The sequence below is a fragment of the Devosia naphthalenivorans genome (assembly GCF_003056355.1).
Lineage (GTDB): Bacteria > Pseudomonadota > Alphaproteobacteria > Rhizobiales > Devosiaceae > Devosia > Devosia naphthalenivorans.
In genome coordinates, this window is sequence record NZ_PYVW01000010.1 from 115,343 (window position 1) to 157,094 (window position 41,752).

Sequence of the window (41,752 nt, forward strand, 5' to 3'; positions counted from 1 at the left end):
GGTGCCCTGGTTGGCGCTGCCGTAGGTGGCGACCCGCGCGTTGGCGCGCTGATCGGCGCCGGCGTTGGCGGCCTCACCGGCGCTGCCATCGGCAATTACATGGACCAGCAGGAAGCCGAACTTCGCGCCCAGCTGCAGGGCACCGGCGTTTCCGTCACCCGCGTGGGCGAGAACATCGTGCTCAACATGCCCTCCAACATCACCTTTGCGACCGATCAGTCCACGGTCCAGCCGGCGTTCAACTCGACGCTGGTATCGGTCGCGCTGGTCCTCAAGAAGTTCGACAAGTCGATTGTGGACGTCTACGGCCACACCGATAGCGAAGGCGATGACACCTACAATCTGAGCCTCAGCCAGCGCCGCGCCGTGTCGGTCGCGACGATCCTGGCCAACCAGGGCATCGACCAGCGCCGCTTCTATATCGAAGGCAAGGGCGAGATGAGCCCGATCGCGTCCAACGCCACCGAAGCCGGTCGTGCCCAGAACCGCCGCGTCGAAATTCAGATTGCGCCGATCAACAAGGGCTGATCGAACCCAAGAAATGCGAAAAGCGCGGCCCTTGTGCCGCGCTTTTTTATTGGGCCACTGGAACGGCCGGCTCCGTTGCCGGCGCCACCACGCTCTCGGCACTTGGCGTGCCGGGTTGAACGTCGGTCGCCGGAGCGCCGTTGAACATCTGCAGGATGAACAGCACGGCGATAACGATAGCCAGCCCGATAAGCCCATAGAGCCACCAATTGGTCGGCCCCGTCGAGCCGACCGTGGCCTCATGCTCTCCCGCCACCTTGATCGAAGATCCGTCGGGCACATCCACCCGGGCGCCGTTCTCGTCGACGAGATGGTCCACATTGGCGACGGTGGGCGTAGGCGTCTTGGGTGCGGTGGCCATTCAGCTATCTCCTCGCAATGGTGTTTCCGGACCATGGCCGCCTTCGATGTCCTGGCGGACTTCGGCAATGGCCCGGTCGATCTCCTCAAGTGCTATTCCCGGCTCGCGCCCTTCTTGCTGGGCCACGGTAATATCGGCCTTGAGCTGATTGAGCAGTTCGATCTTTTCCTTGGCCGTGAACAGGTCATTATGGGCGATGTCCATGGGCCTGACACCGTCCGGCCGGGCAGTCCCCTCATTCAGACTGTCAGAATCCATTGGCGGCATCCCCGTGATCTTTGTCTCTCGGGAACAACTCGGTGCGCCGTCAGCCGGTTCCGCCCGCCGCGTTCGAGTTCCCTCATCACAGATGTTTTTAATCCGCAACTCCAGCCCGCGCTGCCCGTTCTGCTTTCACACGCAACACAAAGGAGTCGAAAAATGGCTTATGAAGACATTCGTAACCAGGACGCCAACGTTCGCGAAACGCACGATCTCATCGCGTCGGACAAAGTCGAGGGCACCAAGGTTTATGACCCGCGAGGCGAGCATATTGGCTCCATCGAGCGCATTCTGGTCGAAAAGCGCAGTGGCAAGGTTTCCTATGCCGTGCTGAGCTTCGGCGGCTTCATGGGAATGGGCACCGAGAACTATCCTCTGCCCTGGTCCAAGCTCGAATATGACGAAAGCCTGGGCGGCTACCGCGTCGACGTCACCAAGGAGCAACTAGAAGGCGCCCCGCGCTACGATCGCGAAGACGACAATTACTGGACCGCCGACAACGGCCGCCGCGTCTACGACTATTACGGTGTGGCTCCATACTGGATCTAAGCCAGCCCTATCTCGGCAAGCTACCGCACCGGCGTCCCGCAAGGGGCGCCGGTTTCGTTTGCGGTCCACTCCCCTTGAGGGAAGAATCACATCGAACGCTTGCCGGTGGCGCGATGTAACCAAAAACGCCATGTTGCCCTCGGGCCTGACCCGAGGGCCATTCCGGAAGCCCTTGCCGGAGCGGCGTGTTTGCGGAACCTGGCCCTCGGGTCAGGCCCGAGGGCAACACGGTGAGTAGGATAGAGCAGCACGGTGAGCAGGATCAATCCGAGCCATGCGGCCAAATCACTGAGGGGAAAGGGGTTCAAATGCCCGGTGCCCCACTCCCCCTCAGCAGCACACCACCACTACCCCTCCGGCACCCAAACCACCATCGATCCCTGCCCACGATTGGCCCACAAATAATACGGCAGCGCCGTCAGCGTCGCCTCGCTCTCCCGCGGTGGCTCCGTCCGATAAAGCGTCGTCCATTCCCCCTCGTCGATGACCAGCGCCTCAGCCTTCAGCGTCACTACGCCATCAAACAGATCCGCCCGCGTCTCAGCCTTCAGCTCCGCCGTCCGCGGCAATTTCAACCGCTGCACGCGCCCGCCCGGATTGTCCGCTTCCTCGATGCAATAAACCAGCGGCCCGCGCTTCAGCGCCACGCGCCCCGCATCCATGATCACCCCCGGATGCGCATAGACCCGCACCGCCGGCATGGGCAGGTCCAGGCTCACCACATCGCCCTTGGCCCATTCGCGGTGAATGGTCAGGTACCCGTTCACCGCCGCGCCGACATCAACAGCCTCGCCATTCACCATTACCTTCGCGCCCGAAGACCAGCCGGGAATACGCAGCTTGACGTCGAACGCCGCCGGCCGCTCCGGATCGACATGGATCTTGATATCGCCCGACCAGGGGTAGTTCGAAACCTCCCGCAGCGACACCCGCGTGCCCGCGACCGCCACCGCCGTGGCGATCCCGCCATAGAGGTGAAACGCCACCCCATCGCTCGCCGTGGAAACAAAATACCCGCCCACCGACGCCACCAGCCGGCTCACATTCATCGTGCAGCATGGGCAGGTGTGCCAATCCCACCGCGTCGGCGTGCCATCGCTTTCCAGCGGATTGGCATAGAAATAGTGCTCGCCGTCCCGGCTAAGCCCACTCAGCGCCCCGTTGAACATGGCAAGCTCGAGAATGTCGCCATACTTGCCGTCGAGATCCAGATGCAGCATCCGCTGCGCCCAGAAGATCAGCGCCACCGACGCGCAGGTTTCCGCATAAGCCGTCTGGTTGGGCAGGTCGAAATCATGCGTGAAACCCTCGTTGTGCGCGGAGGGCCCAAGCCCCGCCGTCACATACATCTTGGTTTCCATCACATCGTCCCACAGCACCTCGCAGGCATGCTTGAGCGCAGGGTCGTTGAGCTCGGCAGCAAGGTCGGCCATGGCGGTGTAGAGATACATCGCCCGCACCGCATGCCCCACCACCTTGTCCTGCTCGCGCACCGGCTTGTGGCTCTGGGAATATTCGTAGTTGGGGAACACATAGCGCTGCTTGCTGTCGCCGCCTTCGCGCGCTTCCCGCTCCACATCGAAATAATGCGGCGGCTGCTGGCCGCGCTCATTGACCAGATAAGCCGCGAAATCGAGATGCTTCCGCTCGCCGGTCAGGTAGTAAAGCTTGATCAGCGCCAGCTCGAGCTCTTCGTGCCCGTCATAGCCGCGTTTCTTGCCCAGATCGGTCCCGAAGCTCGAATAGATGTGCTCGAGATAGCGCTCCATGATCTCGAGCCAGCGCCGCCGCCCCGTCACCCGGAAATAGGCGATCGCCCCTTCCAGCAGATGGCCGGCATTATACATCTCGTGATTATCGCGCAGATTGGTCCAGCGCCTGTCCGGCTCGCGCCCCAGATACCAGCAGTTAAGGTACCCATCCGGTGCCTGAGCCTTCTCGAAATCGTCGACAATCGCCTCGATCCTGGCTTCGATATCGACATCGCGCCGATGCGCCAGCGCATAGCTTGCGGCTTCGATCCACTTGCCCACATCGCTGTCCCAGAACACCTGCACGGTGAACCCGTTGGGATGGCGCGGAAAGCGCAGCGGCGGTGGTGGCTGCGGCAGCTTGATGGAGTCCAGGATTCCATATTCTGCCAGCTTCCTGTGCTGGCTCGGAATGGTCCGCGTCAACACCGTTTCCAGCCTTTCGTGCCAGAACCTTCCTTCAAGCTTCACGTCCGGAAACGGAACGGGTGCATAGCGGCTCATGGGTTCTCCGGAAACGTTTTTGGTGACGGCCGAAGCTGCCACGCGCCAACCCCATTGGCAATCGGGAACGCGTGAACCGGACGCACCCAAGAGGCCATTAAACACATCCGCACCCCTTGCTTTCCTGCCCCGCTTGCCATCGTTATGCTGCCTCGGCTTGGAGCATCGGGAGGGCAGCATGCTGCGTGGTCTTGGGGCGTTGCGTTGGTTGGGTGCGGCTCTGGTGCTGGGCATGGGCGTGACCTTCGCTCAGGCGCAGGACGTCACCATCCTCCAGAACACCGACCTTCCGGGCTCGGACTACGACATCATCCGCGACACCGACCTCGATAGCTGCAGCGCCGCCTGCGCCGGCGACAACATCTGCCAGGCCTTCACCTTCAACGAAAAATCCAACTGGTGCTTCCTCAAGAGCGCCGCGGGCGAAGAAGCTCAGTTCGACGGCGCCGTCTCCGGCCGCATCAATCGTGCCAGTTCGGCCGCGGTTATCGAAGCCGAACGCCAGGCCGAACTGCCATTCCCCGCGCAGAACCTGATCGACGACGCCAGATACTTCGCACAGAGCCTGCCGCAGACCGACACCCCGCCGCCCAGGGCCATCTATGCCGATCTCGTGGCGCAAGCCGACGAGGCCGCCTCCGCCGAAAACCACGTCGGTGCCATGGTGGCCTACCGCCAGGCCCTCGCCATCAACAGCAATGACCCCGTCGTCTGGCAGGCATTGGCCCAGGCCGCCCTGACCCAGGCCGAAGCCGTCGCCGGCCAGCCCGAGGGCGACAACAGCTACGATCTGGCGCTGACGGCCAGTTCCGCCGCCATGAACGCCTTCCTGCGCTCTACCGAGGCCGGCGCGCGCGCCGATGCGCTCGCAGCCCTTGCCAACGCCATGGAATTCCGCGGCATGTGGCGCGAGGTGATCGCCACTTATCGCCTCTCCCTGCGCCTCCAGCCCAATGATGCCATCGCCGAACATCTCGATAAGGTCGTCGCCGAAAACGGCTTCCGCGTCACAAGCCACGTGGTCGATGCCGAAGCGGCATCGCCGCGCATCTGCGCCGTCTTCTCCTCGCCGCTTGGCTCCACCGATCTTTCAGCCTTCGTGGTGGTCGGCGACACGCCCCAGGCTGCGATCGAAACCGAGCAGGAGCAGATCTGCATCGAAGGCCTTGCCCATGGTAGCCGCTACGACATTCGCCTGCGCGCCGGCCTTCCTTCCGCCGATGGCGAAACCCTCGCCAAGGACGTATCGCTGGACGTCTATGTGCCCGATCGCACGCCGTTCGTGGGCTTTGCCAACAATGCCTATGTCATGCCAGCCGGCCTCGGCGGCGGCCTGCCGATCACTTCGGTCAACGCCGAAATCGCTGACGTCATGATCTACCGTATCGGTGATCGCTCGATCGCCACCGCTGTTCGGGACGGTATTTTCCAGGGCAATCTCAGCCAGTACTCCGCCCAGAACATCGCTGACCAGGTCGGCCAGGAGGTCTGGACCGGCGAGGTCGATCTCGCCCAGGGCAAGCCCAATGAGTTGACCACCACCGCCATTCCCGTGGCCGATGCCATCGGCCAGCTCCAGGCCGGCGCCTATGTCATCACCGCCCGCGTCAAGGACAAGGACGACAGCGAATACTGGACCGACATGGCCACGCAGTGGTTCATCGTCACCGATCTGGGCCTCACTACGCTTTCGGGCGACGACGGCCTGCATGCCTTTGTGCGCGGCCTGACCGATGCGCAGCCGGTGGCCGATGCCGATGTGCGCCTCGTCGCCGTCAACAACGAAATCCTGGGCGAAGCCCGTTCCGACGCCGAAGGCCGCGTCACCTTCGCGCCCGGCCTCGCCCGTGGCACCGGGGGCAGGGCCCCCCAATTGCTGGTGGCCGAAACCGCCGACGGCGATTACGCCTTCCTCGATCTCTCCCGCACCGCCTTCGATCTGACCGACCGCGGCGTTGAAGGCCGTCCGTCACCCGGGCCGCTCGATCTGTTCGCCACCACCGAGCGCGGCGTTTATCGCCCCGGCGAAACCGTGTTCCTCACCGCCCTCCTGCGCGACGAGCGCGCCAACGCCGTCACCGACCTGCCCCTGACGCTCCAGATCGAGCGTCCGGACGGCGTCGTTGCGTCCACCCAGGTGCTCAAGGACGAGGGCGCCGGCGGCTATTGGGCGGCCCTGCCCATGGTCGAAGAAGCCATGCGCGGCTCCTGGACCCTGCGCCTCTATTCCGACCCCAATGCCGACGCACTCTCCAGCACCAGCTTCCTCGTGGAAGACTTCGAGCCCGAGCGCCTGGCTTTCGAGGTCTCGGCCGAAGAAGGGCCGTTCGTTACCGGGGAAGCCAACCCCATCGAAATCGCCGCCAAATACCTCTACGGCGCCACGGCTCCCGATCTGGCCATCGAAGCCGATGCCATCGTGCGGCCCGTCACGACGCTCCAGGGTTTCCCCGGCTACACCTTTGGCCGGCTCGATGACACCATCGAAACCACTCGCGAGCCGCTCGGCGTCGTGGGCACCACCGACGCCTCCGGCAATGCCGTTGCCGAAGTGACTCTGCCCGAACCCCAGGTCACCACGCGTCCACTCGAAGCACAAATCCTGTTGCGCCTTGTCGACAGCAATGGCCGCACCATCGAGCGCAGCATATCGCGTCCGGTGCTCGCCACCGCCGACCGCATCGGCATCAAGCCTGCCTTCACCGACGCCACCGGCCTTGCCGAAGGCGCCGAAGCCCGCTTCGACATCGTCGCCGTCTCTCCAGACGGCGAAGCCATCGCCAAGACGGGCCTCGACTGGACCATTTCTCGCGTCGAAACCAATTACCAGTGGTACCGCGATGGCAGCACGTGGAAGTGGGAAGCCATTACCACCACCCGCGAAGTCGCCACCGGCACCATCGATACGCCTGAGGGTGGCCCCGCCACCATTGGCGCCAATGTCGATTGGGGCCGCTACCGCGTCGAAGTTGCCAGCACCGGCCCCGATGCCACCTCGTCCAGCTATGAATTCTATGCCGGTTATTACTATGCCGATGCCGGCTCCGACACGCCCGATACGCTCCAGGTCGCGCTCGACAAGCCGACCTACCGCGTCGGCGAAACCGCTAATCTCAAGCTCGATCCGCAGTTTGCCGGCACCGCGCTGGTGATGGTCGTCGACAACCGCGTCATCGCCATGCAGGCGGTGGACGTTCCCGAGGGTGGCACGACAGTGCCGCTGGAAGTGACCGGCGATTGGGGCCCCGGCGCCTATGTCACGGCCATTCTTTATCGCCCCACGGACGTCGCCGCCAAGCGCATGCCCTCGCGTGCCCTGGGCCTCGCCTTCGCCGATGTCGACCCCGGCGATCGCAAGCTCGACGTCCAGCTCGACGCCCCCGAGGTGACCCTGCCGCGCCAGAGCTTCACCGCCACCATCGATCTCGGCAATCTTGCGGCGGGCCAGCAAGCCTATGTGGCCGTTGCCGCCGTCGACCTCGGCATTCTCAATCTCACCAACTTCAAGGTGCCCGATCCCGACGGCTGGTATTTCGGCCAGCGCCAGCTCGGTATGGATATTCGCGACCTCTATGGCTCGCTGATCGATCCGACCCAGGGCCTGCCCGGCGCCATGCGCTCGGGCGGCGACGGTGGCGGTTCCCGCCTTGGCACGCCCCCACCCACCTCGGTGCTCGTGGCGCTCCACTCCGGCATCGTCGAGGTCGATGGCGATGGCAAGGCCACCGTCACCTTCGACATGCCCGATTTCTCCGGAACCGTCCGCGTCATGGCAATGGCCTGGAGCGCGGATGCCGTGGGCCATGCTTCGGCCGATGTGATGGTGCGAGACCCCGTCGTCGTCACCCTCAGCCCACCCCGCTTCCTGCGCGTCGACGATCAGTCCCGCCTGCTTGTTGAAATCAACAACATGGACGGCGAGCCCGGCGCCTACGGCGTCTCGCTCTCGACCGGCACCGGCATCACGACCGACGCCGCCGACACCGAAGTCGAACTCGCCAAGGGTGACCGAACTTCGCTCAACCTTGCCTTGACCGGCGTTTCGATCGGCGATTGGCCGATCGCGCTGACTATCACCGCACCGGACGGCACCACCCAGACCAAGGAACTGATCCTGGGTGTTCGCCCGGTCAGCGCCCCCGTCACCACCACCCGCCTGCTGCCCATCGCGGCCGGCGAAAGCGTCACCATCGACGACGGCTATTTCGATAGCTTCCTCGCCAATACCGGCCAGCTGACCCTTGCCGTCGGGCCATTGGCACGCCTCGACGTGCCCGGCCTGCTGCTGGCGCTTGATCGCTACCCCTATGGTTGCGCCGAACAAACCGCCAGCCGCGCCTTCCCGCTGCTTTACCTCAACGACGTGGCCAAGCTGATTGGCCTTGAAGCCGACGATAAGCTCAACAACACAGTCACCGATGCCATTGGCAGCGTACTTTCCAAGCAAACTTCGGCCGGCGGCTTCGGCCTCTGGGGTCCGTTCGATGGCGGCGACATCTGGCTCGATGGCTTCGTCACCGACTTCCTCCTGCGCGCCCAGGCGGCCGGCTACGAAGTTCCTGAGCAGGCCATGACCATGGCGCTCGACAACCTCTCAAACCAATTGTCCTACGCCTCCGATTTCGAGGATGGCGGGGAAGGGGTCTCCTATGCGCTCTATGATCTGGCCCGCGCTGGCCGGGTCGCCATGGGCGATCTGCGCTACTACCTGGAAGCCCGCCTCGACGCCTTCGGCTCGCCGCTGGCACAGGCCCAGTTGGGCGCGGCACTCGCCCTCTATGGCGACACCGACCGCTCCAACACCGCCTTCGCAGCGGCGCTCAAAGGTCTTTCCAAACCAGAGGACACGCGTCGCTATCGCCCCGACTATGGCAGCCGCTTGCGCGACACCGCGGGCGTCCTGGCGCTTGCCGCCGAGTTCAAGCCGCAAGGCGCCGACCTGATCGGCCTTGCCGAGCAACTCGCCCAACTGTGTGACAGTGCCAAATATACCTCCACCCAGGAGGACAGCTGGACCCTGCTCGCCGCAGCGGCCTTGGGCGAGGCCACGGCGGATGGCTCGATCACCCTCAACGGCGAAGCCCTGACCGGGGAAGTCTATCGCAGGTTCGACCAGCAGGGTTTCAAGCCCCTCGAACTCGCCAACACCGGCGATGCCGATACCGAAGCCCGGCTCACCGTCACCGGCTATCCCACCGTGGCCCCCGACGCCTCAAGCAATGGCTTCACGCTCTATCGCGAGTACTACCTCACCGACGGCACGCTGATCGATCCGCAGCTGGAACCCATTGCCCAGAACGAGCGGCTTGTCGTCGTGCTGACCGCCCATGCCGACCAGCTTGGTTCCGGCCAGTACCTGCTCGCCGATCCTCTGCCCGCCGGCTTCGAGATCGAAAACCCCAATCTCTCCGCCGGCGGCGCCAACGACTATAGCTGGCTGGACCTCGATGGTCCCAACCATGTGGAATCCCGCACCGACCAGTTCGTCGCCGCCTTCCGCTTTGGCGCCGACGCCGGCAGCTTCACCACCGCCTACGTGGTCCGCGCCGTCTCCCCCGGCCAGTTCGTCCTGCCCGGCGCCACCATCGAAGACATGTACCGCCCCCAATTCCGCGCCAACACGGCATCCGGACAAATCGAGGTGACCGCCACAGGGCCATGAATGGAGTGAGCACACCTCCTGAAATGGTAGGGGCACTCAAGCTCACCCTCCCACCGCGCCGCACCTTCCCCCTTGACGGGGGGAGCCGGGATACTTTGCTCACTCGGCGTCATTCCCGCGAAAGCGGGAATCTCACTTCACTTCACCACAAAAGTGGGATTCCCGCTTTCGCGGGAATGACGTGATGGATTGAAAATGACGTCGGGGGTGAAATGACCGTTCAGGAAGCACCCAAACCAAACCCGTGGCCCCGCCGGCTAACCCTAGCCGCGTTCAGCCTCTTCGTGCTCGCCACCGCCGGCACCATCCAGCTCACCTCCACCATCGCCACCATCACTCAAACCCTGCCACCCACTCCCCAGCTCACCACCCTCCCAGTCTCGACCACCGTCGCCGACCGCAACGGCGCCCTCCTGCGCCCCTTCACCACCGCCGACGGCCGCTGGCGCCTGCCGGTCGACCGCGCCGCCGTCGATCCACGCTTCCTTGCCATGCTGATCGCCTACGAGGACCGCTCCTTCCACGAGCACGATGGCATCGCTTGGTCCTCTATGGTCCGCGCCGCCGCACAGTTCATCGGGGCAGGAGGGCGCGTGGTGTCCGGCGGCTCCACCCTCACCATGCAAACTGCCCGCCTCATCGAAGGCCAGCCCACCCGCAACTGGTGGGGCAAGCTGCGCCAGATGGTGCACGCCAGCCGCCTTGAGCAGGAACTCAGCAAAGACCAGATCATCGACCTCTACCTGACCCTCGCGCCCTATGGCGGCAATATCGAGGGCATCCGCGCGGCAACGCTCGCCTATTTCGGCAAGGAGCCCAACCGCCTCACGACCGCCGAAGCCGCGCTGCTCGTCGCGCTGCCGCAATCCCCCGAAGCCCGCCGCCCCGATCGGGACCCCAACGCCGCACAAGCCAGCCGCAACATGGTGCTCGACCGCCTCGTTGCCATGGATGCCCTGGGCGAGGAAGAAGCCCTTGCCGCCAAGCGCGAGCCGGTCCCCACCGCCCGCCGCGCCTTCCCCATGCTCGCGGCGCACATGGCCGAGCAAGCCACCAGATCGCAGCCCACCGCGCGCACCATCGAACTGACCATCGACAAGCGCCTGCAGGATGCCCTTGAACGCCTCGGCGCCGCCCGCGCGCGCCTCATCGACCCCAAGGCTTCCGTCGCCATCATCGCCGCCGATATCGCCAGCGGTGACATTCTCGCCTCCGTCGGCTCGGCCGGCTTGCTCGCTACCGAGAGCAACGGCTTTGTCGACATGACCACTGCCATCCGTTCACCCGGCTCGACCCTGAAACCCCTGATCTATGGCCTGGCGTTCGAGCTTGGCCTCGCCCACCCGCAAAGCCTCATCGAGGATCGCCCGACAGCATTCGGCGGATACGTCCCGGTCAATTTCGATGGCTTCAGCCGTGGCACCGTCACCATCCACGATGCCCTCACCGAATCCCTCAACGTCCCCGCCGTCGTCGTCCTCGACGCTGTTGGTCCCGCGCGGCTCGTGTCCCGCCTTCGTCGCGCTCATGCCGACCCGCGGCTTCCGGTCAACACTGCCCCCAGTCTTGCGGTCGGTTTGGGCGGCGTCGGCATCAGCCTGCGCGATCTTGTCTCCGTTTATGCCGCCATCGCCAATCAAGGCCGGGCAATCACGCTGCAAGACGGCAGCAAAAGCGAAGCACGCTCGCAGCAAAACGACATCAAACCCGCCGTGCTTGACCCGCTTGCTGCCTGGTATGTCGCCGATATCCTGGCTGACGTACCGCCCCCGCTCAACGGCTCCCCCGGCCGCATCGCCTATAAAACCGGCACCTCCTATGGCTATCGCGACGGCTGGGCCATCGGCTTCGACGGCAAGACCGCCATCGGCGTCTGGGTCGGCCGCCCCGACGGTGCCCCGGTTCCTGGCCTCTCCGGGATCACCGGCGCCGCCCCGATTTTGTTTGAAGCCTTCGACCGCCTGGGAGATCGGAAAGCCCCGCTACCAAGGGCTCCTGCGGGCGCACTCCTCGCCTCCAACACCGAACTCCCGTCCCCCCTCCGCCGCTTCCGCCACCCCGACGATGACAAGGTCATCCGCGAAGCCGCCCCCGAAATCGCCTTCCCCGGCGACGGTGTCGATGTGGATCTCGGCCTTGGCACAGGCGAAGCCTCCCGTCTCATGGTCAAGGTGCGTAACGGGGTGCCACCATTCACTTATTTCGCCAACGGCGCCCCCATCGGCCGCCCCGATTTCGCCCGCCAAAACAGCTGGATGCCCGACGGCCCCGGCTTCGTCACCCTCTCCGTCGTCGACGCAAAGGGCCGCGGCGACACCGTCACCGTCTTCCTGAACTAACCGCCCGAGCTTTGCCGTACCACGATGCGCGGCTCCACCACGAAGTGCTCGCTTTTGGTGCGTCCCTTGATCCGCTCGATCAGCAATCGCGCCGATTTCAGGCCCAGCAACTCCCCCGATTGGTCAACGCTTGTGAGGCTATTCTGCGCAAAATCGCAGTGCCGCGTATTGTCGTGTCCCACGATCGCCAAGTCTTCCGGAATGCGCAGGCCCATTTCCGTCGCAACGCTGATCACTTCGAGCGCAATGAAATCGGTCCAGCAAAACAGCGCCTCGGGAATAACCGGACCCTGCAGCAATTTGCGCGTCGCCGCCTGGATTTCCCGCGGCGTCTGCCCGGCGCGTAGAACATTGATGAAGCTGCCCAGATCCTGCTCGATCATCTCGCGGCGATAGCCCAGTTCGCGCTCCTCGATGATGGTCGAGGTGTGGCTGGCAAGGCTCAGCATGGCGATATGGCGATAGCCATTCCCGACGAGGTGCCGCACCACCAGTTGCGCACTCAACTGGTCATCATTGTTGACCGTGTCATAGCCGCCCGATTGCGGTGCAAAATGCCCGATTGCCACCATCGGCTTGATTGCGGCCGTGGCTTCCAGCCGGCCCTGGTCCTCCGCCGTGCCGATCAGGATCAGCCCGTCCATCTGGCTGTCGATCATGGAATCCACCAGCCCTTCCTCGATATGGGTCGTGGATTGGCTGATCCCCAGCATCAGCCGATAGGGCGTGCGTTCCAGCGCCGTGTTGATGCCGGCCAGGATGTCGGAGAAAAACGGATTGCGAATATCGGGCAGGATCAGCCCCAGCGTATAGGTCTGCCCCCGCATCCCCCGCGCTGAAGCGAGCGGCCGATAGTTGAGCTTGTCCATCGAGGCGCGCACTTTGCTGCGCAGGCCGTCGCTGACCCCATAGGCATCGCGCAGCACCTTGGATACCGCCGCAACCGACACGCCGGCGTCGGTCGCGACGTCCTTGATGGTGATGCGATCGCTCCCGCGCGTCGCCTTGATTTCAGCCATTCCACCGTCCTCTTGCCCCGCTCGATTTCATATCACAACACTCTTGCCAAGCTAGCGAAAATGTAGAACGGTACACGTAGAACGATACACGGCTGGAAAAACCAGCTTCGAGGAGGAACACCAGTGAACCAGATGACGTCAGCGCTTGCGCTCGATTCCGCTCCAGATCTGGGAGCCCGCTGGGTCGCTGAAATGGTTCGCCCGCTGGCCGATCAGGGTGTCGGTACGCCTGCATCGTTTCTCAGCAAGTCGTTCACCATCGACACGCCCACCGGCTCGGAAACGCTGCGCATCAGTGCGCTCGGCCTTTATCGCTGTTTCATCAATGGCCGGCGCGTCGGCAATGATCTGCTGACCCCCGGCTGGACAACTTACGACAAGCGCCTGTCCTTCCAGAGCTACCAGGTCGGCGACCTGCTGAAACACGGTGAAAACACCATCACCATATGGCTTGGCGACGGCTGGCTGCGCTCGCCGCTGATGTGGGGCGGCCATCCGATCGTAAACACCTGGGGCGACAAGATCGCGGCCATTGCCGAGTTGCGCATGGGCGGCGACCTCCTGCTTGTCACCGACGCCAACTGGCAAAGCGGCGAACTCCCAATCCGCAAGTCCGGCATCTATTACGGCGAAGATTTCGACGCCCGCATCGAGCCAAAGGCCACCGCTGGCACCGAAGCCATCGCCTTCGATCGCGCCATTCTCGTGCCCCACGAAACCACTCCGGTGCGCGAGCTTGCTCCGCTCAGTCCAGTCAAATCCTGGTCTGACGAGCAGGGCCGCACCATTCATGATTTCGGCCAGAACATCGGTGGTTACGTCGCCTTCACCGTCGCTGGCGAATCCGGGGCCGTGGTCCATGTCGAGCATGCCGAAGTGCTGGACAAGGACGGCAACTTCTACAACGGCAATTTCCGCACCGCCGAAGCCCAGATCACCTATACGCTGGCTGGCGGTGGCGACGAACATTATCGCCCCCACTTCACCTTCCAAGGCTTCCGCTACGCCCGCGTCACCATCACCGGCAATGCCACGGTGAGCCACATCCAGTCTGTGCCGATCAGTTCGGTCACCGAAGCCAAGGCCAGCTTCACCTCCGGCCATCTGCTGGTTGACCGGCTGGTCCTCAACACACTCTGGTCCCAGCGTGGCAACTTCATCGAAGTGCCCACCGATTGTCCGCAGCGCGACGAGCGCCTAGGCTGGACCGGCGATGCGCAGGTTTTTGCCGGCACCGCCTGCTATCTCGCCGATGCGCATGGCTTCTTGACCAAGTGGGTCCGCGACGTAATGGCCGACCAGCGCGAGGATGGCGCCGTGCCCCATGTCGTGCCCGACCCGACCCGTCAAAATCCGGAGCACTATCCCGGCTTTTTCGGCTCGACCGGCTGGGGCGATGCCATTGCCGTGGTGCCATGGCAATTGTACCTGCACTATGGCGACGAGGCGATCCTGCGCGAGGCGCTGCCCGCCATGGTCAAATGGGTCGATTTTGTCTGGTCCATCAGCGATGGCCCCATCGTCTCGCCGCCGCGCCAATGGGGTGGCCGTGGCTTCTCCTTTGGCGATTGGCTCCAGCCTAGCGGTCCCTCGGCCAAGCCCTTGCCCACCATCGGCGACGATGCCGCCGCCACCATCTATCTCTTCATTACCTCCACCTTGACCGCCCGCATCGCGCGGATTGCCGGCAACGCCGACATCGCCGAACGGCTGGAAAAGATGGCCGCCGAAGTGCGCTCCGCTTTTGCGCGCGAGTTCATCACCGCCTCGGGGCGCCTCGCCTATGATGACCAGACCTCCTATGCCCTGGCGATTCTGCATGACCTGATCCCGCCCGAGCACATGGAAGCGGCCAAGCGCTACTTCAAGGCAAGTATCGCCCGCGCCGAAGGCCGCATCGGTACCGGGTTCATCGGTACGCCGGCTCTCCTGCCGGCCCTGCTCAAGATCGGCGAACCCGGCCTTGCCGCCGATGTGTTCCTGCAGGAAGACGTGCCTGGTTGGCTGTATCAGGTGAAAATGGGCGCAACCACCATCTGGGAGCGCTGGGATGCCATCCAACCCGACGGCATCATCTACAATCCCCAGATGAACTCCTACAATCACTATGCCTATGGCGCCGTCTGCCAATGGCTGTTCGAGGCGGTGGCCGGCTTTCGCCCGGACCCCGAAGATCCCGGCTTTGCCACCATCGTCTTCGAACCCACCATCATTGCCGACCTTTCCCCCGTTTCGGCCGAACACCTTTCGCCCCGCGGTCCGATCCGCGCCGGCTGGGCAGCCGAGGACGAAAGCGTGCGTTACCAGGTCGAAGTCCCGCAAGGCTCGCGCGGCCTGCTGCGGCTCCCTGCGGACTATCGCGACATTGCCGTCGATGGCGCCGGGTGGAACGGACAAGGCGATCTGCCTCTCAGCGCCGGCGCCCACACCATCACTTTCAGCTACACGCCACCGCCCCGCAAGCCGCGGGCGGAATACAGCATCAATGCTCGCACGCCCTGATCAACAGGCGGCGGCATGAACGGCCCGCATGGTGCGGGCAAATGGGAGAGAGACCAATGACCAAGACTTCGCGCAGGACTACCCTGTTCGGCTTCACGGCCGCCTTGCTGGCGATGACGGCCCTCAGCAGCGCCGCTTCCGCACAAAGCATCAGCATGACCTATTTGATCCCCAGCGGTGCCGATGGCGTTGCCGTTGCCGAGGAACTGGTCAAATCCTTCGAGGCCGCCAACCCGGATATCAACATCGATATCGAAACCCGCCCCGGCGGCTCGGAAGGCGACAATCTGGTCAAGACACGCCTCGCCACCCAGAGCATGGCCGACATCTTCCGCTACAATTCCGGCTCCCTGTTCCAGGCCATCAATCCCCAGCAATTCCTGGTCGATCTGACCAACGAACCCTGGCAGGCCGATGTGCAGGCTTCGTTCAAGCAAGTCGTGACCGCTCCTGACGGGACCGTTCGCGGCGCGCCGATGGGCGCAGCCATGGGAGGCGGCATCTACTACAACCGAGCTATTTATGAGGAGCTCGGCCTCACTGTCCCGAAAACCTGGGCCGAGTTCATGGCCAACAACGAAAAGATCAAGGCCGCCGGCAAGGTGGCGGTGATCCAGACCTATGGCGACACCTGGACCAGCCAGCTCTTCGTGTTGGCCGACTTCTACAACGTATCTGCGGCCGACCCGGACTTCGCCAGTCGCTACACTGCCAACGAAGCCAAGTTCGCTACCGAGCCAGCGGCCTTGCGCGGCTTCGAAAAGCTGCAGGAGACTTTTGAAGCCGGGCTCTTCAACGAAGATTTCGGCGCAGCAAAGTACGACGATGGCCTGCGCATGGTGGCGGCAGGCGAGGGCGCCCACTATCCCATGCTGACCTTCGCGACCACCGCTATCGCCGCGTCCTACCCGGACATGCTCGACAATGTCGGCTTCTTCGCCCAACCCGGCGATGATGCCGCCAGCAATGGCCTGACGGTCTGGATGCCTGACGGCATCTATATCCCCCAGACCACCTCCAATCTCGACGCAGCCAAGAAGTTCGTCGCCTTTGTCGCAAGCGTCGAAGGCTGCGAGGCCCAGACGCGTGCCGGCGGCGCATCGGGACCATACCTGATCAACGGCTGCACCTTGCCCGATGATGTCCCTCCCGCCGTCACCGACATGCTGCCCTACTTCGCCGAAGGCGGCCAAAATGGCCCCGCACTCGAATTCCTTTCGCCAATCAAGGGTCCGGCGCTCGAGCAGATCACCGTTGAAGTCGGCTCTGGCATCCGCACCGCCGCCGATGCTGCGGCGCTCTACGACGAGGACGTGCGCAAGCAGGCCCAGCAGCTTGCCCTTCCCGGCTGGTAAAGGCTTGCCCTTGAGGCTGCTCGGGGTGCCTGGTCTCGCCCCGAGCAGCCGTCTCTTGCAACAATGGAGATGCCGATGACGGCCATCATGCAAACAGGCGCTCCAACGGCTGCAAAAGCCGTCCCCGTGCTCAAGCGCCGCTCGCCTTACCCGGCCTGGTTCTTCCTGCCCGCCGCCATCATCTATGGCTTGCTGTTCCTGCTGCCCACATTGGCGTCACTCTATTTCAGCCTGACGCGCTGGACGTTGTTCAACTCCACCTTCATCGGCCTCGACAATTTCGCCCAGTTCATGCGCGAACCGTTCCTCGTCAAAGGCCTGATCAACACCGTCATCTATGCCGTTATCACCTCCGGCCTCAAAGTCGTGCTGGGCCTGGCCCTCGCCGTGCTCCTCACCAGCCAGATCGCCGCGCGCGGCTATCTGCGCTCCGTGGTGTTCTTCCCGGTTCTGGTCTCCACCGTGGGCGTCGGCATCACCTTCACCGTGCTGATGCACCCCACCCAGGGCATGATCAACGAGGGCCTTGCCCTCCTCGGCATCGACGGGCCAGGCTGGCTGGTCGATCCCAACCTGGCACTGTTCTCGGTCGCGCTGGTCGATGTGTGGAAGGGCGTCGGCCTTGCCACAGTCATCTACATCGCCGGCATCGTCGCCATCCCCCAGGACTATTACGAAGCCGCCCGCATCGATGGCTCCACCATATGGCAGAGCTTTCTCTATGTCACCCTGCCACTGTGCCGGCCGGCAACCGTTACCGTCATCATCCTCAGCTTCATCGGCGGGCTCAGGACGTTCGATCTGATCTGGGCCATGACCCGCGGCGGTCCCGGCTTTGCTTCCGACACCATCGCCTCGGTGATCTACAAGCAATATCAGGCCGGCTTTTATGGCCTCTCGACCGCCGGCAACGTCGTGCTCTTCGTCCTTATCGCCGTCCTGGTCATCCCCTTGACCATGTGGCTAAACCGTCGCGAGGGGCATGAATGACCCTGATCCGCCGCTATTGGCTGAGCGCCCTCGCCATCATCTTTTCGGGCATCGTGTTCCTCGTCCCCTTCAGCTTCATCATCCTGATGGCTTTCAAGGACCGCACCCAGGCCCAGTTGCTCGATTTCTCCTGGCCCCAGGGCATGCACCTCTGGAGCAACATCGTCGAGGTGGTCACCACCCGCAACTGGATGCTGCTGACCGCCTTCATCAACTCCACCATCCTCACCGTCGCCAGCGTGACGCTGCTGGTGATCTTTGCCGCCATGGTCGGCTTCGTGTTGCAACGCCGCAAGACGCGCTTCAATGGACTGATCGAATTCCTGATCCTGGCCGGGCTGATGATCCCGCCCGCCGTCGTGCCAACCATCTGGCTGCTGCAGGGCATTGGCCTGTTCGGCAAGCTGCACGGCATGGTGCTGGTCGAGATCGCCTATTCGCTGCCTTTCTCCATCCTGCTCTATCGAGCCTTCATCGCCACCATCCCGCGCGAGATGGACGAAGCGGCCATCATCGACGGCGCCCGGCCGCTCGACGTGTTCTTCCGCATCGTCCTGCCGCTGCTCTGGCCGGTGACCGTCACCAATATCGTCGTGCAGTCCGTCGCGATCTTCAACGACTTCACCAACCCGCTCTACTACCTCCCGGGTAATGCCAACGCGACGGTGCAACTGACGCTCTACAATTTCCAGTCGCAGTTCCAGACGTCCTACAATCTGCTGTTCACCAATATCGCCCTGATCACCATTCCGCCGCTGATCGTCTTCCTGTTCTTCAATCGCCAGATCGTCGCAGGCATGACCGCTGGCGCCGTCAAAGGATAAATTCATGGCCGGTCTCGAACTCAAATCACTGCGCAAGAGCTATGGCGAAGTGGAGGTCATCAAGGGCGTCGACCTCTCGGTCGAACATGGCGAGTTCGTCGTGTTCGTCGGCCCCTCCGGCTGCGGCAAGTCCACCCTGCTACGCATGATCGCCGGTCTCGAGGATATCAGCGGCGGCGAACTCTTTATCGGCGACAAGCTCTGTAACGCCGTCGAACCGCGCGACCGCGGCATCGCCATGGTGTTCCAGAGCTATGCGCTTTATCCGCACATGACGGTCTACGACAATGTCGGCTTCGGGCTCAAACTCGCCAAGACGCCCAAGGACGAGCGCGACCGCAAGATCCGCGAAGCTGCGCGCATCCTGCAGATGGAGCATTTGCTTGATCGCAAGCCCGGCCAGCTATCGGGCGGCCAACGCCAACGCGTCGCCATTGGCCGCGCCATCGTGCGCAAACCCGAAGTTTTCCTGTTCGACGAGCCCTTGTCCAATCTCGACGCAGCCCTGCGCGTCGACATGCGCATGGAGCTTTCAAAGCTCCACCACAACCTCGGCGCCACCATGGTCTATGTCACCCACGACCAGGTCGAAGCCATGACCCTGGCCGACAAGATCGTCGTGCTCAATGCCGGCGTGGTGCAACAGGTCGGCAGCCCCATCGAGCTCTACCAGTGCCCGGCCAACCTCTTCGTTGCCGGCTTCATCGGCAGCCCCAAGATGAACTTCGTGCCCGTCACCATTGAATCCGTTGGCGCCGGAACCGTGACCATCGTGGGCAAGGACATGTCGCCCATCACCGTGCCCGCCCAGACCTCGGGCCTGCAACCAGGCGACGAGGTTACCCTGGGCATCCGCCCCCATGCGCTCGATGCGTCCCAGTCCGGGGCTATCGTAGGTCGGGTGCAACTGGTCGAGCGCCTGGGCAACGAAACCATCGTCAGCCTGCAATTGCCCTCCAAGGCCGATTGGCTCGTCGTGCTCGATGGTGACCGCCAGCTACGGATCGGCAATTCCCTGGCCCTCGATTTCGCCCCCGCCAGCGCCATTATCTTCGACTCCAGCGGCCTTGCCCGCCACCCGGCGCCTCAAGCCCTGGGTGAATAGGAGGCCAGTAGCCAGCCGATCAGCGCCTTGCGCTCGGCCAATACTGCCGCTTCCGGCTCGCCCCCGGCAAATCCATGCCGCTGCAACGCCGCCCGCAAGGCCATCGCCCGGTTGGCAGGATTGACGACGGCCATCGTCCGCTCCGCGATTTCCCCAGCCATCGTCCTGGACATAACCTTGCTCAAACCAGCCTCCTGAAGTTCCACCTGCCGGTCTATCCCCACAAGCCGACCACGTAAATCTGCTGTACCGTTTCCGATGCCGGCCGCGGCGCCACACGCATGATGCAGTAAGCGTTCGCGTGGAACCGGTTAGCCGCTGGTTTGTTCCTCCCTCCTAATGAACACTGGAGGATACACAATGAAGAAGCTCGCTCCCGCCGCGCTGGTCATTATCGGCGCCCTTTCCCTCACCGCATGCACCACGACGGAGCGTACCGTAGCCGGCGCAGCCATCGGCGGCGCGACAGGTGCCGTCGTTGGTGGCGCTGTTGGTGGCTACGGCGGTGCAGTAGTCGGCGGTGCCGCCGGCGCCGGCGTAGGCGCGGTCGTCGGAAGCCGCCAATAGGCCGTTCGCATCTGACTGCACGGATCAATCCACGCAATGCCAGGGCCCGGCCGCGCTGGGCCCTGAGAACGCAAGCTTATCCAGCTACTCTGCCGTCGAACCGACCCTTGGATCAAAATCCACAACAATTCAATACTTTGAACTGGTGCTGCCGGACAGGATTGAACTCTACTATCGGACAGCATAAACGCCGGATTTGCTGGGGTTTCAGAGGCCGCCAACTGAGGCCTGAGTACCAATGTCGAGTACCAGTGTCAAGCGGGGTCCCAACATCTGGAAGCACAAGAGCGGTGTGCTATCCTCCCTCTGAATTCGAGGGGAACCAAGCATGTATGCGTTCTTATACGACGAGGGGCACCCGGACATCCCAGGGTTATTTGGCCCAAGGTGTGCCGAGCTTGTTATTCAGGTTCTAGAGAGTCAAGCAGCCTGTCATATACTCGTGGGCTCTCTTCTCCATAGCTCCCTCGCTTACGGCATCACAGAGGTGTCCTATACGACCCGAAAGGTGGGCGACCCAAGTTGGAAGGGTGGTAGCAGCCAGCACAAGATGGAGGGCAACACAGACCATTTCAAAGCAATAATCTGCGATTTGGCGGAGACACTTGGGGGAGCATCTCCATCCCTGACCGAAGAGGATCTTCTGTCCATGTTGGGACGGAAGAAAATTTGGCTTGTGGTGGCCACAGACATAACGCCTGATCAAGCCCATGCCGTTCATAAGAACGCTGACCAGTTTGGCCCATATCTGGGTTACGTGCGTGTCGATGCCTCCAACCCGCTCCACCGCCGACTGTTCGTGGAATACCTGTTCAAGGGTAGGTATCTCTCACTTGATGGCATGATTTTCCTCGATGACGAAAGTGGCAACAAGCATATGGCGTCCGAGTACGGGGCCAAGAAATTCCAGGTTCTTGACTACGAGGATTACGAAAGTCAGGTGCCTATGCTTAGCCTGCCCGATGACATTACGGAGCGAGGGGAGCTGTCCGCATCACGTGCTACTGGTCCAGAACCAACTCATAGGCAGCGAGTCGCAAACGAGATTTCGCGCCGCTTTAGCAACTCTCGAGACTTCCATTTTTCGGCTCGGGCTAAGGACAATGTAATTTCGGAGTTCGTTGTCCCTCCGCCCAAGCTAACCGAATACCTGTTAAACCCGGCTCATCCAAAGGGCGGCAGTAAGGCTCGCTTTTTCTCGGATACACTTGGTATCGCAATCGAAGATTGGCGGTATCTTGCCGACCAACTAACGCAGGGGGCGAGAATTGCAGATTTGTATCGCGTGGAAGTCACAGATCGGGAATACACTCATGGTGCAATTGTAAAAGTCACTGGAAGGAATGGTCGGGAGGCGTTGATAGAGACAGGCTGGAAGCTCCAAGACGATGGTCCCGCTTCGTTCGTGACCGCCTATCCCTACGATGGCCCGAAGGGCGCGGACGTGCATCCAGTAGCCTCGCGAGTTCCCCAGCTTGGCCTAGCAGGCGATGAGTATCTCGAAGCAGTCTTCAAAATTGCCACGTCTGAGGGTCACCGGGCTGGCGAAGCTGCAGTTCCACCACCGATGGTCTTGAATGGCTATGGCACTATATGGGATGGCGAATGTGGCTTTGCATGGGTTCACATCCCCAATGCACGAACGCCATTTGGCAGATGGCTGTCAAAGAAGGAAATCGGTTATCCCGGTAGACCAGGACGCACTATTTACTCTTCCATGGACACCCAGTCGATTGCCAAGCACCGAGCCTTTGCGAGAGCCTTTGCGGATACGCTATTGGCCAACGGTATCGAATGTTCCGTTGACAGCAGGCTGGATTGAGGTCGGCATTCATAACTCCGCCAAGGCGCTTAAACTCGCAGACCTGCTGCTCGAAGCCGCTCCGTCCTTCGGTAGAGCACAGCTAGCCCTACAGCTATTGTGGTCATGGGCAGCAGCGTACGCCCGTACACCTTAACGTACACCCGGTCGCGTAAGCTCCTTGTTATGATACGAGAGGTTGGCAGCCGAGACACGGTGGCTCCCCTTCCAAAGGATGGCTGTCTCATCAAAAGAGATGAAGCCCAGATCGCAACAAGCATGGCAGTTGGGGCAGAGGATGAGAATGTTATCTTCGGTGTCGCTTCCACGGTGAACGCCACCGAGAGGACGGACGTGGTGACCTTCGCTGTAGGTGGCTCCGTCTTTCGCTGACAGTGCCTTTCTGCAGACCTGACAAACATCTTGGTAGAGCGCTTTGAGCTGCCTCACTATCGCCGTGTCGCGGATGATGCGGTTTACGGTCACCTCTCGTCGTTCAGTAGGCTCATCTTTGTCCAGCGCCACTTCGCGAAGCGCCCAAACCCCTCCACCGATGCCATGTACCGAGCGAAAGAGATCGTGACGCTTCTGGTGGGAGGCGCTGTCGGAAGAATTATATTCCAACTCCCGCCTGACTATTGCCTGCCAGCTCACCGGCAATGGACCATCCCTACGGCGCTCCACAGCCGCGTAGATGGCAGTCAGCGTTCCAATTCCGCCAATCCCACGAACTGCTTCTAGTACATCCTCACGCCACATCGGCATTGCCTACCTCCTTAATGTGCCCAAACTTGCCAATGAGCCCGGCAATCTTAGACGCAGCAATCCCAGCTTCACTCAACCCTTGTCGAAGAGCCATTCCACGCTATTTTCCCGGCACGGAGGAATTCTATGCCCAGTCCCTATAAATCTGCTGAAGCCTTCGCAAAGGCGTTTCGTGAAGCCGAATACGCCCTGAAGCGCTCCGGATACCTTCGGCGGAATAAGACAGCTGCGGAGGCAGATTGGGACCTTTTCGCCCGAGACCTGGGGCAGGGGTTCTTTGATGGGGTCGTGGCGATGGGCATTGCAAAAACCCTCATTGGCCATCCGCCGCGTCAACTATTGGCCGAAACCATGACATGGTCTCCACCTGAACCGAAGCCGCTCACCACGGTTGCTCAGCTCATTATCGTGGGCGTTTGCCGTGTCCGGAATAGTTACGTTCATGGTGAAAAGTTTACAGGCGGACCTGAAGGACAATGGGACCGGGATGCAACTTTGATCAATGAGGCCCACAGGGTGCTGGAAGCAGCAATCGTTGCCGCAACAACTGCGGGCGCTCTGGCTCGCTAGCTTTTGATCGGTTTGCTCCGTCACACCGGATGATTAACAGCGCTGGGGCAGCGCCCCCGTCCCACTGCCACCCTTATGATTGGGACTTGTTTGTCTTGATAAGGCGATGCTGGAGACCAACTCCATAGCCGACAACAGCAAAGGCCAGCCCGCAGACCAGCCACGTCCAAACGGCAACAGCTCCACCACGTCCTGCCACGCCCACATTGCCGACGAAAGAACCCGCAAAAGCGCCTAAGAAAAAACCGGCGACCGTCCACCGAAAGCGCAGAGATCGTAGAATTTTCTTCGCCACCGAAAGTCGATTGTGAGCTGTATCGGCATTAGGCACTGTCGCGTCCCTTACATTCCATGGCCGTAATATTCCCACCAGAGACCGGCCCATCAAAAAATCGCTAGAAAAGGCTTTCGTTGTCGTCCTGGGCAAAGCTGAAGCTGACATGTGATTGGACCCGGTAAGAGCGTCCATCCCGCTTCACGTCACCCACCACGCGCACTTGTCGATAGGCCCGATGTGCGGCCATTGCCTTCTCATAGTCCTCGGCGGAGAGGGTCACGACGACCTTACGCATCACATCCTCAATCGGGGCATAGATAGTGACCCTACCCTCAGGCTCATTCTCCGCTCTTTCCAGCTTCACCACGGGACCCTGCACCGCATAGGCTTCCAACACGTCTCTGGCCCGAAACATCCGGGCAGCTTCCGAGATCGCCGGTACGAAGTCCTTCGTCAGCGCCACTCGGGACAGTGCAGCGGGCGGCTGTGGTCGATTTTGCGCCCACGCCACGGAAAGTTCCATTCGCACCGGGTCCCCAACGCTGAACAAACCGACAAGAGCTTCGCATAGGTTGGCACTGACGCCACCAGAGACGGCATCCTGAAATGGCGTGAAGGTCCCTGTTGTAGAGGCGACCTCAGCGGCCTCGGCCGTCAGGCCAACAGCTCCGATCAGAGTCTTAACTACCTGCCTCTCAAAGGGGTCGCCGGGGAACAACTCGGTGTCACTGTGAGCGTTAAGTTGCGGAGCCACTGGTGACAGCATCGTCAGCACGAAGCTGCCATGCTCTGTCTGCCCAAGCCTCGCGGTCTCGATATAATCATTGGCAAGCTGAGGCTTGCGAGCGTGGAACACGGGGCGGGGGTTTACCGTAGCGCAAGCTGCCATAGTCGCCCTCCGCACGTCGAATGAGAAGTGCGGTGGCCTCCTGCATGGCTTTGGCGGTCTGCTCAAGTAGCCTTTGGCGGCTATCGTCCTCGATTCTGAGGGTATGCTTCGCCAACACCAGATCAACAAATGGTCCAAACCGCTTCTCCATTCCATATTCACGGCCGATGAACAGGGTCTGGCCCGCTAGAACTCGGTTGTTGATCTCCGCCGCGTTCGACCAACGGGCGGCATCGCCAGGGTCATCCTCTGCGGCCTTGAACATGCGGTAAACCTCGCCAGCCAGCGCTACGACCTGGCGTTGGGTTAGCCGAGCAGGTGCGTTGGTCAGACTTTGCCATATAAGGTCGAACTGAGATTGTGCATCGTTGGCCCGGCGCTTCGCTTCGTACGCGTCCTTAGTCCTTAACGACACCTTGATGTATTCGCCCAGCTTCACAACGGATGGCAGTTCATCCACCGTTACGGTCACGAATTTTCCTTTGGCGCTTGCCGCCAGCCGAGCAGGGACGCGCTGCTTTAGCCAGTATACGCCAGTGGTTTTGTGTTTGTAGGGGAAGGCATAGGCAAGACCATGAGAACCACCTCTGAGTACCAAAGGCGGTTCCGAAATGTCTAGCAAAACCAGATTTTTGATCACCATCAATAAGATGGGATGGTGCTGCCGGACAGGATTGAACTGTCGGCCTCCCCCTTACCAAGGGGGTGCTCTACCACTGAGCTACGGCAGCATCTGGGGCGTTCGTGGTGCCAAGAACGCGGTGGTCGTTCCACTGGGCGTTTGCCCGCGGCGACGGGGGCTCTACTGCCATAGGGCCAATCTCGACGCAAGGCTAAAAAACGACTATGACCGCAACATTGGCACACAGCCGATTCAATGCACCGCCATTTTGTGGAACCATGAGCAAAACCGAGCAAGCCAGCCAGCGTGAGCAAAGATTGGCCGCAAAGCTCCGCGAGAACCTCAAGCGCCGCAAGAGCCAGGCCAAGGCGCGTTCCGATTCGGAGCGTGAGGCGCCTGATGCGGCCCCGCAGACGGATACGGTCAATAAACCGTAAACCATTTTCGGGCGACTATACTTCCTGGTGTGCTAAGCACACCGCTTCAACGCTGAGAGCGGCGAGTCTGGCTTACGTGGCAACTAGGACTTGGCCTACCTCCATCCCCAGGTAGATAGCCCATTTGGGCCGCCACATAGGAATAGACTTATGGACCGCATCCGTTTGATCGGTGGCAACGAACTCAATGGCGAAATCGCCATTTCCGGCGCCAAGAACGCCGCCCTGCCGCTTATGATCGCTTCCCTGCTGACCGACGAACCCCTGGTGCTGCAGAACGTGCCGCGTCTGGCCGACGTCAAGCAGCTCGAACGCATCCTCGAGAATCATGGCGTCGATATCGCCGTGCATGGCCGCCGCCGTGGTGATGATGGCGTGGTCGGCCAGCGCATGACCTTCCATGCCGCCGACATCGTCGACACCACAGCGCCCTATGACCTGGTCTCCAAGATGCGCGCCAGCTTCTGGGTCATTGGCCCCTTGCTCGCCCGTTGCCACGAAGCCCGCGTTTCGCTCCCCGGCGGCTGCGCCATCGGCACCCGCCCGGTCGATCTTTTCCTTTATGGTCTGAAGGAGCTGGGCGCCGAGATCGACATCGATGAAGGCTATGTCGTTGCCAAGGCGCCCAAGGGCGGCCTGGTCGGCACGCGCATCGTCTTCCCCAAGGTGTCGGTCGGCGCGACCCACACCATCCTGATGGCAGCCGTGCTCGCGCGCGGCACGACGGTAATCGAGAACGCGGCGCAGGAGCCCGAGATCACCAATGTGGCCGAGTGCCTGGTGGCCATGGGCGCCAATATCTCCGGCATCGGCACCCGCACCCTCACTATCGAGGGTGTCGAGAAGCTGCACGGCGCCACGGTCGACGTCATTCCCGACCGCATCGAAACCGGCACCTTCGCCATGGCGGCGGCCATGACGGGCGGCAATGTCCTGCTCAAGGGCGCACGTCCCGAACATCTGCAGTCCGCCCTCGATATTCTGGGCCAGACAGGCGTTGAACTCACCGTGGAAGACGCCGGTTTGCGGGTTTATCGCAACGGCAATGGCATCCAGCCGGTGGATGTGGAAACCGACCCGTTCCCCGGCTTCCCAACCGATCTGCAGGCCCAGTTCATGGCGCTGATGACCATGTCCTCGGGCACCAGCCATATTCGCGAAACCATCTTCGAAAACCGCTACATGCACGTTGCCGAACTCGCCCGCTTCGGTGCCGATATTTCGGTGGATGGCCAATTGGCAACCGTACGTGGCAAGTCCCAGCTCAAGGGCGCCCAGGTGATGGCAACCGATCTGCGCGCCTCGGTGTCGCTGGTCATCGCCGGCCTTGCCGCCAAGGGCGAAACCATCGTCAACCGCATCTACCACCTCGATCGCGGCTTCGAGGGTCTCGAAGACAAGCTCGGCCGCTGCGGCGCCGAGATCGAGCGTATCGCGGGGTAGGCACGAGGGTGATGCCAGTTCTCTGGCTGTACCCACCGCCTCCGGCCCTCCTACCGGGTCATCACTGCGAAAGCGGGGACCTCCGTCTTAGGATGGCAAGCAAATGAACAGAGGTTCATGCTTTCGCGGGGATGACGCAGTGGGTACGTAGCGGGGGACATCCGCAACCTCGCCCACCCACAAATCGTCACCCCCAGGGACTGCAACGCAAGCATCATGCCACACCCTCGTGGTTCGAGGCTCGTGAAGAACTCGCACCTCACAATGAGGGCTACTTTGAACTCGGCGTACCCAGTAGCCCTCATGGTGAGGTGGGAGCGCAGCGACCCTCGAACCACGAGGGCGTGGCAACATCGCATCCCCACCCACCGCGCATCATCCGGCACCCACCGCTCGTCACCCTCGGGCTCGACCCGAAGGCTCTATACTTGCCGGGCGCTTGTTGAAGTGCAGTCCCCTTGGGTCAGGCCCAAGGGTGACGATCCAGCGTGTGTGGCACCATCTCGCTCACGGCAACCAGTGCATGGCACGGTCTCGCCCCCATAGTCGTGTGGGGCACCACGCTCACCCCCTCACCGGGTTTCCCTCGGGCTCGACCCGAGGGCCATTCTCCACACGGCACAAGCCTTGAGAGACCCTCGGGTCAGGCCCGAGGGAACCTTGTGGGTGTGGATGTTGTGGAGCACACCCCAAACTTATCCCCCTTCTCCCCCCACCCACGGCGTCATGTCATCATCCCCTCATTCCCGCACATGCTGCGCGGTCGCGACGAACGGTCGGTGCGGGAATGCCGGGTGAGATGGGGGTCGCTCCATCTCCTGTGGCACAAGGATGATCTGGCACCGATTAAAGCCCCCGGTGTGACTTTCGGCACGGGCGACTAGCCGCAGACGGTCCTTACTCCATAGAGCCCCCGGAAACATGGGGCGAGGTGGATTCCACCTCTACTCTTCCGCCGGACGACCGGCACCGGGACGAACCTCGCCCCATGTCGCAGCCTGCCGCGACAAACACCGATCCATCATCCGCAGGGCATCACGCCCGGGCGGCGCTTCGGCACGCCTTTTCTCTGCTGCCGCCATTGCCCCCTTGCCTTCGAGCTTGTAGATCGGAAACGTCGTGACCAGATCTGTGCTTTCCGTTCACAAAGGGCCGACCCGAATATGACCGATCTCAAGCTTCTCGCGCTGGACACCGAAGATCTCGAAGTCATCTCTGCCCATGTGCAGGATGCCGTCGTGCGCGTGGCCGACATGGGCTATGCCCGCGGTGACCGGCGCTTTGCACTATTGATGAACCGGTTCGATTGGGAAGCCGACACCGGCCGTCGCGGCAAGGGCGTGCGCAAGCGCGCGGCGCTGCATTTCGATGCAGTGCAGTCCGTGGTCACCAACGGCTTTGATCCCGCCTCGCCCGAAGGCGTTCTGGAGCTTCTGGCGATCGGCTTCACGCCTATCGATGGGCCGGCCGGCATCATCGAACTCAGTTTTGCTGGCGGCGGCACCGTGCGGCTTGGCGTTGAGTGCCTGGAGGCGCGCCTGTCCGATCTGGGCGCCGCCTGGGCTGCAACGGCAATGCCCAAGCACGCCCTCGACTAGCGGTTTACCCAAGGACCATTCATGCCCATTCGCCTTGATAGTGCCGCCCCCGATTTCGAGAAGCAGTTTCAGCTTCTGCTCGGCGGCAAGCGCGAATCCAGCCAGGACGTCAGTGACACTGTGTCGGCGATCATCGCCGATGTGCGGGCGCGCGGCGATGATGCCGTGGTCGAGCAGACCAACAAGTTCGACCGCGCAGGCGTTTCGGCCGCAACGCTCCGGATCACGCCGGACGAGATCGCGACGGCCGCAGCCGGCGTCAGCCCGGCAATTCGCGAAGCGCTGCAGACCGCCCATGATCGCATCCGCGCTCACCACGAAAAGCAGAAGCCGGAAGATCACATCTATACCGATCATTTGGGCGTCACCCTGGGCACGCGCTGGACCCCGGTCGATGCCGTGGGCATCTACGTGCCGGGCGGGCTTGCTTCCTATCCTTCATCCGTGCTGATGAACGCCGTTCCCGCCAAGGTGGCGGGTGTCGAACGCATCGCCATGACGGTTCCCACCCCCAATGGCCAGTTGAACCCCGCCATTCTGCTGGCGGCCCAGATCGCTGGCGTCACCGAAATCTATCGCGTGGGCGGCGCCCAGGCGATTGCGGCCCTGGCCTATGGCACGGCAACCATTCCGCGCGTCGACAAGGTCATGGGGCCCGGCAATGCCTATGTCGCGGCCGCCAAGCGGCAGGTCTTCGGCCAGGTCGGCATCGACATGATTGCCGGGCCTTCCGAAGTCCTGGTCATCGCCGATGGTTCGGCCAATCCGGCCTGGGTTGCCGCGGACCTGATTGCGCAGGCCGAGCACGGGGGCGGGGCCCAGTCCATTCTCGTTACCACCGAAAAGGGCCTTGCCGACGCCGTGGCAGGCGAGGTGGACCGGCAATTGTCCCTCCTGCCCAAGCAGGCCATCGCCCGCGAGGGATGGGAAGAATTCGGCGCCATCATCAGCGTTTCTTCGCTTCTCGAGGCCACCGAGCTTGCCAATCGCATCGCGTCCGAACACGTGGAACTGGCGATCGATGATCCACAATCCATCCTGTCGCTGATCCGCCATGCCGGCGCGATTTTTCTAGGCCACCACACGCCCGAAGCCATCGGCGACTATGTCGGCGGCTCCAATCACGTGCTGCCCACCGCCCGTTCGGCGCGCTTTGCATCCGGGCTGGGCGTGCTCGATTTCATGAAGCGCACCTCCATCCTGGGTTGCGATCCGATGTCGCTTGCCGCAATCAGCCAGGCCGCCATCACCTTGGCCGAGGTCGAGGCGCTGGATGGGCACGGGCGCTCCATTTCGATCAGGCTCAATCGTTGAGCATCTCGATGGGCACCAGCGCGGAGGTGACTGACACCGATCGCCTGGTCACCGTTACGCTTGATCCAAACACCATCACCTCGATCGATCCCGACGAGGTGCACGAATGGCGTATCGCCATCTATGACCTGCTGGAAGACAACAGCTTCCGCCCCGCCCGCGTCAGCGCCACGGGGCCATTCGCATTGCACATGTCGATCATCGGCAATTCCATCGTGCTCGACGTACGCAACCCGGAAACCTTCCAGCCCATCGCGGCGCACTATCTCTCGCTCACCCCGTTCCGGCGGCTGATCCGCGACTATTTCCGCATTCGCGACGCTTATTACGAGGCCATCCGCTCCGCTCAGCCCTTCCAGATCGAAACCGTGGATATGGCACGCCGCGGCATGCACAACGAGGCGGCAGAGCTCCTGCGCACGCGCCTGACCAACAAGCTGATTATCGATCTCAACACCGCGCGGCGCCTGTTCACGCTCATCTGTGCCGTCCAGCCCTATGCCAGCCGCATCGACGAGCGCGTCAGCGAACTGCCCACGGTGCTTTTTGTCTGCTCGATGAATTCGGTGCGCTCGCCCATGGCCGCAGCACTGGCGCGGCAGGCCTTTCCCGGCCGCATCATCGCCCGCTCGGTCGGGGTCAATGGCGGCAAGGCTGACCAGTTCGTGCACGAAGTCATGGAAGAGATCGGTATTGATATGAGCGTCCACACGCCCCATATCCTGGATGAACTGGTTGCCAACCGGTTCGATCTGGTCATCACCCTTTCCGACGACGCCCCCGAGGCCGTGGCCCGCAAGGACCTCGAGGCCGAAATGGTTGAGGCCTGGAGCGTGCCCGATCCTTCCCTGGTGGAAGGCAATCGCGAGGTCATTCTGGCCGCTTACCGCGAGCTGCGTGACACCTTGCGCAAGCGCGTTCGAGAGCGGCTGGAGCCATTGGTTTCCGGTGGTTCACAAATCCGTTGAATTGAAGTAGGTTCCGGCAAATTTCTGGCCTGGTGGCTGGCAATCGATATCTAGAGCAAGGCGCGAAAAGGTGGTAACCGATTTTCGCGAACCACCTTGCAACAACAAGACCTGGAGCCGGCGATCTGAAAACCAGATCGTGCAAGGCTCCATGTCCTTTCAGGAGACAGTATGGCGAAGGAAGAAGTGCTCGAATTTCCGGGCGTGGTAATGGAATTGCTTCCCAACGCGACGTTCCGCGTCAAATTGGAAAATGAGCACGAGATCATTGCCCACACCGCTGGCCGCATGCGCAAGAATCGCATCCGCGTTCTGGCTGGCGACAAGGTGTTGTGCGAAATGACACCTTACGATCTGACCAAGGGTCGCATCACCTATCGATTCAAATAAGGCTGACCATGGCCAGTCGTCCTGACTTGATTCTGGCTTCCGCGTCGCCGCGCCGGCTCGCTTTGCTCAACCAGATCGGCATCGAGCCCGAACACCTGGTGCCCGCGCATGTGGATGAAACGCCCGAGAAGGGCGAATTGCCGCGCAAGCTGGCCATGCGCCTAGCCGACCTCAAGGCACTGACAGCCCAGCACAAGGCGCGATCTGCCGGCTTCGGCAACGGCGCACTGGTTCTGGCGGCTGACACCGTGGTTGCCGTCGGTCGTCGCATCCTGCCCAAGGCCGAAACCATGGAAGAGGCCGGGCAGTGCCTGGCTATGCTCTCGGGTCGCGCTCATCGCGTTTACACTGGCCTTACGGTATTGACCCCATCCGGTGCCAAGCGCCAGCGACTGGTCGAAACACGCATCCGCTTCAAGCGCCTCTCCACCCGCGAAATGGAAGCGTACCTCGCGAGCGCCGAATGGCGCGACAAGGCGGGCGGCTATGCTATCCAGGGCATTGCGGGCGCATTCGTCGTCAAGCTCTCCGGCTCCTATAGCGGCGTCGTCGGCCTGCCCCTGATGGAAACGGCGTCCTTGCTTGCAGGGGAGGGCTATCCCGTCCACTTCAACTGGCTCAACCAGTCGAGCCTTTCGGGGGTCTGATGGCTGAACCCAGGAAATGCCCCATCTGCGGCAAGCCCGCCGTCGAGGCCTACAAGCCCTTCTGCTCCGAGCGCTGCGCTGACGTGGACCTCAACCGCTGGCTCTCCGGCAGCTACGTCATCCCCGCTCGCGACGATGAGCCCGCGGATGATGGCGATAAACTTATCCCCGGCAGCGACGAAGACGATAATATCTGAGTTCTCAGTAGACCTTATGGTGAGCTTGCCGAACCAGGAGGTCGTGCTTCCGTTCGGGGGGCTGGCCGGCAAGGAACGCGTGGTCGCGCTGGCCAATATCGTCCCCACCAGCAACAAACACGGACCGAGCCGGCCTCAGGGTGAGCCCTTCGAACCGCGAGGTGATTGCAATCTTCGACCGGCGGCTACAAACTCCTTTTCCACAACCCCTTTTCCCGCTTGCACACCAAAAACCCTTCACCTATAAGGCCCATGGCTTGCAGCCAGGCGGTCCCCTCCGCCCCATGCCCGGGTAGCTCAGTTGGTAGAGCAGCGGATTGAAAATCCGCGTGTCACTGGTTCGATTCCGGTCCCGGGCACCACCTGCCTCCAATCAAATAGAAGCGTGGCAGTGAGCTTGGCCATTGGGCGGCACTCTAAGTGCCGATCATGTGCTCTCCGCACAATGCGCAACTGAGAACCCCATGAAAAGGCGTGCGGCGTTTACCGCAATCGGGGATTCACTATCAGCGGCAAGTAAGATCCGCTCAAACTGAAAAGCCTGTCGTAGCGGGCCTCTGAAAGAATCCAGACTCCGACCTTATTGGCGTGAGGGCGGCGCATGCGCATTGCCCTGCCACTGCCACTGCTTGGGTGTCGTGGTGGCAGCCCCGTGTAGCTATCGTCGGAACGCTCAGCCACGCTGTATTGTGTACAACGCGAGACTGATAATGCGCATGCGATAAGCTGGAACCCGGGTCGTGAGTTGCAAGCCTTGCGTTAGGACTATCGATAGGTACATCGGGACGTGGCTCTTGGGGCCGTGGGCCACGCGATGCTCCTTTGGGATGGATGCTGGTCGGACCACTTACTAGGCGAAAGCTCGCTGTCCCCTTCGTGGACGACGCACTTCGACGCCTAGACTTGGTAACGCACTGCGGCCCACGTTGCTCAGTCACTACGTCGAATACTCGGATTGTTGCTTCTAGCGGCAATCAACCAGCTTTGTCAGGTTTCTAACCTTTCGCTCCAGATCCTCGATACGTGCATTCGCCTCAGCAAGCATCTTCTGATTCATCATGGCGATGGCTTGCCCAGTGTCTCTGGCGCCCAACTTTTCCACGATGCGGGTGCGGTGGATATCCATGGTTCTTGGCGAGATCCCAAGCGCCTGCGCCATTTCGAGGTTGGTCCTCCCCCGCGCCATGAGGTCCGCTACCTCTTGTTCTCGCTTGGTCAGCGGTGTCCCTTTCACGATCGTCTCTCTCCCACATCCAACTCAGCCGCGGCTCATAGGCCGACATGCTGTTTACGCACCGTGTGCACCCGGCCATCAGTCCACAAGACGGTTTCCCGGCAGCTCGGCTCGCAATTGCAAGACCTGCTCCTCAAGTTCAGTGATGCGGGCGTACAGTTCGTCGGAGGACTTGGTGTGCAACAGTGCTGCAAGTTGCAGTGCGCTCGCGACGCCGAGTTTCTTGGAGAGATTCCGGTGGGCTTCCACCGTCCTGACCGACAGACCCACCATTGGGGCAATGTCAGCTGACGAAAGCCCCGATGGCGTAAGCTCCGCAACTGAAGTTCACGAGCCGCCAGGGAAGTGCCTTTACGCAGGGCCGACGCCCTGTCCCTGTGAGTACTCACGGTTTTCGACCCGTTCCCCAGGCGTTCCGCAATCTCCTGGTTGGTCAGCCCCAACGCAACAAGTTCCTGAACTTGCTCCTGACGTTTGCTCAGGTTCATCAATAAATCCCCGACGGGTGCAAGCTCCTGTGGTCTGCTGATTGAGAAGAACTGCCGGAGCGCGCTAACTGTTGGCGTCTCTTTAGCAGAATCGGTCGGCGCAGCGAAGCAGTTCTTTGCAGGCAGGAGTTGTGACCTCTGGTGTTGTGTTCGAATGCTGTACGATAATTGCCGTTATCGATCATTCGACCTAACCGCCGGTGCTGCCGAGGGCCGTGGCGGTGTCAAGGGGGTGCCCGCCATCCCCCTGACCCGGGTGGCAGGCCCGGTGACAGCCTGGGCCAGCCCGTCGATCCGGCGGTCGGCTGGGCCCGGCAAGACATTGTTCACCAGGGCTAAGAGCTGCGCCGAATTTTCGCGCTTTCAAACGAGGGGTGGCGACGCCTACCCGTGTGGCCTTAGTGCCTCGAGCGCCGCCAGTCCCGGTTGCGGGCAAAGGAGCGGCGGCAGCACCGATCCCGGCCGGTTCAACGGCTGCGCGCTGTCAGGGCGAGGGCGTCACTGACGGCCAGCCTGGCCATGGCGAGTGCCGCCTCGCGGGTGCTGGCGGTCGCCACAAAGCGTCCCTTATGGCAGAAGCTTGCACCGGCCACACCCGATGCCGCTTCCAAATCCGCGTTGGTGAGGCCGGCCCAGTGAGCCGGCAGATCCGCGCGGGCTTCGAAGCCTTGCTCGCCACGCCGGATTGTTGTCACGCACCAGTCTGATTCACGCGGATGGACGACAAACAGCAAATGGTCCGCCCCCGCCCTGACGATAGCCGGCCGGAATGGCATGCCCATGGGCAGCTCAAGGATGGGATCGGGGCCCGCAGCTTCAATGGCCTGCCGCACGATGGCATCGGCGCGCAGCTTGGCGGCCTGGCGGGCGATGCTGGCCTCAAGGAAGCTGCGTGCAATCCCCAGGGCGCTATTGAACGCGATCTCCTGGGCATCCGGCGTCCGATCGTCGAATACCGGTTTAAGTGTTTCCAGCAGTGCCGGCAGCGTCAGGTCCGCGAGCGGACCGGTGGGGCTCAAGGCGCCGTTGTCCGTCAGGTCGATCGGCAGAACGAAATCGCTGTCAAAAGCTGCAAATATGGTCTCGATATCGGGTGCGGGAGCAACACCCCAGGCAGCCAGATACGCTCGGCCATAGTGCTTCCACACCAGACCGAACGAGCTATATGGCTGGCCTGCTTCTCGTAGCGGGGCGCCGCGCTGGTGATGATCGAAAATGCGTCTCCGGGCGTCGTAAATGCCGCCAACGTCATAAATGATGCGATCATCTCCAGGGGTGAGCCAGGCAGGCGACCTGCTGCGGACCACTTGCGCGTTCGGGTAGAGCCGGGTCAAGACAACACTGGACAGCACTTCATCGGCGTGGAAGCCGCCGGAATGGGTGACAAGATAGTTGATGGTCATGCGAAGTCGGTTCTCTTGGAGCGGGGAGGGTGTGGAACTTGCCCTCAAATGCGGTGGGCGGAGGAAGCCATGGATCCGCCAACCGATCCGAGCGGTAGCATATCCGGACCATGCGGATCCAACGCATTCGCGCCACTCCGGTCCGCTCCGATGCCGCAGTCAAAAATCGATCTCTCCGGCAGGCATTGCGGGCTCGCACCTCGGGCAAGCAATCCCTGAGGCAGCTGGACGGTGCGGGCGTCCTACCGACTGGTGCCGTGTGCGACCATAGCCGCATGGCCGGGCAACAGATTGGTCGGGCCTCCTGACACGGGACGTATTTCCACTAGCCTGGACCCGATCCGAGCGCTGCCGGCATCTGCAGGAGCTTCGTCAACTCCGAGCGATCTCCATGCCGGGTTCGTCCGGCGAAAGACAGGCAGCTCCGACCGGTGGCGCAAGGAGATCAAAGTCCCTGCTAGATTCGATCCGCTAGGCATGATGCGGTCCACTGGCCACAGACAGATCGGCAGCACTATTCAAGTGGTTTTGCTTGCAGGTATGCTTAGGGGGTTCACAACATGTGGAACAGAGGAGGACTGAGAATGAAGCCGATTGCTCTGGCTGCATCTGCAGCACTACTTTTGACCGGCACCCCTGCGGCATTTGCGCAGGACGCCATGAGCTTCTTCGTCACGAGCGTGGGTTTAGGGGATGGTGCGAATTTGGGCGGGCTGGAGGGAGCGGATGCCCACTGTCAGGAACTCGCTGCAAAGGCGGGTGCTGCCGCAGGAGAATGGCACGCCTATCTCAGCGCTGAGGGCATAAATGCCAGGGATCGGATTGGCTCCGGTCCTTGGACCAATGCCTCGGGCGAACTTATCGCCAACGATCTTGATGGTTTGCACAGTGACAGCAACAATATCACCAAGGCAACAGCATTGACTGAAACCGGAGGGACGGTCAGCGGCCGCGGGGACGAGCCTAACCAGCATGACATTCTCACCGGTTCCAATGCCGATGGCACCCTGTCCGGCGGCAATACCTGCAACGACTGGACCAGCAATGGTGATGGTAACGCCATGGTGGGCCACCACGACAGGATGGGCCCGGAAACCCTGGCTACGGGAACGTCCTGGAACGCAGCCCATCCATCTCGTGGATGTGGCCAGGAAGCATTGGTTGGTACTGGCGGCAATGGCTATTTCTATTGCTTCAAGGCAGATTGAGTAAGCCCAACAACCTGCACCGCGGGGGAAGCCGCCGCGGTGCGCAGCAGCGATCGTGCCGCAAGCAGCCAGCGTCCGTAATAAAGGGGGATTGGTGGGTGCTCGAACAGAGTGCGCTTCGATCATCCAGAATGATTCTGGGCAAGCGCAGAGCCCCGGCGGCTTTGCGAACACACTGGTGCCGCCCATGGGAGTGGTGCTACTGCTTCCTCAGGAGACACCATGAGCAGCCTACCGCAGGTCGAATATACGGTGGAGTCCTACAACACCGATCCAGAGGGCAGACCGCAACAATCCGATGTGTGCAAAGTATTTGCCGCTTCGCCACAGGCGGCTGCTCTGAAAGTACTCCAGGAAGAGCTTTACACGATAGGGGACACGGCTCGCTTGCGCGCGCGGGTCAGGCATATGGGTATCTCAGGAGTTTAAAAAGTCACCACGCTATACAGCAAGATCTAAGCGGCTTTTCAACACCAGAACTCTTCACCATCTGGCCACCTTCTTGCCAAGCGCTCAGCGATCAGAATGTCCCCGATGTCCTGTCCCCCGATCGTAATGGTGGCAAGCCGGCGTCTGCTGCTGGCGCTGTCGTAGCCGAAACGCTCAATTGTCCATTCGTTGCCGTTCAGGAGCTGCAGCAGCCGGGCACTGGCGGCCCTGGCAAGTTCCTTTTCAGCTTCGCCGCCGCAGACTGCGGACTGCGGCTCTGGCGTGTCAAAGTCCTTCAACCGAATGTTTTCTCCGCTGAGCCAGAGAGTGTCGCCATCTACCAGACAGCTCTTGTCCGCATTGTTCGGACGGTTGCCGCACATTTCAAGGACTAGGTTCTGGGCAAGAGGTGCAGCTGTTGTTAGTGCTAGAGCAAGCATGGCGACCGTTACGGCGAACTTCATCTGCAGGCTTCCCGGGGATGAGGTGTTAAGCGGTTGAAATGGCCAGACCAGTCGCCGCCGCTCCATTGCTTGCAGGTTTGCTATCTGCAACCACACCAAGTACTGGCACCCGCATGCATGTGGTGGCTCCGGCCTGCCATCACAGCCAGAAGGCGGGTGCGTTTCCCCGCGCCAGCGACGCCGTTGTGCAAGCGGAACAGGAAACGGTCCTGCTTACGTCCATGGCCGGGTTCCCCTGCCGGGTCCAGATGAATATGGGCTCCACCGCGACAATGGTCGAACTGAACGAGGCGTGGCGGATATCGATCATTTGGCCTGTCCCGGCACGGGTTGGAGCCGGCGATCGAAGCAGATATGTTCAGGTTTTCTGGAGCAGTGAGCAGCCATGCGCATCACCATGATCGGCAGCGGTTATGTCGGCCTCGTCTCGGGCGCGTGCCTCGCGGATTTCGGCCACACCGTCACCTGCGTCGACCTCGACAGCGAGAAGATCAAAGCCCTGCGGGAGGGCCGGATTCCGATCTTCGAACCCGGGCTCGAACAATTGGTGGCCAGAAACATGGGGGAACAGCGCCTGCTGTTCACGACCGAGCTGGCCCCCGCGGTAGAGGCAGCCGATGTAGTGTTCATTGCCGTGGGTACGCCGTCGCGCCGCGGCGACGGCCACGCTGATCTTTCCTATGTCTATGCCGCTGCGGCCGCGATCGGCGAGGCAATCAGCGGCTTCACCGTCGTGGTCACCAAATCGACCGTGCCGGTCGGCACAGGCGACGAAATCGAGCGCATCATCAGGGAGATCAACCCGCAGGCCGATGTGGTGGTGGTCTCCAACCCCGAATTCCTGCGCGAAGGCGCCGCGATCGACGACTTCAAGCTACCGGATCGCATCGTCATCGGGCTCGAGGATGAGCGCGCCCGGGCGCCCATGAGCGAAGTCTACCGGCCGCTTTATCTCAATCAGGGCCCGCTGATGTTTACCGGGCGGCGCACCGCCGAACTGATCAAATATGCCGCCAACGCCTTTCTGGCCATGAAGATCACCTTCATCAACGAAATAGCCGAACTCTGCGAAAGAACCGGCGCCAATGTGCAGGATGTCGCGCGCGGCATGGGTCTGGACAATCGCATCGGCACCAAGTTTCTCCATGCTGGCCCCGGCTATGGCGGCTCGTGCTTTCCCAAGGACACTGCGGCGCTGGCCAAGACCGGGCAAGACCATGAAGCGCCACTGCGGTTGGTTGAAACCACGATCGCGGTGAATGAAAGTCGCAAGCGTGCAATGGGGCGCAAGATCATCACTGCCATGGGCGGCGACGTCCGCGGCAAGACCGTGGCCGTGCTCGGGCTGACATTCAAGCCCAACACGGACGACATGCGCGATGCACCTTCCCTTGCCATTGTGCAATCGCTGCGGGACGCGGGGGCGGTGATCCGGGCCTATGATCCCCAGGGTATGGAACCCGCCAAGGCGCTCATGCCCGATCTGAACTATGCCAAGGACGCTTATGACGCTGCCCAAGGCGCCGACTGCCTGGTGCTGATTACGGAATGGAGCGCGTTCCGTTCGCTCGACCTGGCACGTTTGCACAGCCTAATGCGCAAGCCGACGCTGGTGGATCTGCGCAATGTCTACCGACGCAAGGAGGTGGAGGCGGCAGGCTTCAACTATTGGAGCGTTGGTCAGGCCACGGCTCGTTCCTTCAGCGTGGCTCGTGTGCAGGCGGCAGAGTAGGGCGCATGGTGCGAGAGTGGGACACCGAAGGTTCTTTGCGGTGATTTGAATTGAGAATTCGACCATTGTTCAAGATCAAGGTTGGTGCCGAGACAGCCGAGCTGTCCGGCTGACCGCTGATCAAGAGGGGCTGACATGTGCTGGCAGACGCTTGCGTGCAGCATTATCGCAAGGCCCTTATTGCCTTGTTCGAGAAGACGTGGAGCGTCTGCGAAGCGCGGAACTGCGCGGGTGAACGGTCGCGCTCAAGGTCAGGTGCGCCGATTTCAGTTCGAGCCTATTTTGGTGCCCCTTGACAGAAGCGCGGGCCAAACCCAGATCGAGGACACCGCCGCATGGTGGTGACGGGCCCAAGGCCCACCACATTTATGTTGCTCAACGAGGATGTAGATGAGGACGGATATCGATCAATATGAAGACGACGATCGCCCGATCGGTCGTGGCGACCTGATCACTTATTATCACCCGCGCGAGATCGTATCGGACGATTCCCTGCCGATATACCATCGGCGGAAACTATTAGCTTTTTGGCTGTCGGATGCGAATGCACTACCCAGCGCGCCCAGCATTCGCAGCTCAGGCCGAACCACGGCAACCGTAGACGAGCTAAGGGACGCGCTGCTCGCTTTGGACGAGTTGGAGACGATGATCTCTGCGCAGTCGGCGATATCAACCCAGCAAACCGTCGCTTGACTGAGAGACCGACCCGCTCACGTGGGGCGGTCCGCTGCTTTCGACCCGCTGACTGACCGATAAAAGAGGAAGAGCTCGTTGGGAGCGCACTAGTGGCTCCCGCGTTGTTCAGAAAACGGCGAGGTCAGGAATGAGCGCTACTGAGGGAAAATACACCGGGCTCTGGCTTCACCATGGCGACTGGGAGGGCAAAGAGTTCAGCCATGAACTGGCCGAATATCATCACGACGAACATCCGGGAGCAGTGGGCGCTACCGAGATGCGTCATGCGGTGGTGGAGCACGACGGTGCGGAGATTGCGGTTTGGGTTCCTGCCCATTGGAGCGACGAACAGGCCCGCCAGGCGCTGGAGAGCAACTTGTGGTGAGGACTGATAAGTGGAAGTGCGCTATTCCGCTGCAACTTTCCGTCTGGAGGTCGTGCACCCGTTCCGTCCGATGCTTTTTCTGGCGAAGCTTTTGGGAGCGCTGGCTCGCTCCAGCGGAAGATCAGTCTCAAAGGATAGTGGTACGCTTGTCTCGGGATCGAGCTGCAGTGAAGTTGGAAGGAGTCCAACCACTTCCGGTTCGAACCTCTCCCCGAGCCGCCACTCTTCCAACTAGGAACACTCTCCCAACCTTGACGCAGGGGTGAGAAGCCCAGCCTCTGCAGGCCTTTTGGGGCTGGACCTGATGACTGCGGATCTGGTGAAAACAGCCGAAACGCTCTCTTTTGGGCCCCTTGTTCTCCAAAGCTGGTGACCTCCTCTTTTTGGTACACAGCTTCATCGTCGTTTGGTGCCAGTGCCATATACTTGACCCGTGACGCCGATTGAGTTGGACGTATCAAGCTCAGTTCGCGAGTGAACCTAACGTCGAATTTGAGGGGCTTGGTGGCGTGGCTGGGCCCGCAAAAACCAACCAGGGTACTGGATCACGACCGGGCAGCACGGCCGAGCTTGCCAATTAGGACCTGTCAGACCAAACTCATCCCAGCAAGGCGTTGAACTCGTTCGGTCCGCAAGGGAACTCTCAGGTATGAAGATAAACACTCATGTTGTCGGTTCCGCTGAGATCGATGGGTTAACCCGGCCCGGCTTTTTGAACCGCCGGTCGTTCCTGACCGGCTCTATCGCCGCTATTGCCGCGCTGGGGCTTGCTGGTTGTGCGTCGTCCGGTGGCATGAGCCTTGCGGAGGCAGAAAGGGTCTATGGCCCACTGCCAAATGAGCGCTTTCCCGTACCCGCTGTTAATGTCAGCAAGATCAATCCCAAGTATCTTCGCCGCACCGTGCGCTATGATTCCACGGAAGCGGTAGGCACAATCATCGTCGACCCTAAGAATTACTATGTCTATCGCATTGAAGGCGGCGGTAGTGCTACCCGCTATGGCGCCAATGTCGGGCGCGCCGGCTTCCTATGGAGTGGTGACGCCTATATCGGCCGGAAGGCTGAATGGCCGGTTTGGACGCCGCCTAAGGAGATGATCCTGCGGCAGCCCGAAGCAGCCCCATACGCCAATGGTATGGCGCCAGGACTAAACAATCCACTCGGCGCGCACCCTCTATCTCTACCAAAATGGCGCTTACACGCTCTACACGATCTACAGCACCATCATGCCTGAAACGATTGGTAAGGGAGTTTCCAGTGGCTGCGTAGGTCTTCTCACCCAAGACATGCTTGATCTTTATGAGAAGACGCCTGTGAACACGAAGGTGGTGGTCCTTCCAGCCTAGCGACGGCTCGGCGTTATTTGGCCTTGGTTGCCCTCGTCACCAGCAATTGATTAAGCCGCATCTTATCGGCGTCCACCACCTCAAAGACATGGCCAGCAGCCTCTATCTTGTCGCCCTTGCGAGCGGCTCGACGTAAGCGATGGACGATGAAAC

At 61.6% G+C, this 41,752-nt stretch carries 36 protein-coding genes, 2 tRNA genes and 2 pseudogenes (1 of these 40 only partly in view); 26 read left to right on the forward strand and 14 right to left on the reverse strand.

The window, feature by feature from the left end:
• On the forward strand, positions 1–528 hold the 3' portion of the coding sequence (locus tag C8264_RS13540) for a YiaD family glycine zipper/OmpA-like lipoprotein (protein ID WP_108461512.1). The gene continues 138 nt to the left of window position 1, outside the view; the window shows 528 of its 666 coding nt (coding positions 139–666); the start codon falls outside the window, past its left edge; its stop codon occupies positions 526–528.
• A 46-nt stretch (positions 529–574) separates the two neighbouring features.
• On the opposite strand, the gene C8264_RS13545 is transcribed toward C8264_RS13540, so the two are convergent.
• Positions 575–889 (reverse strand): hypothetical protein, encoded by a 315-nt coding sequence (locus C8264_RS13545; RefSeq protein WP_108461513.1) that lies wholly within the window; start codon positions 887–889, stop codon positions 575–577.
• Positions 890–1,147 (reverse strand): hypothetical protein, encoded by a 258-nt coding sequence (locus tag C8264_RS13550; RefSeq protein ID WP_162783644.1) that lies wholly within the window; start codon positions 1,145–1,147, stop codon positions 890–892.
• Between the two features lie 162 nt (positions 1,148–1,309).
• On the opposite strand from C8264_RS13550, the gene C8264_RS13555 reads away from it, so the two are divergent.
• Positions 1,310–1,699, forward strand: coding sequence for a PRC-barrel domain-containing protein (locus C8264_RS13555; protein ID WP_108461515.1), 390 nt, complete (start codon positions 1,310–1,312; stop codon positions 1,697–1,699).
• A 347-nt stretch (positions 1,700–2,046) separates the two neighbouring features.
• Here C8264_RS13555 and C8264_RS13560 read toward each other — a convergent pair whose 3' ends face one another.
• On the reverse strand, positions 2,047–3,954 hold the full coding sequence (locus C8264_RS13560) for a glycoside hydrolase family 127 protein (protein ID WP_108461516.1): 1,908 nt from the start codon (positions 3,952–3,954) through the stop codon (positions 2,047–2,049).
• 178 nt (positions 3,955–4,132) lie between these two features.
• Between C8264_RS13560 and C8264_RS13565 the strand changes: the two genes are divergently transcribed.
• Positions 4,133–9,616 carry an alpha-2-macroglobulin family protein gene (locus tag C8264_RS13565; protein WP_162783645.1) on the forward strand — a complete coding sequence of 1,828 codons (5,484 nt, stop codon included), beginning with the start codon at positions 4,133–4,135 and terminating at the stop codon, positions 9,614–9,616.
• 212 nt (positions 9,617–9,828) lie between these two features.
• A complete protein-coding gene (gene pbpC / locus C8264_RS13570) occupies positions 9,829–11,955 on the forward strand; it encodes a penicillin-binding protein 1C (protein WP_108461518.1) in 2,127 nt (708 codons plus the stop codon).
• On the opposite strand, the gene C8264_RS13575 is transcribed toward pbpC, so the two are convergent.
• The gene (locus C8264_RS13575; protein ID WP_108461519.1) at positions 11,952–12,974 is read right to left on the reverse strand and encodes a LacI family DNA-binding transcriptional regulator; all 1,023 of its coding nucleotides are present in this window, start codon (positions 12,972–12,974) and stop codon (positions 11,952–11,954) included. The genes pbpC and C8264_RS13575 overlap by 4 nt on opposite strands.
• A 132-nt stretch (positions 12,975–13,106) precedes the next feature.
• Here C8264_RS13575 and C8264_RS13580 point away from each other — a divergent pair, with 132 nt between their 5' ends.
• The 5 genes from C8264_RS13580 (at position 13,107) to C8264_RS13600 (ending at position 19,750) form a co-directional block, all read left to right on the forward strand.
• On the forward strand, positions 13,107–15,476 hold the full coding sequence (locus tag C8264_RS13580; RefSeq protein WP_108461520.1) for an alpha-L-rhamnosidase: 2,370 nt from the start codon (positions 13,107–13,109) through the stop codon (positions 15,474–15,476).
• 56 nt (positions 15,477–15,532) lie between these two features.
• Positions 15,533–16,831 (forward strand): ABC transporter substrate-binding protein, encoded by a 1,299-nt coding sequence (locus C8264_RS13585; protein ID WP_108461521.1) that lies wholly within the window; start codon positions 15,533–15,535, stop codon positions 16,829–16,831.
• Between the two features lie 75 nt (positions 16,832–16,906).
• Complete coding sequence (locus C8264_RS13590) at positions 16,907–17,821, forward strand: carbohydrate ABC transporter permease (protein ID WP_108461522.1); 915 nt, start codon at positions 16,907–16,909, stop codon at positions 17,819–17,821.
• Positions 17,818–18,645 carry a carbohydrate ABC transporter permease gene (locus tag C8264_RS13595; RefSeq protein WP_108461523.1) on the forward strand — a complete coding sequence of 276 codons (828 nt, stop codon included), beginning with the start codon at positions 17,818–17,820 and terminating at the stop codon, positions 18,643–18,645. Before C8264_RS13590 ends, C8264_RS13595 begins: the two co-directional genes overlap by 4 nt.
• A gap of 4 nt (positions 18,646–18,649) precedes the next feature.
• Positions 18,650–19,750 carry an ABC transporter ATP-binding protein gene (locus C8264_RS13600; RefSeq protein ID WP_108461524.1) on the forward strand — a complete coding sequence of 367 codons (1,101 nt, stop codon included), beginning with the start codon at positions 18,650–18,652 and terminating at the stop codon, positions 19,748–19,750.
• On the opposite strand, the gene C8264_RS13605 is transcribed toward C8264_RS13600, so the two are convergent.
• Positions 19,732–19,935, reverse strand: coding sequence for a hypothetical protein (locus C8264_RS13605; RefSeq protein ID WP_162783646.1), 204 nt, complete (start codon positions 19,933–19,935; stop codon positions 19,732–19,734). The two genes, C8264_RS13600 and C8264_RS13605, sit on opposite strands and share 19 nt — an antisense overlap.
• A gap of 175 nt (positions 19,936–20,110) precedes the next feature.
• On the opposite strand from C8264_RS13605, the gene C8264_RS13610 reads away from it, so the two are divergent.
• On the forward strand, positions 20,111–20,317 hold the full coding sequence (locus C8264_RS13610; protein ID WP_108461526.1) for a YMGG-like glycine zipper-containing protein: 207 nt from the start codon (positions 20,111–20,113) through the stop codon (positions 20,315–20,317).
• A gap of 328 nt (positions 20,318–20,645) precedes the next feature.
• Positions 20,646–22,139 carry a DUF6883 domain-containing protein gene (locus tag C8264_RS13615; protein ID WP_108461527.1) on the forward strand — a complete coding sequence of 498 codons (1,494 nt, stop codon included), beginning with the start codon at positions 20,646–20,648 and terminating at the stop codon, positions 22,137–22,139.
• A gap of 132 nt (positions 22,140–22,271) precedes the next feature.
• Here the strand turns inward: C8264_RS13615 and C8264_RS22745 are convergent, their stop codons facing one another.
• The gene (locus tag C8264_RS22745; protein ID WP_108461528.1) at positions 22,272–22,883 is read right to left on the reverse strand and encodes an HNH endonuclease; all 612 of its coding nucleotides are present in this window, start codon (positions 22,881–22,883) and stop codon (positions 22,272–22,274) included.
• Between the two features lie 126 nt (positions 22,884–23,009).
• Here C8264_RS22745 and C8264_RS13625 point away from each other — a divergent pair, with 126 nt between their 5' ends.
• Positions 23,010–23,453, forward strand: a complete 444-nt coding sequence (locus tag C8264_RS13625; RefSeq protein ID WP_108461529.1) for a hypothetical protein — start codon at positions 23,010–23,012, stop codon at positions 23,451–23,453.
• Between the two features lie 395 nt (positions 23,454–23,848).
• Here the strand turns inward: C8264_RS13625 and C8264_RS13630 are convergent, their stop codons facing one another.
• From C8264_RS13630 to C8264_RS13640, 3 genes are all read right to left on the reverse strand, one after another.
• Complete coding sequence (locus tag C8264_RS13630) at positions 23,849–24,619, reverse strand: hypothetical protein (protein ID WP_162783647.1); 771 nt, start codon at positions 24,617–24,619, stop codon at positions 23,849–23,851.
• Positions 24,552–25,262: a DUF6538 domain-containing protein gene (locus C8264_RS13635; RefSeq protein ID WP_108461531.1), complete on the reverse strand. Its 711-nt coding sequence runs from the start codon at positions 25,260–25,262 to the stop codon at positions 24,552–24,554. The genes C8264_RS13630 and C8264_RS13635 overlap by 68 nt, the downstream gene beginning before the upstream one ends.
• 13 nt (positions 25,263–25,275) lie before the next feature.
• A tRNA-Thr gene (locus C8264_RS13640) sits at positions 25,276–25,350 on the reverse strand.
• Positions 25,351–25,465: 115 nt separating this feature from the next.
• Between C8264_RS13640 and C8264_RS22375 the strand changes: the two genes are divergently transcribed.
• From C8264_RS22375 to C8264_RS13680, 9 genes are all read left to right on the forward strand, one after another.
• A complete protein-coding gene (locus C8264_RS22375) occupies positions 25,466–25,678 on the forward strand; it encodes a hypothetical protein (protein WP_205245683.1) in 213 nt (70 codons plus the stop codon).
• A 150-nt stretch (positions 25,679–25,828) separates the two neighbouring features.
• Complete coding sequence (murA, locus tag C8264_RS13645) at positions 25,829–27,121, forward strand: UDP-N-acetylglucosamine 1-carboxyvinyltransferase (RefSeq protein WP_108461532.1); 1,293 nt, start codon at positions 25,829–25,831, stop codon at positions 27,119–27,121.
• 1,163 nt (positions 27,122–28,284) lie between these two features.
• Complete coding sequence (locus C8264_RS13650; protein WP_108461533.1) at positions 28,285–28,719, forward strand: DUF2948 family protein; 435 nt, start codon at positions 28,285–28,287, stop codon at positions 28,717–28,719.
• A gap of 21 nt (positions 28,720–28,740) precedes the next feature.
• On the forward strand, positions 28,741–30,033 hold the full coding sequence (hisD, locus tag C8264_RS13655) for a histidinol dehydrogenase (RefSeq protein WP_108461534.1): 1,293 nt from the start codon (positions 28,741–28,743) through the stop codon (positions 30,031–30,033).
• A gap of 8 nt (positions 30,034–30,041) precedes the next feature.
• Positions 30,042–31,001 carry a UPF0262 family protein gene (locus tag C8264_RS22830; protein ID WP_162783648.1) on the forward strand — a complete coding sequence of 320 codons (960 nt, stop codon included), beginning with the start codon at positions 30,042–30,044 and terminating at the stop codon, positions 30,999–31,001.
• 171 nt (positions 31,002–31,172) lie between these two features.
• Positions 31,173–31,391: a translation initiation factor IF-1 gene (gene infA, locus C8264_RS13665; RefSeq protein WP_108461535.1), complete on the forward strand. Its 219-nt coding sequence runs from the start codon at positions 31,173–31,175 to the stop codon at positions 31,389–31,391.
• A gap of 8 nt (positions 31,392–31,399) precedes the next feature.
• Complete coding sequence (locus tag C8264_RS13670) at positions 31,400–32,038, forward strand: Maf family nucleotide pyrophosphatase (RefSeq protein WP_108461536.1); 639 nt, start codon at positions 31,400–31,402, stop codon at positions 32,036–32,038.
• On the forward strand, positions 32,038–32,235 hold the full coding sequence (gene yacG / locus C8264_RS13675) for a DNA gyrase inhibitor YacG (protein WP_108461537.1): 198 nt from the start codon (positions 32,038–32,040) through the stop codon (positions 32,233–32,235). The genes C8264_RS13670 and yacG overlap by 1 nt, the downstream gene beginning before the upstream one ends.
• A 286-nt stretch (positions 32,236–32,521) precedes the next feature.
• A tRNA-Phe gene (locus C8264_RS13680) sits at positions 32,522–32,597 on the forward strand.
• Between the two features lie 602 nt (positions 32,598–33,199).
• On the opposite strand, the gene C8264_RS13685 is transcribed toward C8264_RS13680, so the two are convergent.
• From C8264_RS13685 to C8264_RS13700, 4 genes and pseudogenes are all read right to left on the reverse strand, one after another.
• Positions 33,200–33,469 (reverse strand): LuxR C-terminal-related transcriptional regulator, encoded by a 270-nt coding sequence (locus C8264_RS13685; RefSeq protein ID WP_108461538.1) that lies wholly within the window; start codon positions 33,467–33,469, stop codon positions 33,200–33,202.
• Positions 33,470–33,547: 78 nt separating this feature from the next.
• Entirely contained in the window at positions 33,548–33,742 is a 195-nt protein-coding gene (locus C8264_RS22575) for a hypothetical protein (protein WP_245893178.1), read from the reverse strand.
• A gap of 107 nt (positions 33,743–33,849) precedes the next feature.
• A pseudogene (locus tag C8264_RS22925) lies at positions 33,850–33,957 on the reverse strand (LuxR C-terminal-related transcriptional regulator); the annotation flags it as partial.
• Positions 33,958–34,424: 467 nt separating this feature from the next.
• Positions 34,425–35,360, reverse strand: a complete 936-nt coding sequence (locus C8264_RS13700; RefSeq protein ID WP_108461540.1) for an MYG1 family protein — start codon at positions 35,358–35,360, stop codon at positions 34,425–34,427.
• A 584-nt stretch (positions 35,361–35,944) separates the two neighbouring features.
• On the opposite strand from C8264_RS13700, the gene C8264_RS13705 reads away from it, so the two are divergent.
• Positions 35,945–36,568, forward strand: a complete 624-nt coding sequence (locus C8264_RS13705) for a hypothetical protein (RefSeq protein ID WP_108461541.1) — start codon at positions 35,945–35,947, stop codon at positions 36,566–36,568.
• Positions 36,569–37,035: 467 nt separating this feature from the next.
• Here the strand turns inward: C8264_RS13705 and C8264_RS13715 are convergent, their stop codons facing one another.
• Positions 37,036–37,461 carry a thermonuclease family protein gene (locus C8264_RS13715; protein ID WP_108461543.1) on the reverse strand — a complete coding sequence of 142 codons (426 nt, stop codon included), beginning with the start codon at positions 37,459–37,461 and terminating at the stop codon, positions 37,036–37,038.
• A gap of 385 nt (positions 37,462–37,846) precedes the next feature.
• Here C8264_RS13715 and C8264_RS13720 point away from each other — a divergent pair, with 385 nt between their 5' ends.
• From C8264_RS13720 to C8264_RS13735, 4 genes and pseudogenes are all read left to right on the forward strand, one after another.
• The gene (locus tag C8264_RS13720) at positions 37,847–39,193 is read left to right on the forward strand and encodes a UDP-glucose dehydrogenase family protein (protein ID WP_108461544.1); all 1,347 of its coding nucleotides are present in this window, start codon (positions 37,847–37,849) and stop codon (positions 39,191–39,193) included.
• Positions 39,194–39,583: 390 nt separating this feature from the next.
• Positions 39,584–39,886: a hypothetical protein gene (locus tag C8264_RS13725; protein WP_108461545.1), complete on the forward strand. Its 303-nt coding sequence runs from the start codon at positions 39,584–39,586 to the stop codon at positions 39,884–39,886.
• Between the two features lie 130 nt (positions 39,887–40,016).
• Positions 40,017–40,253 carry a hypothetical protein gene (locus tag C8264_RS13730; RefSeq protein WP_108461546.1) on the forward strand — a complete coding sequence of 79 codons (237 nt, stop codon included), beginning with the start codon at positions 40,017–40,019 and terminating at the stop codon, positions 40,251–40,253.
• A gap of 649 nt (positions 40,254–40,902) precedes the next feature.
• A pseudogene (locus tag C8264_RS13735) lies at positions 40,903–41,599 on the forward strand (L,D-transpeptidase).
• The last annotated feature ends 153 nt before the right edge of the window (positions 41,600–41,752 follow it).

Excerpts from the sequence above, each read along its gene's own strand:
- C8264_RS13545 (WP_108461513.1), bottom strand. The coding sequence starts at position 889 with ATGGCCACCGCACCCAAGACGCCTACGCCCACCGTCGCCAATGTGGAC.
- C8264_RS13550 (WP_162783644.1), bottom strand. The coding sequence starts at position 1,147 with ATGGATTCTGACAGTCTGAATGAGGGGACTGCCCGGCCGGACGGTGTC.
- C8264_RS13555 (WP_108461515.1), top strand. The coding sequence starts at position 1,310 with ATGGCTTATGAAGACATTCGTAACCAGGACGCCAACGTTCGCGAAACG.
- C8264_RS13560 (WP_108461516.1), bottom strand. The coding sequence starts at position 3,954 with ATGAGCCGCTATGCACCCGTTCCGTTTCCGGACGTGAAGCTTGAAGGA.
- C8264_RS13565 (WP_162783645.1), top strand. The coding sequence starts at position 4,133 with ATGCTGCGTGGTCTTGGGGCGTTGCGTTGGTTGGGTGCGGCTCTGGTG.
- pbpC (WP_108461518.1), top strand. The coding sequence starts at position 9,829 with ATGACCGTTCAGGAAGCACCCAAACCAAACCCGTGGCCCCGCCGGCTA.
- C8264_RS13575 (WP_108461519.1), bottom strand. The coding sequence starts at position 12,974 with ATGGCTGAAATCAAGGCGACGCGCGGGAGCGATCGCATCACCATCAAG.
- C8264_RS13580 (WP_108461520.1), top strand. The coding sequence starts at position 13,107 with ATGACGTCAGCGCTTGCGCTCGATTCCGCTCCAGATCTGGGAGCCCGC.
- C8264_RS13585 (WP_108461521.1), top strand. The coding sequence starts at position 15,533 with ATGACCAAGACTTCGCGCAGGACTACCCTGTTCGGCTTCACGGCCGCC.
- C8264_RS13590 (WP_108461522.1), top strand. The coding sequence starts at position 16,907 with ATGACGGCCATCATGCAAACAGGCGCTCCAACGGCTGCAAAAGCCGTC.
- C8264_RS13595 (WP_108461523.1), top strand. The coding sequence starts at position 17,818 with ATGACCCTGATCCGCCGCTATTGGCTGAGCGCCCTCGCCATCATCTTT.
- C8264_RS13600 (WP_108461524.1), top strand. The coding sequence starts at position 18,650 with ATGGCCGGTCTCGAACTCAAATCACTGCGCAAGAGCTATGGCGAAGTG.
- C8264_RS13610 (WP_108461526.1), top strand. The coding sequence starts at position 20,111 with ATGAAGAAGCTCGCTCCCGCCGCGCTGGTCATTATCGGCGCCCTTTCC.
- C8264_RS13615 (WP_108461527.1), top strand. The coding sequence starts at position 20,646 with ATGTATGCGTTCTTATACGACGAGGGGCACCCGGACATCCCAGGGTTA.
- C8264_RS22745 (WP_108461528.1), bottom strand. The coding sequence starts at position 22,883 with ATGCCGATGTGGCGTGAGGATGTACTAGAAGCAGTTCGTGGGATTGGC.
- C8264_RS13625 (WP_108461529.1), top strand. The coding sequence starts at position 23,010 with ATGCCCAGTCCCTATAAATCTGCTGAAGCCTTCGCAAAGGCGTTTCGT.
- C8264_RS13630 (WP_162783647.1), bottom strand. The coding sequence starts at position 24,619 with ATGGCAGCTTGCGCTACGGTAAACCCCCGCCCCGTGTTCCACGCTCGC.
- C8264_RS13635 (WP_108461531.1), bottom strand. The coding sequence starts at position 25,262 with ATGGTGATCAAAAATCTGGTTTTGCTAGACATTTCGGAACCGCCTTTG.
- C8264_RS22375 (WP_205245683.1), top strand. The coding sequence starts at position 25,466 with ATGACCGCAACATTGGCACACAGCCGATTCAATGCACCGCCATTTTGT.
- murA (WP_108461532.1), top strand. The coding sequence starts at position 25,829 with ATGGACCGCATCCGTTTGATCGGTGGCAACGAACTCAATGGCGAAATC.
- C8264_RS13650 (WP_108461533.1), top strand. The coding sequence starts at position 28,285 with ATGACCGATCTCAAGCTTCTCGCGCTGGACACCGAAGATCTCGAAGTC.
- hisD (WP_108461534.1), top strand. The coding sequence starts at position 28,741 with ATGCCCATTCGCCTTGATAGTGCCGCCCCCGATTTCGAGAAGCAGTTT.
- C8264_RS22830 (WP_162783648.1), top strand. The coding sequence starts at position 30,042 with ATGGGCACCAGCGCGGAGGTGACTGACACCGATCGCCTGGTCACCGTT.
- infA (WP_108461535.1), top strand. The coding sequence starts at position 31,173 with ATGGCGAAGGAAGAAGTGCTCGAATTTCCGGGCGTGGTAATGGAATTG.
- C8264_RS13670 (WP_108461536.1), top strand. The coding sequence starts at position 31,400 with ATGGCCAGTCGTCCTGACTTGATTCTGGCTTCCGCGTCGCCGCGCCGG.
- yacG (WP_108461537.1), top strand. The coding sequence starts at position 32,038 with ATGGCTGAACCCAGGAAATGCCCCATCTGCGGCAAGCCCGCCGTCGAG.
- C8264_RS22575 (WP_245893178.1), bottom strand. The coding sequence starts at position 33,742 with ATGGTGGGTCTGTCGGTCAGGACGGTGGAAGCCCACCGGAATCTCTCC.
- C8264_RS13700 (WP_108461540.1), bottom strand. The coding sequence starts at position 35,360 with ATGACCATCAACTATCTTGTCACCCATTCCGGCGGCTTCCACGCCGAT.
- C8264_RS13705 (WP_108461541.1), top strand. The coding sequence starts at position 35,945 with ATGAAGCCGATTGCTCTGGCTGCATCTGCAGCACTACTTTTGACCGGC.
- C8264_RS13715 (WP_108461543.1), bottom strand. The coding sequence starts at position 37,461 with ATGAAGTTCGCCGTAACGGTCGCCATGCTTGCTCTAGCACTAACAACA.
- C8264_RS13720 (WP_108461544.1), top strand. The coding sequence starts at position 37,847 with ATGCGCATCACCATGATCGGCAGCGGTTATGTCGGCCTCGTCTCGGGC.
- C8264_RS13725 (WP_108461545.1), top strand. The coding sequence starts at position 39,584 with ATGAGGACGGATATCGATCAATATGAAGACGACGATCGCCCGATCGGT.
- C8264_RS13730 (WP_108461546.1), top strand. The coding sequence starts at position 40,017 with ATGAGCGCTACTGAGGGAAAATACACCGGGCTCTGGCTTCACCATGGC.